Origin of the sequence: Pseudoalteromonas sp. P80D2 (genome assembly GCF_036680945.1) — a bacterium.
GTDB lineage: Bacteria > Pseudomonadota > Gammaproteobacteria > Enterobacterales > Alteromonadaceae > Pseudoalteromonas > Pseudoalteromonas shioyasakiensis.
In genome coordinates this window covers 289,405-347,075 of the sequence record NZ_JAZDAR010000026.1, presented here as the reverse complement: position 1 = coordinate 347,075, position 57,671 = coordinate 289,405, and the positions used below count along the sequence as shown (strand labels likewise).

Below are 57,671 nucleotides of genomic sequence, written 5' to 3'. Positions count from 1 at the left end.
AAATAACCGCCCTGAAGTTGCTAAAGCAAGTAGCTCACTGCGTGGCTCAGTACCTCAGCTATTTTTAGAGTTAGATAGAGAAAAAGCCATGGCATTAGAGGTGCCGATTGCCGATGTTTACAGCACAATGAAGGTGCTTACTGGCTCATCAACAATTAATGACTTTAATTTATTTGGCCGGGTTTATCGGGTTAAAGTTCAGGCTGAAGATGAATTTAGGGCACGCCCTGAAAACCTCAACGAATTTTATGTGCGTTCAAAAAATGGCGCTATGGTGCCATCAAATGTGCTTGCTAAGTTAAATTTAACAACCGGTCCGTCTGCAATAAACCGCTTTAATATGTTTACCAGTGCCATGGTGAATGTATCGCCAGCTGAAGGCTATGCATCGGGAGATGTAATTGACGTAATTAAAGAAGAAATGGCAAAACTACCGCCTAACCTTGGCTATGAATGGACAGGATTAACCTATCAAGAAATTCGCTCATCGGGTCAGCTAAGTATCGCTATCAGCCTTGCTATTGTGTTTGTATTTTTATTTTTAGCGGCGCTCTATGAAAGTTGGAGCTTGCCGTTTGCTGTACTACTAATAAGCCCGATAGCTATGTTGGGAGCCTCTGTATTGACCTTAGTGACGGGGCATGAAAACAATTTATTCTTCCAAGTCGCATTTATTGCATTGATAGGCCTTGCGGCAAAGAACTCTATATTGATTGTTGAGGTGGCAAATCAGCTTTATCAAGAAGGTATGAATGCCGTTGATGCTGCAATAGAAGCCGCCCGTTCTCGCTTTCGGCCTATATTAATGACTGCAGCCTCTTTTGTGCTTGGTGTATTGCCGTTAGTACTTGCTTCTGGCCCCGGAGCGGTTGGTCGGCAGTCGGTATCTATGCCTATTTTAGGGGGGATGTTACTAGCAAGCTCTATCGGCATTATATTAGTTCCGCTGTTTTTTATTACCGCTGCACGCTTTGTAAAAAAACAGCAAACACCGGCCTTTAAAGTAGTAGAGGAGCAAGTCGATGCATAAATTGCTGCCATTGCTTTGTTTCGCTTGTATTCAAGGCTGTGCTGTAGGGCCAGATTTTGAAATACCTGATCATAGTGAAGTTGCTAATTTTATGGGTGCAGCAGCTACGCCACAGTCTGAAGCTTTAGCGGGATGGAAGCAAATATATAGCGACCCTCATTTGCAAAAGCTGATTAGCCAAGCGCTTCTTAATAACCAAGATATGTTAATTGCGCAATCGAAAATTATTGAAGCGCGAGCTCGGTATCGAATTACCGATGCCGCTTTATGGCCAGATGTAAGCATAGGGCTTACTTCAGAGCGAGAAGAAGAGCTTAATAGCAGCCCCGAAAATACCTTTGATTTAAAAGGTTACTTAAGTTGGGAGCTAGATTTATTTGGTAGTAACCGACGTGCAAGCGAAGCCGCACTGGCAAATTATTATAGCCAAGAACAAGCAAGAAACGCGTTGCAGCTCGCCTTGATTGCTGATGTTGCGCAGCAGTTTTTTGCCCTTAAAGAAGTTGAAGAGCAATTAAATATTAGCCTGAGTACGATTAAGCTTCGCGAGAAGGAGCTTGAAATTGCGCGTATTCGTAAAAAAGGCGGTATTATTTCAGGGCTAGAACAGCGCCAAGCCGAGGTTGAATTAGAATCAGCGAAAGTGAAGATCCCGCCTTTACAGCACAGTGAAAGGCGGATTATTAATCAGTTAAAGTTTTTGATTGGTGATGCCAATGCTGATGTGCAAGGGGGGAATGAGTTATCTGTACAAACCCTTCCTAAGCAATTACCTACAGGACTACCTAGTGAACTGTTAAAGCGTAGACCAGATGTGCAGCAAGCAATGTATCAATGGCAAGCGGCCATGGCTGAGATTGGGGTCGCAAAAGCGGCTTTATTTCCAAAACTTAATTTATATGCAGAGCTTGGCAGTGAAAGCACTGATTTTAGTGATTTGCTCGCCAGTAATTCGCAGGTTTGGTTGCTGGGCTCAGAGCTGTTAATGCCAATATTTAATATGGGACGCAATCAGGCAAATTTAACGGTGGCGGAACAACGAGCTTATCAGGCAAGTATTCAATACCAAAAAACAGTGCTGGTGGCACTGCAAGAAGTAAGCAATCAGCTTTCGAACTATCAGTCGGCAGAGCAAAGCTATGATGCGCAAAGGAGCTTGGTGCTCAGTAGCCAAGATTACTATCGCTTAGCACGCCTTAGGTATAGCAATGGTGTTGCCAGCTCCCTTGATTTAATGGATGCACAGCGCCAGTTATTTTCGGCAGAAATAGCTTTATCGCAGGCAAAGAATGATCGTCTGCAAAGCCTAGCAACGCTTTATAAAGCACTTGGTGGCGGATGGTATGAATTAAGCGAACAGGAACTGGAAAAAGAAAAAGTGGTAGATTAATTAAAAGAGCATGCAAAAGCATGCTCTTTAAAAACTTATAACTCAAATGGTGCTACACCAACGGCTTTCATTTTATAGCCGACTTGAGCAATTTCACCAGACCAGGTTTCGGTGCTGATAACGCCAGTCACGACAATCGCATCGTATAGGCTTTCGATTGGTACGCCGTCTTTAATCGTGACATGCACAATTTGATTTGGCGGTGGTGGTGGTACGTGAATACAAGCACCAAAGTAAGGTACCAATAAAAACTCGGTGATCACTTCGCTGTCGCCTTCAAGGGGAACAACAAAACCAGGCAAACTTACTGATTGACCATTAAGTTCTTTTACCACGGGAGCATCAAGGTCTGGTTGCACCCAGTTTTGTTCTGAGCCTTCATGGTTTGCTTGCGCTTGGGTATCGATTTGCACATGACCTTTTGGAATTAAATCTTCCCAGAAGATTTCTTTAGGTGCGCCAGCATTAGCTCCAGCACACACAACTAATGCGACTAAAGCGACGAATTTTCGAAAAAACGGCATAACATTCCTTAAATTTTAATACTCATACCATCAGCAAGAGAGTAGAAATACGCGCGAGTTGCGGGAATTAACCCAACAATAAAGCCTGCAACCATTATCGCAGCTAAAAGCATGAGTTCATAGGATGACAATAAGGCTATATTTAGGCTTATTCCGGCATGGCTTTGCAAGTAATCTGCGCCGAGTAGCATTAAAGCATAGAATAATGCGATACCAACAATGCAGCCAAGCCCTGTAATGAGTAATGATTCTACACTGATCAAGGTGAAAATATGCCAAGGTCTTGCGCCAACAGAGCGCAAAATAGCAAGTTCTCTGCGGCGTTGATTTAAGCTTGAAAGCAGGCTCGTTAACATGCCAAGCAAACTGATCAGCACCACGACGATAGAAAATAACAGCAAGATTTTTTCAACGATAGAGAGCATTTCCCATAGTTCACGCAAAGTAACTCCCGGCATGATGGCTAGCAGTGCCTCATCTTTGTATTGGTTAATATTACGACGCACTTGTAAGGTATAAAGTGGTGAATCGAAACCAAGTAAAAAAGCGGTTATTTGTTTTGGTGTGCCAACTAAATCAACATCATCATGCTGGTCGTGGTCGTGGTCGTGGTCGTGGTCGTGGTCGTGGTCGTGGTCATTTGCATCAGCCTGAGCGGCTTCATGCTGATGAGCATGACCACCATGAATCGCTTCAATTGCTGCAAGTGGAATATGCAGGGTTTTATCAACAGGTGTGCCCGTTGGATTTAAAATACCGACCACTTTAAATGGGTTATCGTCATGATTATGAAAGCTGGTATTGCCCATGCCGTGCGCAATCACCACTTCGTCACCAAGCTGATAGCCAAGAGTATTGGCAACCTCAGCACCTAATACAACCTCAAATAAGTGATTAAATTCATGGCCTTGTGAAAAGCTCAACGACTGCTTTTTAGCAAAGCGATAGTGCTCAAAATAGTCTTTATTTGTACCAAGTACAGCTAAACCTTTATGGCTGTCGCCAAGTGACATAGGAATAGCCCATTTCACTCCCCGTTGCCCTGATATGTATTGGTAACTTTTCCAACTCACGCCATTATTAGCATGACCAATGCGAAATACCGAAGACAGCAGCAACTGGATATCACCGGTACGCGCACCGACAATTAAATCAGTGCCAGAAATTGTATTGCTAAAGCTACTTTTAGCATCAACTCGAACCCGCTCAATCGACATCAATAACATTACGCTGATAGCAATGGTAAATAGGGTGAGTAGGGCGCTGGCCTTTCGGTTTAATAAACTTTTTGTGGCGAGTTTAATGAGTAGCATCTGTGCCTCCTTGTAACTCAACAAGGCTGATACTGCGGGTAAATAGCGTTTGTAATGTTTCATCATGGCTAACAAAAATTAGCGTGCTATTTGCTGCGCTTGCCTGCTCAAATAACAATTTTACGAATGCTTGGCGATTTTGTGTGTCGAGTGCTGAGGTAGGTTCATCTGCAATAATAATTTCAGGGCTGCCAATAAAGGCTCGCGCTGCGGCAACTCTTTGTTGCTGGCCAATACTCAGCTGTGCAACTGCTTGATGCTGCAAGTTATCATTTAGCCCTAAAGCGCTCAGTAAGCGGCTTGCTTCAGCGGCTATTGTTGCACTATTTTTTAATGCGTTTTTTTGCCTTTGCTTTGAAAATTGGCAACCCAAAGTCACATTTTCAATAGGCGATAAATAAGGTAGTAAATTAAAGTTTTGAAAAATATAGCCAATATGGTCGGCACGAAAACGGTCCCGTTTACTATTACTAAGTTGGTTAATCGCTTTACCAAGCAGCTCGATATTGCCCTGTGTTGGTACTGTGACGCCAGCAAGCAATGATAATAACGTTGATTTACCACAACCACTCGGACCGTGAAGAAAAACATGTTCGCCTTGATCAATATCTAGCTTAGTAATATTGATCGTCGGCTCGGGTTGTTTTGCGTGCCATTTAAAAAGCACATTTTCAAGCGTGATCATAACGACCTATGAATTGTTACCATCGCCAGTAATTTAATTTTCTACGCATTTTAAAATTACGAATAAAATTACGTGGTTTCGGCTTAAGTGCAGGGTTGCTCAATAGTAATTCATTGCTAGCAGCAAGTACACGTTGACTCGATAAGCCGTCTTGATATGGATGCAGTTGCTGGCAGAAGTGCTCAATTTTCGCCATTAATTCAGCAGGTCGTGTGAAGGCATAATCAATCGCTTCAGTTAGTTTATTGACATCTGTGACATCAATAAGGTGTTCGCCAGGTGCTTGGTTGCAGAACGTCACGACGGGTTTTCTTTGTAAGATAAACATAAGCAAAATAGATGAGGTATCACACAGCATGACATCAGCAGCTTGTAAGAGTGGTAGTACATTATCTGTCTCGACAAAAGTTAGATTGTCGTTTTGTAGAGCCTTGTATCGTTCAACAAGCTCACTTGGCATTTTCGGGTGAAATTGCACCAAAATTCGCCATTTACCTTGCTCACTGTACGCTTTTATTTGTTCGTATAATTTAGGTGCAAGAGACAGGCGTTTTGAAAAAGTCGAACAAATTAAAAGAGTTTGCCTTTTATCGCCTTCATCTACGTATGGATTGTTTTCTATTTTTGAAAATAATGGATCTAGAGTAGGCCAACCTGTTTCTTTAGTTAAAAAGAAACCATGCTTTTTAGCTAGTTTCTCAAACTTAGAAGTTGTATTAGGGCCTTGGGTACAATACAGGTCAAAGCAGCCTCGGATGTTAAAATGATCTTCGTATCCTTTTCGATTTAGTTTTCCAGAATTAAAGCCGTGAAAAACAGCTACTTTTTTTCCTGGGATAAAGTTTGGAATTACATTCCCGGGAATGTATGAAATGTCTGGCTGCCACTGGATTACATCATCTATAGTTTCTAAACACGATTCATCTGAACGAAGGAAGTTCTGATTAACTTCATCACCATAGAAAAACCATTTAACTTCACCACCACGAGCTAAAATCTCCCGTTGCAATGGGCGTAAGATCGCGTACGAATAGTTCTGCGAAATAAACATTAAATATTTTTTTTCTGCGGTAGCTGCTAAGTAATCCAAGAAAACCTCCTATTTCGAGGGCACTAGTATAGCGAAATAATGTTTATGACAGCAAAATTACTGAAAGTTTAAATTTTTATGGTTTTTATTACATCCGCAGGCTGCTGATGATAGTGCAATGATTGAGCTTTCAAAGCGTCTAGATTATTATAGGCGGCCATAACCCCAATCCCATACATGTGCTCACAAGAGCATGCCAAATACTATCGGAGATAGCATGACTAGCTATAAAGTTTTAGACGTAAACGATGATTTACCGATCCGTACTAAAGGTGCGGTACACAGTGGTAAAGTGCGTTCAGTTTATTGGTTAACTGATGAAGACAGCGCTCGTTTAATTAATGAAAAAGGTTATCAAGTTCCAAAAGGAACTGAGCTAGCTATTATGGTTATTTCTGACCGTATTTCTGCGTTTGATTGTATTTGGCAAGGTGAAAACGGTTTAAATGGTGTGCCTGGTAAAGGCATCGCGCTAAACTCTGTGGCATCTCATTGGTTTAAGTTATTTGATAAAGCAGGCCTTGCTGGTAACCATATTGTTGATATTCCACACCCTTATGTATGGATTGTGCGTAAAGCAAGCACTGTGAAAGTTGAAGCCATTGCTCGCCAATATATTACTGGCAGTATGTGGCGTGATTATGCGAAAGGCACGCGTAATTTCTGTGGTATTGATTTACCAGAGGGACTTGCTGCGAACCAAAAGCTAGATGAAGTGTTAATTACGCCATCAACGAAAGGCATTATCACAGGTGTTGCTGATATTCCTGAAGTAGATGATGTGAACATTACCCGTGAAAACATCACCAATAACTTAGCTGTTTTCAACTTCAAATCTGAAGACGATGTCGCTAAATATGAGCAACTACTTGTTGAAGGTTTTAAGCTGATCAGTGATGAACTTGCACAGCTAGACCAAATCTTTGTCGATACTAAATTTGAATTTGGTTATGTTGAAGACATTGATGGTTCAGATAAGCTTATCTACATTGATGAAGTGGGTACGCCTGATTCGTCACGTATCTGGGATGGCCCAGCTTACCGTGACGGTAAAATCATTGAAAACTCAAAAGAGGGTTTCCGCCAGCTATTAATTAATAACGTGCCAGACAGCGATGTGTTATTAAATAAAGACCGCATGGACGAGCGTGAGCAGCTTGCTAAAGACTATACCTTGCCAGAATCAGTGATGCTTGAAGTGTCTGATACTTACGTTGGCATTGCGAGTAAAATCATTGGTCAAGAAATTACTATTCCAAGCGACCCACGTAGTGAAGTAATCGCTATTTTAGATAAAGAATACGGCTTAATTAAGCACAATTAATTGCTATTTTTTTAACTTAGATATGCTCTAAGTCAATATTATTAAAGCCAAGTTGGTTTTCTAGTAAAACTGCTTGGCTTTTTTCTTGCTTTTCATACCCTCTCTCATTAACTTAAGCTAAGATTAATCTATACTTATTAGCAAACTAGGCTAAGCAAGGTTCAATTATGACGTTTTTTGCGCACTGTGCTCGCACGGTATGTTCTTTTGTAGTTCTGTGCAGCGCAGCAACTGCATTCGCTGCTGATATTTCATTTACCGTTCGTGATCAATTTGGTAAGCCTTTGGCTGATGCTGTCATCGAATTAGAAAATAATGCGAACTCACCGAGCACGCAATTACCCATAGCGATAATGGACCAGGTTGATAAACAATTTTCACCTAATGTATTGGTGATACAACAAGGGCAGTCTGTTGATTTTCCTAATAGCGATAATATCCGCCATCATGTTTATTCTTTTTCAAGTGCTAAACCATTTAATATTAAGCTTTACGCTGACCGTCCAGAAAAACCAGAGTTGTTTGATAACAGCGGAGTTGTAGTCTTAGGCTGTAATATTCACGACTCTATGGTGGGTTATATCTATGTCGCAAATAGCGCTAATACACTAAAAACAGCAGAGGATGGCAAAGTACAATTAAAAGGTATTACTGTTCCAACTAGCATAACGATTTGGCACCCAAACCAAGCAAGTGAAATCAATAAAAAATTATCAGTCACTGTAACTGAGCAAGTCGCTGATATTACAATTAATACGAATGAACCTGCACCGCGTAATACGTTTGGTGAGATGTTTAAGGCAGATAATGATTCATAGTTTAAGAGGGCGGATCATAGCCTTATGCGTAAGCCTGGTTTTATTAACTAGTTTAGTAAGTTTAGCGAGCTCTTGGTGGTCGACAAATCGCTTTAACGATCAAAAGCTACGTGAAGATATTAATGTTGCTGAAAATGTTTTTAAGCAATATTTAAGCGCTAAAGAGAGCCTGCTATTAACGGCTGCAAAGGTCCTCACCGCAGATTTTGGCTTTAAACAAGCGGTCGCAACTCAAGACGCCGATACCATTAGTAGTGTATTGAATAACCACAGTCGTCGAATAAATGCTGATTTGATGTTGCTTGTGGATTTATCAGGGCAATTGGTTTCAGCAAATACTGAATTTAATCATAGGCCAGATGAGTTTTCTGCATTGATGAATGAATTACTCATTGATGCTGAGCAATCAAATTTCATTGTACTTGATCAAACCCTTTACCAAGTTATTTTACTGCCGGTGCGCGCACCTCGAACTGTTGCCTACAGTTTAGTGGGATTCGAGATTAACGACCTTGTTGCTGCAGAGCTTAAAAACCTCACCACAATGGATGTGAGTTTTATTGGTGAAGATGATGGTGTTGTAGAAACATCGCTGACCAAGCAACCACAAAGCACCTCTGTATTAGCGCATTTTAATAACGAGACAACGCAGCGCATATTTGGTGAAAAGCCGGTCTATAGAAACCGCCTGGTTGAACTTCCATCTTTGCCCGGACACCTAGTTTCTGTGCTATTAAGTGCTGATTTAACCCAGAGTTATCGTGAGTTTGAACAGCTGTTTTTCACCATTATTGTGCTTGCTGCTATTACTGTTGTGATAGGCGTATTGACCAGTGGTATCTTAGCTAAAAATCTCACAACACCGCTTTCAAAGCTTACTTTACTTGCACAGCAATTTGCCCGTGGCAATTATAAAGCTGAATTTGTAGGTAAAAAGCAAAGTAGCGAGATCACCACTTTAATTGATGCCTTTAACAACATGGGTAACGACATCAAAGAGCGTGAACAGCAAATAAGTTTTCAAGCTAGCCATGACTCATTAACCGGTTTTTATACCCGTTCTGCTATGTTGGAAAATATGGAAAACTTGTTTGCCGAAGGAGCTGAGTACACACTGGTTGCTATAGATATCCGCGGCCTTCGTCATATCAATGATAAATTAGGTCCGCGTATTGGTGATGATTGTTTAAAAGCGGTTGCTGAGCGTATTGGTGAATACTCAGCTCATCATAATGGTGTTAATGCTCGGATTGGCGGTGATGAGTTTTTAACTTTATTGCCAGCAGATGAAACGAAACAGTTTAAAGATGCGGTAATGAAGTTAGTTGCTCAGTTACAGGCTGGCTACTTAATTCAAGGCTTAAATATTACGTTACGCTTTAGTGTTGGGGTGGTGCATTGCCTTTCGCAAAATGTCAGCCCTGAGGACTTAATGCGTCGTTCGTTAATTGCTGTTGATACCGCATCTTGCGAGCATAAAACTATTCATTATTATCAAGAAGGTGAAGACGAAGAGCATCTTGAGCGCCTTGCAATAATTGATGAACTTAAGCAAGCCCTTGTTGATGATGACGGTCAGCTGTTCATGACCTATCAGCCAAAACTAAATATTAAAACTAATAGCATTGATAAAGTTGAGTCGTTAATCCGCTGGCAGCGCAAAGACGGTCAGTGGGTTTCACCAGAACTGTTTATTGATTTAGCAGAGCAATCGGGGGTGATTGTTGAGTTAACTTCTTGGGTTGTTAAAACCGTAGTGTCGCAAGTTGCAGCATGGCAACAGCAAGGTATTACTATGCAGGCTGCAATTAATGTCTCTGCGCAAGATATTGCATACCCAAGCTTTTACTCGCACCTTGCTAAACAGTTAGAAAAACATGCTGTTAATGGGCGCTTGATCACAATTGAGCTTACAGAACGCGATATGATTGAGAACGAAGAGCAAGGTATTAAGGCGCTAGAAAACCTCAAAACCTTGGGGGTTAAAATCTCGTTGGATGACTATGGTGTAGGGCAAACATCGCTTGGGCGTTTAAAGTCATTACCGATTGATGAGCTAAAACTTGATAAGTGTTTTATTTTGCAATTAGATCAGTCACGTCAAGATCAATACATAGTGCAATCGACGGTGACTCTAGGTCATCAGCTGGGCTTTTCGGTTGTTGCTGAAGGGGTTGAGAACAAAAATTCACTGGATATTTTAGTGCAAAATAAATGCGATTATGCACAAGGGTATTATTTAAGTAGGCCACTAAAATCAGAGCAGTTTTTGCAGTGGTTAGAGGTGTACAATGAAGCGTCTTAATTGGTTGTTTTGTCTGGCTTGCCTCGGTTTTGCAAGTTCAGGATTAGCTGCATCGGGTAAATTACTAGCAACGCCTGGTGTCTCACAAGTTGAAGGTAGTGCGGGTGGTGGTATTGTCCCTTGGGCGCAGCTTGCAGGCTATGCAAGTGATGATGAAATAGCAATAAATGGTTTTTGCAGCCGCGCTGATGTGAGTGATTACCGCTTAGATGTTTGTGGCGCGCAGCTAAATATTTATGATCGCGTTGAATTTAGTTACGCAGAGCAACGCTTCGAAGTTCCCGCATTAAATACCGATATTGAGCAATCAATTACAGGGGCAAAAGTACGCTTATACGGCGATATCGTTTACAGTAAATGGCCGCAGTTGAGCTTGGGTGTACAACATAAATCACTTGATGACGGCAGTATCGCAAACTTACTCGGCGCCAAAGATACCAGCGGTACCGATGTATACCTTGCTGCTAGTAAATTACATTTGGGCGCGCTTGCTGGGTATAACTGGTTTTGGAACACCACCTTTCGTTATAGCGATGCTAATCAGCTTGGCTTGTTAGGCTTTGGCGGCCCTGATAGCGATAAAGAATTGTTATTTGAAGCATCGACAGCTGTGTTTTTAACCCACCAAATAGCCGTTGGTGTTGAGTATCGTGAAAAGTCCAATAACCTAGGCTTAGGGGAGCAAGATTGGCAGGATGTGTTTGTTGCTTGGTTTCCTAATAAGTATGTTAGCGTGACTGCTGCTTGGTTAGACTTAGGAAGTATTGCTGGGGCTAAGGATCAAACAGGTTGGTATCTTTCTGTAACAGGGTATTGGTAATGATGAAAACACTTTTTACATTTGTATTTGCCGTTATGTTAGTTGGTTGTGCAAGTAGCAACAATAGCACCTTGTATCAGCAAATTAATGGCGAACAAGGAGTTGAAAAACTGGTTGATAGTTTTATTAATCAAATAGGCCGTGACGAACAAATTTTAGCTTATTTTAAACAAACGAATGTCGCCCATTTTCGACAAGGTTTTATTACTCATTTGTGTAGCGTCACCAACGGTCCTTGTGAATACAAAGGCGACAATATGGTTGATATCCACACAGGAATGAATATCCCTGAAAAAGACTTTAACCGTGTGGTAGAGCTTTTGATTAATGCTATGGACGAACAACAGATCCCGCAAACGGTACAAAATAAAATCCTTAGTCGCTTAGCACCACTTCGCCCTGAGGTAATTGATATTTAGCTATTGTTTATATTAAATTTTTACTTTATTGCATTCTTTGACTGTAGTCCTTAAACTTCAACAGAATTATTTAATGTATGGCTTAAAGCATGTCTTTTCTATTTATCTCTCGCAATAATGTACACGCCCGCTATTACAAAGAACTAATTGAGAAGTTACCCTTAAATTGCAAAGTGCACACGATGGGGGTACCAAGATTTGGTGCTCTGAAATACATCAAAAATACGACTAAGTATGATTTTAGTAAAATAATTGCGGAGCAACTATTACGGAAACAAGCGCGTAATAGTTTATGGAATAACCCGCTAATAATTAAAAGTTACTCTGCTTTGATGCTGCTTGTGGAGCGGTGTCGGTTCGCTAAGTATTATGATTTATTGAAGTCAGAATCGCCACAAGCTTTAGTCATTTGGAATGGTAATAAATTACCGAATGTTACTGTTTGTATGGCTGCTAAGGCTTTAGGAGTGACCACCTATTACTATGAAAATGGGTTACTGCCCGGAACAACAAGCTTAGATCCAAAAGGTATTAATTTTGCGGCTTCTGTACCGCGAGATAGTCAATTCTATTTAAACTTTGATCCGCAGGGGAAGTTGCCATTTTCTGCGCCTGATTTAATTCCAAGAGCGAATCATAAAAAGCGCTGTAAGTTTGACGCAATCGAGTTACCCAAAAAATACTTATTTGTGCCATTTCAAGTTCCACACGATACTCAAATAGCTTGCTACTCTCCATGGCTTAAGTCAATGGAAGAGTATTACTATGCTGTTGTTTCAGCTGTAAAACAGTTAAATGATCCAGAACTTAAAGTCGTTTTTAAAGAACATCCTTCATGGCATAAGCACTATGAGCACTTGTACGATAGAAATGATGTTGCCGTTTTTGCTAACGGAAATTGTACTCGAGAGCTTATCAATGGCGCTGAAGCCGTGATCACTATTAACTCGACCGTTGGCTTAGAATCTTTATTACTTGATAAAAAAGTGATTACCTTAGGGCTTGCTTGTTACAACATTGATGAGCTTGTACTACACGCGAGTGATCAAGCGACTTTGATTAAGTGCTTAGAAAAACTACAAAATGGCTGGCAGTCTAACAGTATTCTGAGAGATAAGTTTTTTACCTACTTAAAGCATGTGTATTGCTTGCCTGGTGTTTGGAAAGAATGTACAACTGAGCATGTTGAAGCGGTCGAAAAGCGCTTAACTCAACAAGATACATTTGCACAGTTATCGCAAAAGGAAAGCTAATGAAGAACATTGTCTCGCCAGAATGGTTAAACGAGCATTTAAGCCAGGATAACTTGGTTATCTTCGATGCAGGAATGGTACGTCCTGGTTTACCGGGTGAGTATGCGCCTAAGGCTATGCTTCCTAATGCACAGCGTTTTGATTTCAAAAAGACGCTGGCAGATAACAGTAACCCTGTACCAAGCATGATGTGCAGTAGCGAGCAGTTCACAGAACATATGCAGCTTGCTGGTGTTAACCAAGACTCTCTAGTTGTGATTTATGAAGACCAAGGCTTATTCAGTTCAGCGCGTGCGTGGTGGATGTTTAAAGCCATGGGCTTTGATAACGTAAAAGTTTTAAGTGGCGGTTTAGCTAAGTGGCTGGCACTTGGTTTTGCTACACAAGCAAGCTATTCAGCCGCTACTGGTCAAGGCAACTTTGTTGCCAGCCCGCGCGCTGATTACTTTATCAATGCTGAGCAAGTACTTAACTCACTTGACGAACAAAGCACACTAACACTCGACGCTCGCCCTTATGAGCGCTTTACCGGTGAACACGCTGAGCCGCGCGAAGGTATGCGCAGTGGCCATATTCCAAATAGTCGCAGTTTATCTCTAGCAACAGTGCTAAATAACGGTGAGCTTAAACCCCTTAGCGAATTGCAGGCATTATTTGAACAACACATAGCGCCGCATCACACCCAGTTGCAGTTTAGTTGTGGTTCAGGTGTAACCGCTTGTGCAATTGCATTGTGTGCCGATGAATGCGGTTACGCTAACTTACGTGTTTACGATGGCTCATGGAGTGAGTGGGGCGCTCGTCACGACCTACCTATTGAAACAGGTCCGCACCAATAAACTCAGCGTAATTTTGCCAGCTGCCGATACTGTTTTTATTCAGTGGCTGGCGGATTTGCTTTTTACTCGCCGTGGCTGATGCTGCATTACTTTTATAAAAAGTCAGGCAGTTTTCCTGCCAGCTTAAATCACAAAACGCATAGAGCTTCTGAGTTTGTTGAGTAGGCTCTGCCACCAATTGCTCATAGCTTTGCAAAAAAACATTTTCAGGATACTTGTTGGCAAAATGACTGACTAATGCCGAGTAATCTTGATAGAACGAGGCAATATCTTCAAGTGTAAAACTGTAGTGATGAAACACACTTTGCGGGCTATACATCTGTCTAAAATTGGCAATGCTGCAATCTTGCCAGCCCCGCTGCATACAAACGATTTTAGCATTAGGAAAAGCCGCTAAAATAAAATCAATATAGTAAAAGTTAAATGGCTGTTTGTCACAACTTCTTAGGCCGCCACTTAGTAGCTCAGCTCTTTGTTGATAGCTAGCCAGTGCTGTTTTTATTGCCTCAGATTCATATGCCTTATCGAGCATTTCGCTGTCTATTACACGCGCTGATTGCGTGGCGAATTGTATGAGTTGTGCAATATCATTTAACTCCCCAACCCCTTGCAGTTGTGTACTTTGATTAAGGATTTTTTCAACTAAGGTTGTGCCAGAGCGGGGCATGCCAACAACAAAAACGGGTAAGAACTCAGAGTCACTACTTGCAGGTGCTTGTTGTTTGCTTTGCGTAATGAGCTTTTGACAAAAGTGGTGGTGTTGGCTTGCTTGATAGTTAAGTTTACTGGCTATCGCTTGCTTACTTTGTGCAAAGTATTTAAATGCATTTTTGTAGTCATTTAGGTGCTCATAATTAAGAGCAAGACTATGAAAATACACTTGCTGTTCAACAATGCTTTTTTCTTTATCCGCCAAGGCTTGTAGTTTTTGGATATGTTGCTCTGCATCTATAACAGTATTGAGTTCAGCCTGCGAATAGTGGGCTTGATAAAAGCTAGGTTGCTTTGTGGTTAGTTGCTGAAGCAAGCTTTTAGCTTCATCGAACAGTCCGTGAATTTTATAACACACTGCCAAATTATAGCTAATTTGTGGGTTATCTTTATTGCGCTGGTAGGCTGCTTGTTGGAAGCTAAGAGCGTCGTCATAATGCCCTAAACGGGTCGCAATGTTGGCTAATGTATCAAAGTCTGCGCCACTAAAGTCAGCTGTTTGTAATGCGCTTTGATAATGTACAGCTGCATTACTTACTTTGCCTAACAGTACGTATAACCTGGCAAGTGCTAAATGATAAACTGCAAAAGGGGCTAGGCTTAGGGCTTTTTCAAGGAGCTTAATCGCTTTGGTGATATCGCCAGCTGCGGTGTTGACTTCGCTGAGTAAAAAGTAACAAACATGGTCTTCAGGATTTTGTTTTAGGCGCTGCACAAGTAAGTGATGTGCATCGGTTAGTTGTTTGTTGTTTAACAACTGTTGGATATGAGCGCGAAGCGCTTGTTGGGTATCATTTAGCATAAGCGCATAGTATACCAATTAATTATTTTCAGGTATTAAAAAGCCCTGCCTAAAGGTGGCAAGGCTTTTATGGGTATGTTTAATTACAGCTCAAAGTTGTAGCTAAACTTCATACCGATAGTACGAGGCGCTGTGGTGTAGTGACCATAAACACGCTGTAGCTCAGGTAGTTCTTTGTTTAGCTCAGTATATTGTGACATACCTGCCCAAGACTTATCACGACGTACAGAAGTGAATGCATATTTATCGAATAAATTGTCTACGTAAAGCGTTGCAGACCACATATCACCAGTAATTTTGGCAGATAAGTTACTTAGTGCATAACCAGGTAATACTTCGCCGTCTGCTTTTAGGCCTACTTTGGTGATCACATTGCTTTGCGCTGTGATACCGTAGTTTACACTTAATAACTTATCACCTAAGACATCTTGCTCGTAACGAAGACCAAACGAGAATTGATGCTCAGGAGCGCCCGGTAAACGGTCGCCTTTAGCACCATCATAGTAGCTTTGGTACTGTGCTAAGTCATCGCCTAACACACCAAATAAGTAAGGTGCATCTTCGGTCAATTCAGCCTTTGCATACGCGTATGTCGCATATGCAGCCCAATTATCACCAATCATTGCGCGAGTAGAAAGTTCAACACCTTTCGAATTAGCAGAGCCTGCATTTGAGGTAATTAGCTCTTGGCCATTTACAGTGCTACTACCTACTTGCGCATCTTTCCAATCAACATTAAATAGTGCAGCATTGAAGTGTAGGCGGTTACGTAACCATGATGACTTAAAGCCTAGCTCGTAGTTGACTGTTGTATCTGGTTTGTAATCTTCTTCGTTTGGCAGGGCACAAACTATTTGTTGCTCAGGTAATACATCAGGGCAAGGAGCAATACCGTTACCACCACCAATACGGAAACCTTCACTCACAGTAAAGTAAGCAAGTACACCATTATCGAATGTATAGTTAGCATTAAACTTAAATAAGTTACCGTTATCACTAGCGCTCACATTTTCCATAACAAGGTTATCTAGTGAATCAAAATCACCAGAATAAAGCGGCGTTGCAGAGCCTGATGTTGTTGATACATCGTATTCGTAAAAACGAGCACCTAAAGTTACATCAAACTGATCTGTGATGCTGTAGCCGATTTCACCAAAAAGTGCTTTTTCAGTGGTTTCGCTATCTGAAATTAGAATGTACTCAAGGTCTTGTTCAACATTTGGAATACCACCACCCCAGTACTCAGTCAGACCCGGCGTGTACTCACGATCATCAGAGTAACTTTCTACTTTGTTGTAGAAGCCGCCTACAATCCAGCTAAAAGCACTATTACTATTTGAAACTAAACGAAGTTCTTGCGTAAATGTATCGCGATCTGAGGTATCGTGCGTGTAGCCAACAAAAGAAGGGAAGTCGGCATAACCTGACCAAATATCGTAAAGTAGATCAGTTTGATCGCGCTGACCAGACTGCTCATAGCTAGACCAACCAGATGCAGATACCAGCTCAGCAAAACCAAGATCTGCTTTTACTTCTAAACTTAATAAATCGTTTTCTTCTTCACCAGGCTCAAGTACACGAGCTACGTTTTCGTACTTTCCTGGGACACCTTGTAGTGCACTACTATCAGCAAGTGAGCCGTATTGCGATGTCGAGTTACCGCCATTTTCTTGCTTTTGATAAAAGTAGTTTAGCGTTGCATCAACATCTTCGGTTGCAAGCCAACGCAGTGATAAACGTGCTGTGGTGATTTGCTCATCGTTAACATCGCTTACGCTTTTTAAGTTGGCATTTACATCGCTGCTGTCTGAAAAGTCAGGGTTTGGGTTTGATACACCCGGTTCTTGAACCACGTGAGTGTAGTCAATGTAACCAGGGTTATCGTAATAATTTAAGCTAGCACGAAGCGCTAGTTTTTCTTCAATTAGCGGGGTATTGAATACAGCACCAAACTCACCGCCAGTGCCGTCACTTTCGTTAATGCTAAATACATCGCCTGTAATCTTACCTTCGGTGATATCAAGCTCAGGTTGCTTTAGTAAGTAACGAATTGCACCACCTAAAGTACCTGCACCATACAGTGTACCTTGTGGGCCAATTAGCACTTCAACACGGTCAACATCAGTTAAACGTAAGTCGATGCTCAGTGGAATTTCACCAACATAGGTTGCCACTGTGCCACTATCAGAAATACGGTCAGAGGTATTTGTATTCAAACCACGAACGATAATCGGAGAACCTTCACGACCACCTTGATCAGAAATTGTTAAGCCAGGTACCCAGCGTGCGACATCTTCTAGATCGCCAATGTTTTGGTCGCTAATTACATCGCCATTGAGCGCTGTGATATTAAGCGGTGCATCTTGCACAGAGCCTGCACGTCGTGTTGCAGTAATTTGAATAGTTTCAATTGATTTATCAACTTCGATAGCATCTTCTGCAGCAAACGCCATATTGCTATTGATTAAAACTGCAGAAATTGCACTTGCAAGTAGAGCAGGCTTAAAAGTGTTCATGATTGATTCCGACTTAGTTACAGTAAATTTATGCTTAAAAAATAGACATTACTAGTGATTTAAGCTTAAAAATTGATGATTTAGTGAATTTATATCCAATTATAATGTATTTTTATTCTTATCGTCCATGCGTTATTTGCAATTAAATGCAAAATAATTGAATAAATACTCTGTAAGGGATTAGCTGTCGGAATAAGGGCAATGAGTACAGCCATTACTACAGCAATGGCCGCGTTTTAAAAAGAACCAGCGGCTAAATACCATGTAGTTGTTTTGCATGGTGTAATCGAGATTTTCTATTAAATTACCTTGAGTAAAATAAGGCTTAGCAAAGGCAAGCTGCTGTTCAAGAGGTTGTTGGTAAAGTTTAGATAAAAATGAATTGATCTTTTTTATAGTACAGTCTCGGCATAAACATTCTGTTGCAGCCTCATCGAGTGGTAAAATGTTGGGCAGCTCATTACACCAACAGGCATTAATATTGTCGGCTTGGCAGTTAAGCGTTGCTTTGCATTGTGAGCAAGTAAGGGTTGTCATTAAATAAAAAGATGCTTTGAGATTGAAAAGGTAAGCATAGCAAATGGATAAATTAGACGCATTAGATGAGTTTGCCCGCTTTGGTGATAACCGATTTGAGGCAATCTCAGTAATTACCAGTACTCCAGACACGCAAGGTGGTATCTATACTCTGACGCAAGATGTTTTCTGCCAGGTTTTACAGCGTGTTATAGACGGCGAAATAGATATCGATGAATTAGAACTTTGGGCAAACGTAGTAGAGTCTAGGCAAGACATCGACGAAAGTGCCGTTGAAGGGGCTATTTATGCGCTAAGTAATAACGAGCAAATGGGTGAGTTGAGTACAAGTACGCTAAAGAAGTTATTAGCAGTGACTTTAGGCTGAAAGAATTTTATACCTTTCAGCCTAAGGCATTTACTGCTTGCTATTTATGGTAGCTTAAGCAGGTTTCCACTTCGTTCTTCGAACCTAAGATCACCGCCACACGTTGGTGAATAGCATCAGGTTGAATGTCCATGATGCGCTCAGTGCCTGTTGAGGCAATACCGCCAGCTTGTTCGATTAACATTGCCATTGGGTTTGCTTCGTATAATAAACGTAATTTGTTAGGTTTATTTGGATCTTTCGTGTCGGTTGGGTAAGTAAAAATACCACCACGGCATAATACACGGTGCACATCACCTACCATTGCAGCAATCCAGCGCATGTTAAAGTTACGACCACGCGGTCCAGTATCACCAGCAATTAAGTCATTGATGTAATTTTGCATTGCTGGTTGCCAATGGCGTTGGTTTGAAGCATTGATTGCAAATTCGCTAGTCTCTTCAGGTACGGTTGCAAAATCTTGCGTTAATAAGAAGGTACCGTGCGTTTTATCTAAGGTGAAAAAGCGTGTGCCTTTGCCGGTTGTTAACGCCAGCACGGTTGATGGGCCATATAATACATAACCCGCTGCAACTTGGTTTTTACCCGGTTGCATAAAAATACTAGGATCAGCCGGAACAGCCCCTTCAGGCGCCGCCATAATTGAGAAAATCGTACCAACGAGTGAGTTGATATCAGTATTTGATGAGCCATCAAGTGGGTCGAATGCAACAATGTAGTTGGCATCTGGATTACCCGCAACGGTGAAATCTTCTTCTTCAGAGGCAATGGCTTTTACGTAGCCCGATTCTAATAAAATATCTTTTAAAAGTTGGTTAGTTAGAACGTCGAGTTTTTTCTGTGTTTCACCCTGAATGTTTTCGTCTAGGGTTGAGCCTAATACGCCAGATAGGGCGCCTTGACCAACACGAAATGAAATTTCTTTACATGCCGCAAGTACCGTTCTGATCAATGAGATCAGTTCACGAGGGCAACCATCTTCTAACAATACCGGTGGGAGTCTACGCATTCTATTTTCCTGATAACGTTGTAGCCAGACATTTTTAGTGTGAGAGAGAATGTCTTAGCAAGCGCTGAATTTCGTCTTAAATAGCTGATTTTTCTTGGCGGTACTTTATACTGCTTAATACCTATACAGTATTTAAAACGCGAATAACAAAGATAAGATTATGCAAAAAATACCATTACTACGATATCTGCTCTTAGCTGTGCTACTTACTATGATAACTCAAGCACACGCAGCAATTAAGTCTATAAATGATTTTACTGAAAAAATGACTCATTTTTCAGGCTATTTTTCATTTTACTACGACACAGAAAACGGCAAATTGTATCTTGAGGTGGATAAACTCGAGCAACAATTTTTATTACAACAAAGCTTACCTTACGGTGTTGGTTCAAATGATATTGGCTTAGATCGCGGTCAGTTAGGCGATACTCACTTAGTTCAATTTGAGCGTTTTGGCGATAAAGTGATGTTAAGAGCTATTAATACTTATTACCGTGCTAATACTAATAACCTTGCGGAACAACAAAGTATTAAAGAGGCGTTCGCATCAAGTATTTTAGCGGGCTTTAGTGTTGTAGCTCAGTCAGACACTGCGGTACTTGTGGATTACACCCCTTATTTATTAAGCGATGTTCATGGTGTAAGCCGTCGTTTATCAGCAACCGGGCAGGGAAGTTTTAACTTAGATAGCAACCGCAGTGCGGTATATTTAGCACGCTCAAAAGCGTTTGAAAAAAATACTGAATTAGAAGCCGTGCTTACTTTTCAAGGTAATAACCCAGGTAAGTATGTACGCCAAGTGAGTGCAGACCCTTATGCACTGACAGTGCATATGCATCACTCATTAATTGAGTTACCGGACGATAACTACACCCCTCGCAAATTCCACCCCCAAGCAGGTTTTTGGAGCATTGAGCACAAAGATTATGCGGCAGCGCTGGGTGAGTCTATGTATGTGCGTTACATCCCGCGTCATCGTTTAGCGAAAAAAGATCCGAGCCTGCCAATCAGCGAGCCCGTTGAGCCGATTGTTTATTACTTAGATCCGGGTGTCCCAGAGCCAGTTAAAACAGCGTTACTTGATGGTGCTAAATGGTGGAATGATGCCTTTAATGCAGCAGGTTATAAGAACGCATTTATTGTTAAAGTGCTCCCTGATGATGCAGACCCTATGGATATCCGCTACAACGTAATTCAATGGGTGCACCGTGCAACCCGTGGTTGGTCGTATGGCAGCTCAGTGATTGACCCTCGAACAGGTGAAATCATCAAAGGTCATGTGACACTGGGTTCACTGCGTGTTCGTCAAGACATCCTAATTGCGGAAGCATTAGCAGCTCCCTATTTTGAAGGCAATGAAGTGGCTAAGCGTTTACAAGCCATGGCACTTGATCGTATTCGTCAATTAAGTGCCCATGAAGTCGGGCATACTTTAGGTATTTCGCATAACTTTGCAGCGTCAGTGGCAGACAGAGCCTCTGTGATGGATTATCCACACCCACTACTGAGCTTTAATGAGCAAGGTAAATTAGATGTAAGTCGAGGCTATGCTACTGGCATGGGCGTGTGGGATACCCAAGTGGTCAAATACGGTTATAGCGACTTCACCAATCAAAATGAAGCACAGCAATTGGCCGCAATTTTAGCTGAAAACAAAAGCAAAGGGCTGGAATTTATTTCAGACAGTGATGCCCGCGCTCAAGGTGGTGCTCACCCAACAGGGCATTTATGGGATAACGGCAGTTCACCAAGTGATGAGCTAATGCGTGTACTTGATGTTCGCAAACAAGCGCTGACGAGCTTTGGTATCGAAAACATCAAAACAGGCACTGCTTTATCACAACTAGAAGAAATACTGGTGCCACTTTATTTGTTCCATCGCTATCAAGTAGAAGCTGCGGTTAAACTAATTGCTGGTGTGAATTATGAGTACGAAGTACGTGATGGCTCACAACCAAAAGGGGCACAGGTTGTGGCAAAGCAAACGCAACAAGCAGCAGTGGATGCCTTACTTGCAACGCTAAAAGCCGAAAACCTTGTTTTACCTGAGTCAATATTAGCGCTTATTCCACCAAAAGCATATGGAGAATCTAAATCACGCGAAAGTATTGTTGGTCGCACAGGACTAACGCTTGATGCTATGGCGCTGCCTGAGGTTGCTGCAGCACATAGCTTGAGCCTACTTTTCAATAGCCAACGCATTAACCGTTTGGCGCAGCAGCAAGCACGAAGCGATGCATTTTATGGTTTAGATGCGCTATTAGCACAAACTTATCAGCAAGTTTTTGAGCAAAAAATTGCTTCAGGGATGGCAGGTAAAATTAGCCAACGTGTGCAGCTTTTAACGGCGAAACAGTTTGCTGACTTAGTGGCAAGCAATGAGGTGGCACCCGAAGTACAAGCACAGCTTCGTTACTACTTAGCTAAACTTGCAAAGAGTTACCAACAAGAATCAATGCTAGGCAGTGCATCCGTTGGTAACAGTGCATTTAAGCAATACTTAAGCGAGCAAATCAGCTTGTTTTTAGAAAGCGGTGAATGGCCTGCAAACTTTAAAGTGTTGCCAATGCCACCGGGTTCACCAATTTAATCCACCTTTCTTTTAAGACGCCTAGCATAGCTAGGCGTTTTACTTGCATAAAATTGGATATTTGCTAATCTAGCGGCCTTCCTTTTTTGTCTTTTTGAGGTGTATATGGCGTTCTTTTCTCGCTCGTTGTTAGCAGCGGCCATTACATTCTCTAGCTTTTCCAGCTACGCAACCCTAGAAAAAAAACAATGCGATGTAGAGCTAAGCCATGGCTTAATAATCACTGATGATGTCATTCGTATTGTTGATAAAGGTCAAACTCGCGTACAGATCAATAACGATAACCAATTGTTTATAAGAGGTTATTGGGTTGATTTAAGCCCAGATGAAAGCAAAGTTGTAGAGCAGTTCAGCCGCGGTATCAGGCAAACAGTCCCTGAACTTGTTGACTTGGCGACCGATGGTGTAAACCTTGGCTTAAGTGCCATCGAGCAAGTTGTTGAGGGCATGTCAGACAAAGAGCCCGAAGTACTAAAAACTCAGCTGCAATATGTTGAGCGTGCGCTGATGGATAAATTTAAGCGTGGTGATGACTTCTTCTTTATTGCTCCGCAGTCGCTGTCGAAAATAGATGACTTTTTTACCAAAGAAATCAGCCAAAAAATTCACTCTGCAGTGCATGGCTCACTTGGCGCTATTTTAGTCTCGTTAGGCGATGCTTTTAAATCGCGCGAAGGTAACATCGAAGACCGTATCAATGATATGGGGCAGCGTATGGATATCATCTCAAAAGAAATTGATAAATCACTACAAAAGAAAGCAGAGCAATTAGAGATGAAAGCCTCTGAGTATTGTGAGTGTTTGAACTCATTAGATGTCACCGAATCACGATTACAACAAATGGTGCCTGGTATGGCCGATTTTGATTTGGTACAAATAAAGTCTTAATGCGAATTTAAAACGAAAAAGCCCAGCAGTTGCTGGGCTTTTTCGTTTTAGTTGATTTAAATTAACTGAATTTAGCGGTTTCAGTTTCTAAATTGCTAGTAAGACCTTTGATCAAATCGGTTGCTGTATGGGCCTGATTTGATACATCAGCCGTTTGTGAAGCCGTGTCTGAGATAGTTACGATACGTTTGGCAGTGTCTTCACCGGCATCAAGCTGCTCTTTTGCAGCAATGGCTATCTGATGGCTCATTTGCGCGATGGCGCTGAGTGAACTGGCAACGCGTTTTAGCTCTTCATTGGCTTTAGTCGACTTTTCAACGGTTTGTTCACTGGTACTAATACTAAGCGAAACAGATGATTTGGCATCTTGGGTTGCAGCTTGTAGTTTGCCAATCATATTGCGGATTTCTTCAGTACTGGTTTGTGTGCGCTGAGCAAGCCCGCGAACTTCATCAGCAACAACAGCAAAGCCTCGTCCTTGCTCACCTGCACGGGCAGCTTCTATCGCTGCGTTAAGCGCAAGTAAGTTAGTTTGTTCGGCAATACCTTGAATAACACTGAGCACATTTGCGATGTTATTTACCTCATCATCTAGCACTTGAATATTATTACCAGCGCTGTCAATTTGCTGCTCTAAAAGCGCGATGGTATCAGCAGCCTCGCTGGTTAAGTGGCTGGCGCTTTGACCTTGTTGCTCAGCTTCTTGCACTGAGTAAGCGGCTTGTTCAGCATGTTCAACAACGGTTTGCGCTGAGGCTGTTAACTCGGTAATTGCTGAAGCTACCATTTGAGTTTCTTCGTTTAGGCTACGAGTGAGTTTATCGAGCTCAACAGAGCGAGACTCGTTATCAACACTTTGATTTTTTAAGCTATCTGTAACGCCTTTAATGCCGCCAACAACGCCACGTAAACCTTGCTGCATGTAATGCATGGCAGCAATAATGCTCTCAGGTGGAGCATCTTGGCGAATATATGAGTTTAAGTTGCCGCGAGAGACGTTTTTTACAATACCGATTACTTCATCAATTTCGCCGCCTAAGGCATTAGTGAGCGATGAGCCAAAGCGAGCAATAGCAAAGGTCAGTGCAATGGCAATAAGCATAGATAAGCCCAGCAACCACTTTGCAGTATTCCAATAACGTTCATCAACTTCTTTGGCGCTAATGCCTGTACCAACATACCAGCCAAACAGCGGTGTTTTTTGTACTACAGAGGTTAAATCAACGGTTTCACCATCTCGCACTGAATCCCAGTGATAGGTGATGATTTTATTGGTCGTGTTACCCACGAGATTTTCGACCATACGGCCGATACTGTTGCCGCTGGCATCTTTAAAATCGTTAAAGCTGGTGCCGTGTAGCTCTGGGTCGTGCGGAGTGGCGACAAAATCTAAGTTGTTGTCGACGACATACACATATTCTGAGTCGTGGTATTTATTTTCTCGAAGTACCTGAATAGCAAGCTTCTTTGCTTGTGCTTCTTCGAGTTGATTGCTTTTAACCATCAACTCAAATTGCTCAACAATATTGGTGGTGCTCTTCATGAGCTGGTTGATACGCGCGATGTTGTCGCTTTCGCTGGCATGGCGTAAAGATTGTAAGCCAAGTAACGCTATCGCAGATAACGCAATAAACATAGCGATAGCAAATAAGGTGATTTTTGTTTTTAAAGCTAATCCTGATAACACAGTCAGCCTCCTTTATTATTTCCCCTGTTAACTTTTACCACGTTTGTCTGGTTTTATTAAGGAAAAATGACAGCGTTATCATGACTTTTGCTCAAGTACCTATTTAGAGCTTCAGTTCGGCTTCTGTAAGGGCACGATATTCACCGCTTGCAAGGCTTTCGTCGAGGGTGATGTCAGCTATTTTTTCACGATGTAATTCAACAACTTTATTACCTACAGCCGCAAGCATTCGCTTAACTTGGTGGTATTTACCTTCGCAAATTGAAAGGCGTAAGCTGTAGCTTGCAAGTTTTTCAACAACCGCAGGGCGAGTTAGCTCTTTTTCGTTGTGCAATTGCACCCCTTGCTCTAACGCTGCAATGGCTTCTTCATCAATAGGTTCTTGAGTTTCAACTAAATACGTTTTGAATTTGTTATGCTTTGGTGCAGTAATTTTGTGTGACCAGTCGCCATCATTGGTGATGATTACTAACCCTGTAGTATCGATATCTAAACGGCCTGCAACATGAAAGTCGCTCATATTTGGTTCATCAAGTAAATCGAATACAGTCGGGTGAAGGTCATCTTTATTGGCACATACATAGCCAGCAGGCTTATGGAGCATGAAGTAGCGCTTACCTAAAAATACCAGTGGCTCGCCTTGCCAGCGCACGTCATCATCTTGGCTGATTGAATAATCAAATGAGGTGATCACCTCGCCATTCACAGTGGCGTATTTACGTTTGATACCTGCTTTGGTTTTGCTGCGAGGTAACTCGGCAATATGGCTAATAAATTTATCTAAACGGCATGGAAATTTCATTGGGATCACATTTTTAGTCGGCTACAATGGCGGCGAGTATAGCGGATACTAGTTACCTATGACAGTACAGCAAGGACAAATATTACAGCATTACCAAGCGCAAATAGCCAAAGGTGATTTGCAAGAAGACCGTGCCCAGCGCACAGCGATTAATGCTCTCGATAATCTAGCCACAGAATTAGCTGCACCAAGCCATTGGTGGCAAGGCGCTAAGCCAATAAAAGGGGTTTATTTATATGGCCCAGTAGGGCGTGGTAAATCTATGTTAATGGACGTGTTTTTCAAGCTTGTTAACACTGAAGCTAAACAGCGTTTGCACTTTCATCATTTTATGAAGCAAGTGCATGAGCGCTTAACTCAGCTGCAAGGGCAGAAAAATCCGCTGACGGTGATTGCTAAAGAGTGGGCAGAGCACATTCGCTTGATTTGTTTTGATGAGTTTTTTGTATCTGATATTGGTGATGCCATGATCTTAGGTGGCTTATTTAAAGCCTTGTTTGAGCAGCAAGTAGTGTTAGTGGCAACGTCAAACTGCCAACCGGAGCAGTTATATCGTAATGGTTTACAGCGAGCACGATTTTTACCCACTATCGATTTATTAAATGAGCATTGCCATGTTTTAAGTGTTGAAGGCGATACCGATCATCGCTTTCGCTTTGGCAAACAAACCGCACATTATTTTATTGGTAACAAAAAGGCGCTAACAGAGCGCTTTTTAAAGCACGAGCAAGCTATACAAAGGCAAACAACGATAGCGGTTTGCCACCGCGAGCTTAGCTGTGTAATGCAAGCTCAAGACGCCATTATGTTTGATTTTATGACGCTTTGCTCAGGACCTAGAAGCACCGCGGATTATATTTATTTGGCAGAGCGTTTTCAGCGCGTTTATTTACTCAATGTGCCGGTGATGGGGCGCGGAGCAACAGGTAAACAAATTGTGCATGGCATTGAAGATAGTTATCAGCGAGAAAAGCAGGATTTACAAGAACATTTTTTAGATGATGAAGCGCGGCGCTTTATTGCTTTAGTTGATGAGTTTTATGATCGCAGCCGATTACTGGTGATTTCGGCCGATGTGGGTATTAGCGATTTATATCAAGGCCAAAAACTGGCATTTGAATATGCGCGTACCGAGTCTCGGTTAGTTGGGATGCAAAGCTGGAAAAGATAAAAGGCGCAATAAAAATGCGCCTTTGATGTCAGCCTAGCTGGGGATCTTCATATGAAACGGTTAAAAGCTATATTGAGCACCTACATACACGTAGCGACCAGCACCACCGCCGTATGCGCTGTAGTAATTACCACGGCCATATGGATAAAAGTCACCTTTATTATCAAACACGTTATTCACACCACCGAATACGCGCAATTGGCTCTGTTCACCAAGTGACATGGTGTAAGACGCTGAAAGGCTGTGCTTTAAGAACGAACCATAATCTTGGTAGGCAAGTTTTTCTGGATTACTGATACAAGTATCTTCACCAGCCTCACAGCGGGCATCATTTTCGGCAACATACTCTTGATAATCTTCTTCAAGACTCTGGCTTGCTTTAAACGAGCCTAAGTAATTTGTACGCCAGCGAATACGCAAGTTATCGTTACGCCATGTAAGTGACATTGAGGCTTTATCTTTGCTGCTGCCGTAACCTGCGTAGTGACTGGTTACTAAGCTGCCATCAAGGCCTTCATAAGTTTGCGAGTTTTCGATTACATGGTTGTAATCTAGTTTAAACGATAACTGACCTAGGTTATCTAAGTCTAATTTGTACTGTGCAACCACATCATAACCACGTGCAGTTAGCTCATCGAGGTTATATTGACGCTGAAGAATTTTGATAATGTTACCTTCGCTATTACGGGTAATATCATTACAAAATACGTTGTCTTCACCCCATGCTGCTTCTGAGTCGTAACATTCACGCATGATGTTTTCATTGCTGATCTGCGAAATCGCATCAACAATAGCAATATCGTAGTAATCAACAGCAAGATTAAAGTTTTCTAAAAAGGCAGGAGCCACTGTCACACCAAAGGTATAAGTATCAGCGGTTTCTTCTTTTAGATTTTCGTTACCTGCCCCTGGAGAGTAACTGTTGTTCTCATCGCTAAATTCAAAGTTAGGATCAGCAGCAAGTTGCGCAGCTAACGTAGGTTCTTTGCGGCAGTTATCGTGACCTGCTTTAGTTGATGTTGCTGTTAAACCGTCACAAATATCATCATAGCTGTCGTAATCGCCACGCGGTGGTGACATAAGCTCAGTGATTGTGGGAGCACGTTGAGCGCGAGCGTAGTTTGCTCTAAATGCATAGCCTTCGATTGGTTCCCAAAATACACCTAGCTTGTAGCTGGCAACAGTGTTGACGTTTTCCATGCTGTAGTTAGCTAAACGTAATGAAGTTTCTGCGCTTAAATTTTTTGCTAAAGGAGCATCTTTTAAAAGTGGGATCGCAAGCTCTGCAAAGGCTTCATAGACCTCAACTTCACCATAAAAATTTGGTACATAGTTGAAGGTAATACCGCCTGCCTTCATGTCGTCGCTGGTTGATAGGTCTTGGCTGTCTTTACGGTATTCACCACCAAATACTGCGGATACTGAGCCTGCTGGTAATTCAAATAAATCACCCGCAACGTAGCCAACTACACCGTATTGTTCTATTTCGGTATCAATAATTGGGTTGGTACGGATCCAAGCAGCCATTTCTTCGGTGATAGAGCCCTCACCAAATAAGTTAATTGGCACACAGCCTTCAGCGCGAGCTGCTTCATCAATACATTGAATGGTGCCATCCGCTAATTCTTCTGCTTGCAAAGCTTGATTAAGTTTTACAGTATTTAATTCATTGCTACGAATTTGGTGTTGGGTAAAACGACCATAACTTGCAGATACATCCCAGTCCCACTCGTCGTTAAATAATGTGCCTTGGAGACCTGCCCAACTACGAATCGTTTTACGGGTATTATCAGTGCTAATATTCCCCACTTCACTGAAGCGGCGATCCCAATAAATACGATCTTTGTATGGGTTGGCATCGAGGATTTCTTGCGGAACATATGGGTTGTCGATAGGGATATAACCCGGTGCTACATCTGCAAGGGGCTCGCCAGTGGTCGGGTCATAACGCGGTACATACGCACCTTCGTATTCATCTTCAGGCGACTTATTGTTAAAAGAACCACTTTCACTGTATTGAACTTGCGCGTAGAACATTACATCGTCAGTTAAATCGTAATCAATTTTAACTGCAGCAGATACGTTATCGCTTGGTACATCAAGCATCACGTATTGCCTAGAATTCACACCGTAAATTTCTTCGTTGCCTTTCCAGTCATCACGTAGAGTTTGGCCGTCATACCAAAATTGCGTGTCGTTACGGCTGTTTTCTAAGAACACACCGCCAGGAATACCATCACTTTTGCTAACCCAATCAGCTTGTGTGATGTCACGCATACATTGATAACCGTCTTTTGTGAGCATCTGATTACACATTTGCTCATCGTCGTAGCGGTAAGAATCTTCGATTTGTGCGCGTTTACGATCGTAAAAAGTCATACCGAAATCACGGTCCCAGTTGGCACTGAAATAGGCGTAACCGCGATCTTCAGCAAACGAGGTACCGTAGTTTAAATCAAGGGTAAATTCTTTACCGCCGCCATCGGTGGTTTCACCTGTGTTCGCTTTAAAATCAAAGCCTTCTTTTTTGGATTGGGTGATAATATTCACCACACCTGCTACAGCATCGGCACCATAGGTTGCAGATGCACCACCACTGATTATTTCAACGCGCTCAACCATACCGCTCGGAATGGTATTTAAACTGACATAGTTGCCACTGTAGCTGTTTGAAACAACACGACGACCATCAATCAATGTTAGGGTACGGTTAGCGCCTAAATCTCGAAGCTGTACTGTCGATAAACCGGTCGCTGAAACACTTGATTGGCTGGTGGTATTACCTATGCTCTCGCTAAGAGCTGGCATGTTATCAACCAAAATGTCTGATAAGTTGGTTAAACCTGTATCGGCAATGGCTTCGCGGTCCATTGTGACCAGCGGTGTTGGAATTGAAAAGCTATCGCGTTTAATACGAGAACCCGTAACAACGATTTTTTCCGGCTCTTCAGTTTGTTCATTAGCTGCTGGAGTGGTGTTGGCAGGGCGGGCAATCTCAGCCTCATTGGCAAATGCATGTTGGCTAAAACCACTGGCAACAGCAAGTGCAATAGCACAAGGTTTGGTTAGTAGATTTCTCACAGGCGTTCCTAGTTGTTTTATTTTTAGTTTTTAGAACCAGAGTGATGCTCTTTTAAGGGCAGTTAAAATTTACAGTGAGCAACACTCTGGTTGGTCGGTATTGACGTAAAAATTTTTATAGAAATGTGAACCTAACTACAATCTTAGGTGGCTCGTTTATGTCTCTATTTTATATCTATTGAATATCTATTTATTTAAAATCAGCGAGTTAAGAAATGTTCATTGTTAACTGTTTTGCAACGTTAAAGCTGGTGAAAGGGCTGCTTTTACGATAAATTGATAGGGCTTTATACTGCTGTACTTCTAAAATGGGGTTTTATTTAGAGTAAATGGAAACATCTAATCGCGTTTATCAGCTGGGCTCATGTATTGTTAACCCACTCGAAAATAAACTGATCTGCAATGGTAGTGAACAGCTTTTGCAGCCTAAGTTTATTGAGTTGTTAGCTTGCTTAGTTGCGCGTTACCCCGAACCCATCACCCGTGAAGAGCTCATCAATAGTGTTTGGGAGGGCAATTTTTACGTGGGTGAAAAAGCCTTAACAAATGCAATTTGGCATTTACGAAAAGCATTTAAGGAACTCGATCCAGAACAAACTTACATAGAGACACTGCGTAAAACGGGTTATCGCGTTTTATTAAAGCCCGAGCCAATAGATACAGCCGATAAAGAAAACCCAGTGGGTTTTAGTATCACTACTGCACAAATACGCCAGCTGTTTGTGGCTTTGTGTGTCATTAGCTTGGTTGTGATGTATTGGTTGTTCTCTTCGCCTGTAAAGCAAACTAACTCAAGCTTTGTGCTACCGCTTAATAGTATCGAAAGCGTGACGGCAAGCCCTGGTCGTGAGATTTATCCTTCAATTTCTGATGATCAGCACTATTTGGTGTATTCATGGCGACAGCTTGGTAAACCAAATAACCTATATTTACGTGATTTACATTTTCCAGAGCACCCAGCAAAGCAATTAACGGACTCACCTTTTACAGAAGGGCGCTCTGTGTTTAGCCCAGATGCAAACACATTATATTATTACCGTATGGCGTCAGATGTTTGTGAAATTGTAAAACTCTCTTTGGTAAATGCCACCAGTGTCGTGCTAGGGGAGTGCAGTAATAACTATGCGCCTGATCTTGATATCAGTAGTGATGGTAAAACCTTGGCCTACATTGTTGATCATACAAGCAAGACAGGTGATTATGTCACTCGTATCAAACTGCTCGGTTTACAGGCAAAACAAACAAAAGAAACAGTTATTCCTTGTAATGATGACTGCGAAACTGTGTATGAGTCAGTGTCGTTTTCGCCAGATGCACAGCGAGTTGTGGTTACGCGTAATGTTAAAAACAACCAAAAAGCGCTGTTTTTAATAGATGTAAAAACAGGGCAAAGCCAACGGCTAACTCATGATTTTGTTGATATTCATGGTGTAGATTGGCATCCGTCTAAAGAGCAATTGGCGTTTAGTGCAGTTGAGGGCGGTAAACGTTATGGCTACTTCTTTGACATTAAGAATCAAACCCTAATCAACACGCAAATTGCGGGCATGAGTTCACCTAATTACAGTAGTGATGGTAGTGTTTATTACCATCAGTGGGATTTAGATAAGGTGATCACGCGTCTGAAAATAGACGAACAAGTGGCCAACTCGCCGTTTTCTATGTTGTCGACCAATTTTAGCTCGCTATTCCCTGAATATAATCAGCAGCAAAATAAACTACTGTATGTGTCCAATGAATCTGGCAGTTCACAGCTTTGGATTGTTAACCCTGATAGCAGCTCGCGAAAGCAGCTTACTGACTTTGCACATAACACGGGGGAAGTTCGTGATCCAACCTGGTCAGCCGATGGACGCTATATTTTGTTTTCATTGTATGACAATGGCAGTACCCGCTTATATATTTATGATTTCAAAGTAGAGCAAAGTCAGCAAATCAAACTGCCATTTAGTCATGCAATTAAACCCAAGTTTAGCGCTGATAGCCAGCATATTTTAGTTTCTGATGGTGACTACTTATATCGTTATGACTTAACAGGTAAAAGCCTAGGTAAAGCTGTTGAAGTGCCTGCGCAGTATGGCGTTGAAACACAATCAGGCGATATTTTATTTACCAACTCGCGCCATGCTATTTGGATAAAACATCATGATACGGGTGTTGAAGAAATGCTGGTGAACGATGTTAAGTTGGCGCGCAGTTATGCATGGTTGCTGGTGGCAAAGAACGCGTATCATGAGGGGCGTATTTATTATTATAAAGAACGCTTAGGTGATTACCGTATTAGCTACTATGACTTAGCAAGTAAGCAGCATCATGATTTAATTGCCTTACCGGAGCGAGCTTATAGTCGCTCATCGGGTTTGACCTACATACCCAATGAGCGTTGGCTAGTTTACACTGCGTACTTATCGCCTGAGATAGAAATCAAGCGCTTACCGGCAGCCTATTTGCCAAAGTAATTAACACTTACGGTAAATATCAGCATCCATATCGTAAATATTAACGCTTAAGCTATACGAGCGGCGGCAGTATGTTCTTAAGCAACTTAATAATTGCTCACTGAGCATTTGCTTTTGCTCTATGGTTCTGCCTGCCATGATTGATGCGCCGATGTGAATAAAGCCATCTTTGCCTTCACCTAATTCGTAATGCTGATAAGCAATTGCACGAGTCTTTATGGTCGAAAGCTCAAATAAGCCTGAGTCAAAAACGGCTTGGTGAACTTTTTCAACTAACACTTGTGGCAGAATTGGCAAGTCTTCTGAGTGTTCTATAACAATGTGCGGCATGGGGTCTTCCTTAAAAGCGGTAACTAAAACCGATGTTTGTCTGAAATTGGTTTAACACATCACCATCAAAGTGCCATAGACATTGGTCGTCTTCTGATGTTGGCAATGTTCACGATACGTTACTTGCATTATTTACAATAGTTGCCAGCCAGCGAGTTTCAACATAAACCCGTGCTTGTTCAGTAAATAAATAATCTGCGCCAGCATAAAGGCCAGAGGTAAAATATGTATCAGAGTCGGCAAAGTCAGTGTTGACGTGGTTTGCGCCAATTTGGGCACCAACAAAACCAACTATACGGTCAGCTAATGGCACTTCTACGGCACTTTGAAATAGCAGGTATTGCATCTCGACTTGCTTGTTGGTTTGGTCTTTCATATCAAGCTCGGTTGCTGAATAAAAGAACCCATAGCGAGCATTATCAATGGTTCTATCTAGGCTGACAGTAAAATGGCTGTCATCCTCAAGCTCAATTTTAAGGTTTTCTTCGGTTTGCACCGAGTTAGTAAAGTTTTTGCCGAAACCAGCGCTAATAGAGTAGTCAGCGTGAGCTGTACTACTTAAGAACATTAAACACAGTAAACCAAGCGATTTTTTCATTGTTTAGGTGCTCGTTGTTGAAGATATTTTGAGATAGTATTGAAACATAGCAAGCAAATCGTTGTAAACGGACAACTATCGCTTTTTAATAAGGAACACTAGGATGAAGTTACTAAAATTAGCTGCACTTACTGCGCCACTGATTTTGTTGAGCGGTTGCTCGGATGATGCTGCTTCGGTGAGTTTGGGGTTATTTACGACCAAAGATATTAAAGTGGTATCACAACAAGACCCGCTTATAAGCGGTGTTACTTGTCACATTAGCCATATTGAAGCGAACCTTGATTTTGCTGATCCATCCGATATGTCTATTGCCTGTCGTCAAACAGGCCCCATTACCGCTGACCAATTACAACAAATTGATCGCAGTAAATCGGGCGAAGTGGTATTTAAATCATCGAAAAGTATTTTGTTTAAATCGTTAAAAGTACGTCGTATTTATGATGCGCCAACACGCACACTTTTATATTTGTCTTATTCAACGAAAGAGTCGAGCGGTAGCCATCATCATGCTTTATCAACTGTGCCTCTTTACAATACGGATGCATGGCAATGGGCACAATCACAAGAGTAATTTATGTTAGCGTTATTTAAGTCAGCCCCACTTGTTGATGAGCAAGAGCAGCAGTGGTTAATCGATACCTTTTTATGGGCTGTTGAACACTTTGATAGTGAATATTTTTTAAAACACACACAAATCATTTTACCTAACGGGCAGTTCTTTCCGGATAGGGTGTCGAGCGTCAATGAAATGGCTGAAAAGGTATTTAGCCGAGTTGTTGATTATGCGGGGATGCAGGCGTGGCCAATTAACTTAGTTGCGCCATCTGGGCTTACACCGCAGGTGTTTCCGCATTTTGAATTTCAAGACAATTTACGCGGTAGCGAGGCGAGCTTAATTTTGCCGGCAAATCATCCGGTGAATATCTCCTTTAACCCGAACCAAATCAATCAACCGCAAGATTTAGTGGCAAGTTTTGCTGGTACCTTAGCGACCATTTTGATTCACCATGTGGGTGTCTTACCTCCTGGCGGTAAAGAGTACTTACCGCAAGCAAGCGATGCGTTGGCATGCTATTTAGGCTTTGGGGTGATGATGAGTAATACGGTGTATCAATTTAAAGGTGGCTGCGGCTGCGGTTATAACCCTTATGCCAATCGCCAAGCAGCGCTGACTGAGCCACAAACGCTATTTATGCATGCGCTGGTTACGCATTTTAAAGGGGACAATCAGTCGAAGAAGTTTTTAAAACCCCATTTACGCAGCCAATATAAAAAAGCGCAAAAGCAAATTAAAGCATTGGTGAGTGACAGTGCAAATCCGTTGTTATTAGCATTAGATGAACAAGCAGTAGGGTAATATTGAGTGCAGTATTTAGATGAGTTTTTATTGATAGCCATAGCTCACTTTTTTGCGGTAGCAAGCCCAGGTCCTGACTTTGCAATTGTACTCAAGCAAAGTATTCAACAAGGTCGTAAAAATGCGCTTTGGACCAGTGCTGGGGTTGGTGCGGCTATTTTGCTGCATATTGCTTATTGTGTATTAGGTGTGGCATTAATTTTATCCCAGTCACCTAGCTTATTTATGGCTTTAAAATACCTTGCAGGGGCTTATTTGGCATACTTGGGTGTGCAAGCTTTACGAAGCGCAAAACCTAGCGATAGTAAACAGCAAACCCTTGCCCCTGCTGAGCCTGAATCTGTGTATAAAGCATTTCGACGCGGTTTTTTTACCAATGCCCTTAATCCCAAAGCAACACTGTTTTTTATGTCGTTGTTTACTCTTGTAATAAGCCCTGAAACACCTGTTGTAGTGCAGGCTGGTTATGGCGTGTATATGGCAATGGCGACTTGGCTATGGTTTTCATTTTTATCATTGGTGTTATCAAAAGCATCAGTGCGAGCATTTTTCTTAAAAAGCGGATACTGGTTTGATAGAGGCATTGGCGTGATCTTAATTGCCTTAGCTATTCGCGTTGTTGTGTGAGGTAAGTATGGCGCTATATAACTTTTCATTTGGTTCAAATATGTCATCGAGCAGATTGCTGGCAAGGTTACCTGAAGCAAAGCGGGTAGGCACAGCTATTTTAAAAGGCTATGAACTGACGTTTGATATGGTAAGTACCGACGGCTCTGCAAAGTGTAGCGTGCGCAAAACAGATCAGGCAGATGCCTTGGTATATGGTGTTGTGTATCAGTTAAACGAAGCTGAAAAGTCGATTCTTGATGATATCGAAGGGCCGCGTTATGACTGTGTAGATATCACCGTTGAACTACTAGATGGCGAGCAACTTGCTGCCCATTGTTATATCGCTAACACCTTAGATGAGTCTTTACTGCCATTCGACTGGTATCTTCAGCATGTTCATCGCGGAGCGCTTGAAGCAGGTGTACCAAATCATTACAGTGAAGCAATACTCGCAAGACCAAGTTGCGATGATCCAGATAAAACTCGGGCAGCGAAAGAGTTCGCTATTCACAACAATAAAAATCACCTAGGGATATTATGATATTTCGTAAATTAGCCGTTGCAGCGGCGCTGTTATCGAGCTGTTCGTTTTACAGTTATGCCGATATTGATACTAAAAAAATTGAAAAAGTAATCGAAACGTCAATGGCACGTTTTGACGTACCGGGTATGGCTGTAGCGATTGTTGAAAATGATCAGGTCGTGTTAGCAAAAGGTTTTGGTGTATCTCACCTTGATACCGGTAAAAAAGTAAATAAAGACACCTTATTCGGTATCGCGTCAAACACCAAAGCATTTACCGCAGCAGCGTTAGCTAAATTAATTGATGAAGGTAAGCTTAGCTGGGATGACAAAGTAATTGATCATCTTCCTGAGTTTCGTCTGTATGACCCTTACGTAACACGTGAAATGACCATTCGCGATTTATTAAGCCACCGTAGCGGTTTGGGTTTAGGGCAAGGCGATTTAATGATTTGGCCAGATACTGACAAATCGATTGATGAAATTATCGCAGGGCTAAAATACTTAAAACCAGCGAGTAGCTTTCGTAGTAAATATGCCTATAACAACTTAATGTTTGTGACTGCAGGTGAAGTGGTAGCCCGTGTATCTGGCATGAGCTGGAATGATTACATCGAGAAAAATATTCTTCAGCCACTTGATATGAAAAACTCACGCGCAGGTTTTTCACGTATTCCTAGTAGCAATAAAAACTGGGCGACGGGTCATATTCCAATGGATGGCCAACTACACCCATTTTTTGTGAACTACCTTGAAGATTTCCGTGGCGCTGGTGCGATTGCATCAAGCGTAAGCGATATGAGCCAATGGCTACGCACGCAGCTTGCACATGGCAAAATGCCAAATGGCCAGCAGTTATTCACTGAAAAGCAACAGCAACAAATGTGGCACCCGCACATTACGTCAATGGCATCAAAAAGTGCTTATGAAGCTTACCACCAACAATTTAGAGGTTATGGTTTAGGCTGGAGCATTGAAGATTTCCACGGCATTAAAAAGCTAGGCCATGGTGGTGGTATTTTAGGTATGGTGTCTCAAGTGACATTATTACCAGAGAAAAACCTCGGTATTGTTATTCTGAGTAACCAGCAAGCGTTTAGTGCGCTCTCTGCAGTGACCTATGAAGTATTAGAAGATGCATTAGATCTTGAAGATAAAGACTGGGTTGAAGATCTTGCTAAAAAGCACTTTGAAGGTAAAAAAGAAGCTTACGCAAACGCAAAACCAGAAACACCTGCTGATTATCAAGCGAAACTACCAAACATCAACTACACAGGCACTCTGCACGATAACTGGTATGGTGATGTGGTAATCGAGGAGTTAAATGGTCAGCTACGTATTGATTTTACTCATACAAAGCGTTTGAAAGGTCAGCTTGAGCATTACACGGGCAATACGTTTATTGTGAAGTGGGATGAAAAGTTACTCGAAGCAGATGCTTACATTGAGTTTCAAATGAGCCCAGATAACCGAGTGAGTAGTGCAAAAATGCGCGCTGTCTCAATGGCGGTGACAGACTTTAGTTTTGACTTTAGGAATTTAGATTTACGCGCTAAAAAGTAAACCAAAGTCGCAAAGCCACCGTTAGGTGGCTTTGTTATACTGGGGGAAAATAATTCAAGGAGCGTATTATGAGAACGGCAGTTATCTCACATCCATTTTGTCGTAAACATAAAATGATTGAGGATCACCCCGAATGCCCCGCGCGTTTAGATGTGATCACCGACCGCTTGCTAGCAAGTGGTGTTGATATAGCAATTACTCACTTACAAGCTCCTAAAGCCAGCCGCGACGACTTTTTACTTGCTCATGATGAACCTTTGGTAAGCCATGTAGAGCAAACAATTCCCGATGAAGGGCTTGCTGAATTAGACGGCGACACTTGGTTGTGCCCAGATTCAATGAAAGCAATTGAACGAGCCGTTGGTGCTGGATTACTCGCCGTTGATGAAATTCTTGCTGATAAACTGGATGCTGCATTTTGCTCGGTTAGACCACCAGGGCATCATGCAAACCGTAGCACCTCTGCAGGGTTTTGCGTTTTTAATAACCTAGCCATTGCCGTGAAATACGCGCAAAGCAAAGGTGTTAAACGTATCGCTATTTTGGACTTTGATGTACACCACGGTAATGGCACGCAAGATATCTTTTTAGATGATGACAATGTGTTGTTTTGCTCTTTGTTTCAACACCCTTTTTACCCAAATACCGCCGTTGAAAATAACGCGACTTTAGTTAACTCACCGCTGCCAATTGCCAGTGATGGTAATGACTTAAAAGCAGTTTACCTTGAGCAGTGGCTACCAAAACTCAATGAATTTAAACCTGAACTGTTGTTTATTAGTGCAGGTTTTGATGCTCATCTTGAAGATGACATGGCAAGCCTGAAGTTTGTTGAAGACGATTACGCATGGCTAACCACACAATTAGCTGAATTTTGTCAGCAGCAAGATTGCAAAGGGATTATCTCTTATCTTGAAGGGGGTTATGCTTTATCAGCCCTTGGCCGTAGTGCCGTTGCGCACATTAAAGCGCTGGTGGATGCGCCTTAATCTGCCAGCATCGCAAAGGCTTGCGTTGGTGTAAGCCGAGTAACCTTACTTAAACAGCATACTCCCTCTTGTGCTAGGTGCTCAGTCACTCTATTAGCAAGCTCTAAATCAGTTAATGCTTTCACGCTTTCTCCCTGCAAGTTGACATAGTGCCCTGTTGCCAAAAGTAGCATCGCTTCTTGTTGCTGCTCTTCACTTAAGCCATATAAAAAGCTTTCTATATCGGCTTCGTCTTCAACTAATGCTAATTCATGGTCTGAAAAAATAATCTTAGGAAATGATGAGTGCATTTATTGTCCTGTGTCAAAGTTGCATAGGTTGAAATGATTATAATTGCCAATTCATGTAAGAACTAGGAAAGTCGACTTATGAATCAACCAAGACGACATCAAAAGGTGAGTGATGTCTTTTCGCAAAAGTTGGTATCGTGTCCTGCGCATACGCCTTTGGTCGATGCGGTGAGGTTGATGCATGTTCACAATGTGACGGCTATTTTTATTAAGCATGAGCAGTCTGTTGTTGGTATTTGGACGGAAGCTGATTGTTTGAAAATTGACATCAGCAGCCCGCTCTATAAGAACCTTGCCATTCACGAGGTCATGTCGGCGCCTGTTATTACAGTGCCAAATCAATGCTCAGTCAGTGATGCAACCCTGCGTTTTCAACAGCATGGCATTCGTCATTTATTGGTAATGGATAGCGAAAATCAGCCTGCGGGTATGTTGAACTTATCTGATATTGTGCATAACCAAGGTTTGGACCACTACTTACAATTTCGGCCTATTCATGAGCAGTATCGCACTGACCTAGAGATAGTTGATGCGCAAACCCCGATAGAAGAGGTTGTGCAACTGATGCGCGCAGGCCGCCTTGATAGTGTACTGGTTTATAACCGAGAGCTTGAACTGCACGGTATTATTACTCAGCGTGATATTGTTGAGCTGATCATTCAAACCGAGTGGCTAAATCCTTGTTGGCAATATGCTAGCTACCCGTTAATTGAAATTGATTGTGAAAGCAGTTTATTTGATGCGTATCGCACTATGACAGAGCGTAATGTGCGTCATTTAGTGGTCAGAGATGATGAAATTTGCGGGGTTATATCTTTTGCTGATTTGATCACAGAGATTGAGTCAGCTTATTGCTGCGAGCTTGAACGAGCCATAGAGCAGCGTGATATTGCCTTGCAAAAATCACAACGTAACTTGTTTTTAGCAAATAAAATTATTGATGCCTCACTCGATGGCATTATGTTAACCCGTAAAGACGGCACGATTATTCAAGTTAACCCTGCTTTTACTAAACTGACCGGCTTTGCTGAGCATGAAGTAATTGGTAAGCGTCCCAATATTTTAAGCTCGACAAAACACAGCCGTTCGTTTTATCAAAAAATGTGGCATGCCATTGAATACGAAGGGGTCTGGCAAGGGGAGATCTGCAATTGCAAAAAAGATGGTGAAGAGTTTGTAGAGTGGCTCACCATTATCCAGATTAAAGACCCTAACTTTGATGAAGTGCTTTATGCGGCAATTTTTAGCGACATTACAGAGCGTAAACGTGCAGAAGAAAAAATTGCCCAGCTCGCCTATTACGATGAGCTAACAGGCCTGCCTAATCGGCGCTTATTTCATGACAGACTCTCTATTGCGCTGAGTTCTGCCAAACGAAACCATGATCTATTAGCAGTGATGTTTATCGACTTAGACCGCTTTAAAGAGGTTAACGATAGCTTAGGGCATGACGCTGGTGATAACTTATTGCAGCAAGTAGCAGAGCGTATTTTATCAATTCTTCCTGAAGGGGATACTCTTGCGCGCTTAGGTGGCGATGAGTTTGTTCTGCTATGCGAAGTAAATCGGGTTGAAACACTGCTCAACTTTGCCGAACAAGTCTTGCAGCAGGTGAGTATGCCGCTTGCTATTAACGAGCATGTGGTTGCAATTACAGCTTCTATTGGCGCTGCGGTTTACCCTGATGATGGCGTAGATAGCGCTACACTGCTTAAGCATGCAGATATTGCTATGTACCGTGCTAAAGAAGTGGGACGTAATTCATTTCAATTATTCAAACCTGCGATGAATGCACGCTCTTTAGAGCGATTGGCAATGATGAGCCGATTACAAAACGCCATAGAAAGCGATGAGTTTGAGCTTTATTTCCAACCTAAGCAGGAGTTAAATTCAGGCAAAATTTTAGGGGTAGAGGCTCTCTTACGTTGGCATGAGCCAAACCTTGGAGTGATTTCACCTGCTAAGTTTATCCCTCTTGCTGAAGAACTTGGCCTAATTGTGAAACTTGATTTATGGGTTATCGAGCAGGCTTGTATAGAGTTAGAAAAATGGCAGCAACAAGGCATTGAAGCAGGGCGCTTGGCAATTAATATTTCGGCTAATCACTTACGTCAGGGACAATTAGCATCGAATGTTGAACGCTTACTTGAGCGTTACGATGTAGACCCATACAAGCTTGAAGTAGAGCTTACTGAAAGCTGTTTTATCAGCCACTTTAGTGAAGCTAAACAAGAGTTACTCGCGCTTAAAAAGCTAGGTGTGCATATTACGTTAGATGACTTTGGCACGGGCTATTCGGCTTTAAGTTACTTAACTAAACTGCCAATTGATACGTTAAAAATAGATGCCAGCTTTATCGCAAAAGTGCCAGATGAATACGGAAATAGTGAAATTGTTACGGCGATTATTAGCCTTGCGAAAAGCTTGAGTATTCATGTTGTCGCAGAAGGGGTAGAGAAGGTAGAGCAGTTAAATTACTTACGTTCACTTAACTGCGATACCATTCAAGGCTATTACTTTTGCCGCCCAATAGCGAAGCAGCAATGGTATGATTTTTATCTCAATAGCGAAAAAAGTGCTTAACCTAAGCTAATTTCGTAAGAAGTGAACTTACGAATATTAATGACGCCAGTATCAAAAATTAAGTACTGGCCTTTAATGCCTTTTAAAATACCTGATACTTCTGGTGCTTTATCAAAATTGAAAGAGCTGATTTTGCTTGGGTATTCACTTACTGGGTAGTCTAGCTCAACTACATCTTCATCGAGCTTTTCAATGGCTGTTGCGCCAAATAGCTCTGCAAGTTCACTTAACTTAGCATCAATTTGTGGGATCAACTCTGCAGCAGCAGCTTTTAAATCAATTGCTTCAGATTGACCTTTTAGCATGTTTCGCCAATTGGTTTTATCAGCAATAAACTCGGCTAAGGCAACCTCAACTAAACCCGATTGAAGACGGGTTTGTACTTTAAAGATAGGTAAAGCTTGCGTCGCACCTTGGTCAATCCAGCGTGTAGGAATTTGAGTATGGCGGGTAATACCTACTTTTAGGCCTGAAGTGTTGGCTAAATACACGTAATGCGGGATCATGCAGTTTTCTTCACCCCACTGTGGCTCACGACAGGTGCCCTTATCAAAGTGGCACGTTTCAGGTTTCATGATACACATGTCACAGCTAGCCAGTTTGCGCATACAAACAAAACAGTGGCCTTGAGAGTAGCTTTTCTTGGTTTTCTTACCACAGTTACAGCAAAAAATATTGCCGGTAAAAGTCAGTGTGAGCGGCTTACCAATATAGTCATTTAATGAAACTAGCTCATCACCGATAGGTAATTGATATTCGACAGGAGAGGTCAGTGTCGACTTTAATTTTCTGATCGTACCTTGCATCTTTACATGGCCCCTAAAGATGTTAAAAAGGGCAGTGTAACACGGCCTATTTAAATTGTGAGGCAATAAAGCTTAGATACTCATTAATCGGTACCGCTTTGCTGTAATAATAGCCTTGCCCTTGATCTGCGCCCATCTTGATCAGCATTTTTTCTGTTTCTTGGTCTTCAATGCCTTCGATAGTGATATTCATATCAAGGTTATGAGCCATATCAATAGCCGTTTTTACCACTACCTGGTTGGTGGTGTTATTCACTAAATCAAGAATAAAGCTCTTATCGACTTTAATCGTGCTAAATGAATAATTTACTAAGTAGTTTAACGATGAGTAACCGGTACCAAAATCATCGAGTACCACCTTGCTACCGAGTTTATTAAGTTCGCTGATAAAGCTGACCATTTCATCATGGTTTTTGATAAGCGCAAATTCAGTCAATTCAAACTTTAACTGATCCGCAGTAATGCCATGCTTTAAAATGGTGTTTTCGACTTTTTCGACAAGCTTAGGGATAGCTAGATTCTTGGCACTTAAATTAACGCTAATGGTATGCTCGCGATAGCCTTGTCGATTAAGCTGGGCAGCAGCTAGGCAAGCCTGATCAATCACCCATAAGCTCAACTCGTTAATTAAACCAGTACGTTCAGCCAATAAAATGAGTTGCTCAATGTCCAGGTATTTACCCGCTGTAGGCCAGCGTAACAATGCCTCTGCGCCACAGATAGCACCATTGCGTAAATTAATAATGGGCTGTAAGTAAATGGCTAAGGTATTGCTTCGCATTGCTTGTTGTAACTCAGCGGCAAGGCTGACATCCATATCGATATGCGGTGTGTTAAAGTCGATGTTTTGCTGCTTTTGTGACAACCCTAAGTAGCCACGTTGTAGCCAAATATCAAAGCCATCATCACTCACTGGCTCAGTAATGCTATAGCGGTAGTAAAGCTGCAGGTCTAAGCCTGCCACTTTATATTGCTTAGGCAGCTGTTTGCATAAGTTGCTAAGCTCTTGGTGAAGCTCTGCTTGTGATTGAATTTTGGTAGAAATAAAAGCCAGTACACCATTGCCTAAGTCAGCCACTTTTGGACTGTTATCTAGCGCTGACTCTAAATTAATAAATTGCCTATTCTTATTAATTTGATGCTCTAAAGATTGAGCCACAGTGATAATTATTTGGCTGCTTTGGCTTGGCTTTAGAATGCTCATTAGGGCATTAAATTGCTCGATTTTCACTAAGCAAAGGTTAGCGAGTCTATGCTCCGAGGTAATCGCCATATAGGCTTGTTTGAGCATTGCTTGGTTGAGTAGCTCAGTTTGTTGGGTATGGGTTGCATGATACAGCGCTTTTTCACGTTGATAACGAACGCGATCTGCCAACGCCATTGCCATGAGCACAATCTCACAGAGAATAGCGACTAAAAATATGTGCCTAACTGCAAAGCTATAAGGAATAAAGCCCGTTAGTTCTAAAGGCTGAATGGCAGCGCCTACAATCAGTGGCACCCACGACATGACATAAAATTTTGCCCACCGAAAACCGCTCACCAACTTTTTGTAAATCATGCAAATACATAGAATGTATAACGGCACCATGATGGCAAAAAAGATTTTTGAAGAATGGTATTCCAGCATAAAAAAGCTGATAAGACTGAGGCTAAACAGCAGGGCTAAAAAGCTGATACTGAGCTTGTATAAGCGGCAATTGTCTTTATGGTAGCGTAAGAACATAGTGCAAAACGCCACGGTGAAAAATGCAATCGCGTAGTTACTGAACACCACTTGCTCATTAAAAAAGATTTGCCACGATAACGGCCATAAGTAAAAACCAAAGCCGAGCACTGAGCCCATAAGTAACAGTGCTGAGATGATGTAGCCTATATAAATAAGGTAGACGCGGTCACGGATCCCTAAAAATAATACCAAGTTATACAGGGCAGCCATGATCAGCACACCAATGAAGATCCCCCAAATTCCTGATTGCGAACGTAGTAGATCTTGAAACTCTTTTTCACCATAAATATTAATAGGTGTTTTGCTAATACCCACCGTATCTATTTTTATAATGAGGGATGTTTGCTCATAGCCCTGCATTGTAAGCATGCTATGCGGTGTACTGTACTGAAACAAACTAAGACCAGATACTTTATCACCCAGCTCGGTTGTATCTATAAGCTGCCCCTTATCATCAACATGATAAACGCTAAGATAATCAACCATAGGGTTATCAAAGTGAATCGCCAGCTCCACAGGCTTTGCTTGACGGTTTTCTAAATCAAGCTTTAACCAATAATCTTGCGCCGCTAAATCCCACTCAACATCTTTAAAAGGGCGCTGTTTAAGTTTGTCTGGTTCAGCTAAAAACTGCTCGAGAGTCAGCGCTTTACTACTATCTATTCGATAAGCTGTATTACTGTAGATGGGGGCTGTTTTATCTATAGTGTAGCGGGTAGGGCTGGCTAAATGTGCAGCTAGGGTAGCAATGATAAAAAACAAAATTGTCAGAATAAGAAATGAAACAAAGTTATATTTCAGTGCTTTATTATTCAAAATTAGTTCTTTATCTAGGTAAATGTTCTTAACAGTGTAGCATTAAAAAAGCGCAGATAAACTGCGCTTTTTTCAGAATTAGACTGGTTTGACCTTAATTCTGTTCGCGAGCAATAGCACGGTAAGCGATATCAGTACGATATTCCATGCCTTCCCAGCTGATTTCATCAACTAGTTTATAAGCACGTTGTTGCGCTTCGGTTACTGTGTTGCCAAGTGCCGTAGCACAAAGTACACGACCGCCAGCAGTTACAACGTTTTCGCCATCTTGCTTAGTCCCTGCGTGGAATACTTTCTCACCTTCAGGGTAAGTAACTTGCAAGCCGCTGATTGCATCACCTTTCGGGTAGCTATCTGGGTAGCCTTTAGCTGCTAATACAACACCGACTGCTGCACGTGGGTCGAACTCGATTGCTGTTTTATCTAGTTCTTCACGGTTAGCCGCTTCGATAAGTTCAACAAGGTCAGACTTAAGACGAAGCATCATAGGTTGTGTTTCAGGGTCGCCAAAACGACAGTTGTATTCGATTACTTTTGGCGTACCATCAGCGGTGATCATTAAACCTGCGTATAAGAAACCTGTGTAAGGGTGGCCTTCTTTTGCCATACCTTCAACCGTTGGGTTGATCACTTCGTTCATAATACGTTGGTGAATTTCATCAGTCACCACTGGAGCCGGTGAGTATGCACCCATGCCACCAGTGTTTGGACCTTGGTCACCGTTGTAAGCGCGTTTGTGGTCTTGGCTAGTTGCGAATGGCAGTACGTTTTTGCCATCAACCATCACGATGAAAGAGGCTTCTTCGCCTTCTAAGAACTCTTCGATAACTACACGGCTACCCGCTTCACCGAAGCTGTTGCCTGCAAGCATATCGCGGATAGCTTCTTCAGCTTCAAGCTCTGTCATCGCAACGATAACGCCTTTACCAGCTGCTAAGCCATCAGCTTTAACAACAATTGGCGCACCTTTTTCTTTTAGGTAAGCAAGTGCAGGGTCGATTTGTTCAAACGTTTGGTAATCAGCTGTTGGAATGTCGTGACGTGCTAAGAAGTCTTTAGTGAATGACTTAGAGCCTTCTAGCTGTGCAGCACCTGCTGTTGGGCCAAAGATAGCTAGACCGTTTTCACGGAAAGTATCAACGACACCTAAAACAAGCGGTACTTCTGGACCAACAATAGTTAACTCAACGTTGTTTTCTTTAGCAAAAGTAACTAAACCTGCCAGGTCTTCAACGTTGATAGCAACGTTTTCAAGTTTTGGCTCTAGTGCAGTACCTGCGTTACCTGGAGCAACGAAAACGGTGTTTACTTTAGTATTTTGTGCAGCCTTAAACGCAAGAGCGTGTTCGCGGCCGCCACTGCCGATGACAAGTACATTCATGGCGTATAATCCTATTTATAGCGGTTTTTTAAACTTCAGCGTCATACGATCACTTTCACCAATCGCTTTATATTTAGCAGCATCTTTTTCGTCAAGTGCTAAACGCGGTGGTAGTGTCCACACCCCTTTAGGGTGATCCGCTGTATCAAGAGGGTTTGCATTAATGTCACTGCTTGCCACTAGTTCAAAGCCAGCTTGCTTTGCAATTTCAATTACATAGCTTTGCTTCATATAACCTGATGATTTCTGATCTTCATCGCTGCGCGCTTCAGGTAGGCGGTGTTCAACCACACCTAAAGTGCCGCCTGGTTTAAGTGCTTTATAAAATGCTTTAAACGCACTTAACGCGCCTTCTTTATCTTTACCCATGTACCAGTTGTGTACATTTCTAAATGTTAAGACAAGATCTGCGCTACCCGCTGGTGCAATATCAAGATGTGTTACTGGCGCAAATTCAGTTAGTTTAACTTCACTGAAGCGTGCGTCATCGCTCATCTTTTTCTTAAAACCAGCTAATGAACGTTGGTAATAACCCACCTCAGAATCAGCAGGGAAATGTGCCGCGTAGTAAACACCATGGCCTTTTACAGCTGGCGCAAGAATTTCGCTATACCAGCCACCGCCCGGTGCAATTTCAACAACTGTCATGTTTGGCTTAAAGCCAAAGAACTCAAGTGTCTCAACTGGATGGCGATATTTATCACGTGCGCTATTTTTAGCATCACGTTCGCTTGATTGCACAGCTTGTGTAAGCGCTGATTCATGAGAATGGCTTAAAGCCTGTGCTGATGTCAGTGCAAGGCTGGCAACGAGTAACGATTTTACGGCAAATTTCATCATCTGTTCCTTCATTATATGGGTAATTATTATTATTAATCAGAATACGTGAATTTGTGGCAAACAAAAAGGGTTAAGCTATGTGCTTAACCCTTTATGTGATTAGTGGCGGAAATGGCGCATACCTGTAAATACCATTGCCATACCAGCTTCGTCAGCTGCAGCGATAACTTCTTCATCGCGCATTGAACCACCTGGTTGAATAACTGCTGTGATGCCAGCCTCTGCTGCTGCATCAATACCGTCACGGAATGGGAAGAATGCATCCGATGCCATAACTGAACCTTTTACTTCAAGGTTTTCGTCAGCAGCTTTGATACCAGCAATTTTCGCTGAGTAAACGCGGCTCATTTGACCTGCACCTACACCAATTGTCATACCGTCACGTGCATAAACAATTGCGTTAGACTTAACGAATTTAGCTACTTTCCAGCAGAATAATAAATCTTTTAATTCTTGCTCAGTTGGTTGACGCTTAGATACAACCTTAAGGTCGCCTTGCGTTACCATGCCTAGGTCGCGGTCTTGAACTAGAATACCGCCATTAACACGCTTGATGTCGTGACCTGTTGCATTACCCGTCCATTCACCACATTCTAATAAACGAACATTTTGCTTAGCAGATACGATTTGTGCAGCGGCTTCAGATACTTTAGGTGCAATGATAACTTCAACGAATTGACGAGCAACAATTGCTTCAGCTGTGTCTGCATCAAGCTCTTTGTTGAATGCGATGATGCCACCAAATGCTGATGTAGGGTCAGTTTTGAATGCGCGATCATAGGCTTCAAGAATGTTGTCACCAATTGACACACCACAAGGGTTCGCATGTTTTACGATAACACACGCTGGTACGTCGAATTCTTTTACACACTCTAATGCTGCGTCAGTGTCAGCAATGTTGTTGTAAGAAAGTGCTTTACCTTGCAGTTGAACTGCAGTCGCAACAGATGCTTCAGTTAGGTCGTTTTCAACATAAAAAGCAGCGTCTTGGTGTGAGTTCTCACCGTAGCGCATATCTTGCTTTTTAGTGAACTGCATGTTGATAGTACGTGGGAATTTAGTCTCTTCAGCAGCTTCCTCTGTGTAGTCAGGAACCATTTTGCCGAAGTAGTTTGCAATCATGCCATCGTACTGAGCTGTGTGCTCGTAAGCAGCAATAGCTAGATCAAAACGTGTTTTATAAGTTGTTGAACCGTTGTTGCTTTGCATTTCGCTGATCACACGGTCGTAATCTTTTGCATTAACTACGATAGTTACGTCTTTATGGTTTTTCGCCGCAGCGCGAACCATAGTTGGACCACCGATATCGATGTTTTCAATCGCATCTTCTAGGCTGCAGTCTTCTTTCGCAACAGTGTTTGCGAAGGGGTATAAGTTAACTACAACGATATCGATAGCAGAGATGTTGTTCTCGCTCATTACGTCTTCATCTTGACCGCGACGCGCTAAGATGCCGCCGTGAATTTTTGGATGAAGTGTTTTTACGCGACCATCCATGATCTCAGGGTGACCAGTATGGTCAGATACTTCAGTGACTTTGATGCCGTTATCAGCAAGTAATTTGCAAGTACCGCCAGTTGATAAAATATCCACGCCTTGTGCTTCAAGAGCGCGAGCAAATTCAACGATACCGGTTTTATCTGACACACTTAATAGTGCGCGACGAATTGGACGATGTGTATCCATTGTAGTTTTGATTACCTCAATGTTTGAGCTAGCTTAGAAAGGCGGTATTTTAACTGAATCTGCTTTAAAAAACGACGTTTAAAGCGTGAGGATTTTGCATAGTTTTTAACAGCTATAAAAAAAGCACCCTAAGGTGCTTTTTTCAAATAACTTATTACCAGTTACTATGAAGCTGTAAGCAATTATAACGATGGCTCGTTAAACTGATTACGGATTCAATATAACGGGTATTAGTTCATGCCGTACTTTTTAAGTTTCTTACGTAAAGTACCACGGTTGATACCTAGTAAGATTGCAGCACGAGTTTGGTTACCACGCGTGTACGTCATTACTTCTTCAAGTAATGGTGCTTCTAGCTCAGAAAGAACAAGGTCGTATACGTCTTGTACGTCTTGACCATTAAGTTGCTTTAAGTAGTGATGAACAGCTTTTTTCACTGCATCACGCAACGGCTGTGGTTTCTCGTGTGACTGTACATGAGGGTTTGTGATAAATGGAGAAGTCACGTTTTGTTCGAACATCGTTATATGTCTCTTTCTTTCTTAGTTAGCTGCTAGTGTTTTAAAGTATTCTTCTAATGCGTCGACTTGTGCCTGTGGGTTATCTAACGCATTAAATACTCGCCTAAACTGACCGTCACTGTCATGGGTTTGCAAATACCAAGATACATGCTTTCGAGCGATACGCGCTCCCATTGGCTCCCCGTAAAACTGATGAAGATTGTCTAAATGCTCCATCAAAATGCTGCGCACTTCTGAAATTTCAGGTGCTGGCAAATGTTCTCCAGTTCGCAAATAGTGGTCTATCTCCCTAAAAATCCAAGGGCGACCTTGGGCGGCTCGACCAATCATAATGGCATCTGCACCCGTATAATCCAAAACCTGCTTTGCTTTTTCTGGTGAAGTAATATCACCATTGGCAACGACAGGGATAGACACTGAACGTTTAATATCCCTAATTGTGGCGTACTCTGCTTCACCTTTATACATACATGCGCGCGTTCGCCCGTGTACTGCCAGTGAGGCAATGCCATAACGTTCAGCTATTCTCGCAATCTCGACACCATTACGGTTATCCTGATCCCATCCGGTACGGATTTTTAAAGTGACAGGGACATCGACAGCATTAACAACGGCATCGAGTATCTCTTGTACTAATTCAGGAAACTGTAATAAGGCAGAGCCTGCGAGTTTCTTATTCACTTTTTTAGCTGGGCACCCCATATTGATATCTATGATCTGTGCACCATTGCTGACATTGAATTGTGCTGCCTGTGCCATAAGCTCAGGATCGGCTCCGGCGATTTGCACCGAACGAATTCCCGACTCACCGCTGTGATCCATACGGTTCATCGATTTTTCAGTTTTCCATACTTTCGGGTTTGACGAGAGCATTTCAGAAACAGCAAGGCCCGCACCTAAGCGACGGCAAAGTTGTCTAAATGGTCTGTCTGTAATGCCTGCCATTGGCGCGACAATTACATTGTTCTCAAGTTGGTATGAACCGATACGCACTGTTATTCAATTGGCCTCTTTTCAAGGGGCGCTAAGTTTACGGCTTTTTTTACAAAAATCAAAGGCTATAAATTGAACAAAAGTGACTTTTTTTTGCCCTTTTCGTATTGACTTTTGATAACAGTTTGACGGGTAGGTTGATTTGTTTGATATTTGAACAGAAAAATTTTTTACTCACAAAAAAGTGAGAAACTACTAACTGTAAAAATAAGGTAAAGCCTGTTAAATACTGGCTTTACCTATTATGTTTGAGTAAATACTCTAGTGCTATTTAGGCTTTCTTGATGCCGCTGACTCGGGTCCATTCACCCTCAACAGCCACGTCATCAAGTGCTAAAAACGGGGCGTAAACATCGGCTACAGACTGAGCTTGTTCTTCTAAAATACCTGACATAGCAATTTTACCATTCGGTTTTAAAAGACCTAAAATCACTTCATGTAGTTCGCGAAGTGGTTGAGCTAAGATGTTTGCAACCACAATATCGGCTGTAAATTCTGGCTGATCTTCAGGTAAATACACTTCAAGTTTATCTGCAACGCCATTACGTTTTGCATTATCGCGGCTTGCTTCAAGGGCTTGAGGATCTATATCGATACCGATCATACGTTCAGCGCCGAGTTTGATCGCCGCAATTCCTAAAATACCTGAGCCACAACCAAAGTCGACCACGGTTTTACCTGTTAAATCTTGGCTTTCTAGCCATTTTAAACAAAGCGCAGTCGTTGCATGGGTGCCTGTACCAAAAGCAAGGCCAGGGTCGAGCAATACATTAACCGCATCAGGATCTGGAATATCGCGCCAGCTTGGGCAGATCCATAAGCGCTCACCGAATTGAATAGGGTGGAAGTTATCCATCCACTCACGCTCCCAATCTTTATCTTCAAGCTGTTCAATTTTATAAACGAGCTTATCGGCGAGTGTTGCTTCAGCATTTAATGTTGCTACTACGCTGTCCATATCATGGTTAGCGTCATACAGGCCAATCACAGTGGTATCAGCCCATAACTGCACAGTACCAAGTTTTGGCTCATAAATAGGGGTATCTTTGGCATCAACATAGGTGACTGACGCACTGCCAGTGTCCATGAGTAAGTCGCTGATTAATTCTGCGTTGTCTGCATTTGCGTTGATGCGAATTTGGATCCAAGCCATGAATATCTCTCGAATAGAAAAAAGGCCGCAACAGCGGCCTTTTAGTTAATAACGCGATACTAAATTACTTAGCATCTAAGAAGCTTTTTAGTAAGTCAGAGCGAGAAGGGTGACGTAATTTACGTAACGCTTTCGCTTCGATTTGACGAATACGCTCACGTGTTACGTCAAATTGTTTACCTACTTCTTCTAATGTATGGTCAGTGTTCATGTCGATACCGAAACGCATACGTAGTACTTTAGCTTCACGTGCTGTTAAGCCCGCTAGTACATCGTTTGTTGCGCCACGTAGTGATTCCATGGTTGCAGAATCAATAGGTGAGTCGATAGTGGTATCTTCAATGAAGTCACCTAAGTGCGAATCTTCATCATCACCGATTGGTGTTTCCATTGAAATTGGCTCTTTAGCGATTTTAAGTACCTTACGGATCTTGTCTTCAGGCATTAACATACGCTCAGCTAATTCTTCTGGGCTCGGCTCACGACCCATCTCTTGTAGCATTTGACGAGAGATACGGTTTAATTTGTTGATCGTCTCAATCATGTGCACAGGAATACGGATGGTACGTGCTTGGTCAGCAATCGAACGTGTGATTGCTTGACGGATCCACCATGTTGCATAAGTTGAGAACTTATAACCACGGCGGTATTCGAACTTATCAACCGCTTTCATTAGACCAATATTACCTTCTTGGATAAGGTCTAAGAACTGTAAACCACGGTTGGTGTACTTTTTCGCAATTGAAATTACAAGACGTAAGTTCGCTTCAACCATTTCTTTCTTCGCACGGCGGGCTTTCGCTTCACCAATACTCATACGACGGTTGATATCTTTAATTCGTTCGATGCTAAGACCTGTGCTTTCTTCAATTGCACTTAGTTTGCTGATGCAACGAATTATTTCTGGTTTAACTGATTCAAGTGCTACTGAGTATTTCTCGTTTGCAGCAATCTCAAGGTCAATCCAGCTTGTGTCTGTTTCGTTATTTGCAAAGTGCTTGATGAAGTTCTTTTTCGGTAACTTAGCAATTTGTACAGCTTGCTTCATGATGATACGTTCTTGTACACGAACGCGGTCCATCATTTCACGCATGTTGTTAACCATGCGGTCAAACTGTTTTGGCACTAATTTAAATGTTTTAAATAGTTCGCCGATTTCTGCAATAGCTTCAAGTGAATCAGGGTGTGAGCGACCTTTTTCTTCGAACGTTTCGCGTGCTTTGTTATAAAGCTCACGTAAGTTTTCGAAGTGAATACGGGCTTCTTCAGGATCTGGACCTGTGTCGCCATCGCTATCATCATCGCTATCATCATCACTATCTTCGTCATCATCGTCTTCGTCGTCTTCTTCGTCGAGTTGCTCTTCGTTTAACTCAGAACCGATGTGTGTTGCAGAAATTTGTGATTCGTCTTCATTATTAGGATCAAAGAAGCCAGAGATAATATCGCTTAAGCGCATTTCTTCAGCTTCGAATTTGTCCCATTGCTCTAGTAGATAAGTAATTGCTTCAGGGTATTCAGCAACTGAAATCTGTACTTGGTTAATACCTTCCTCAATACGCTTAGCGATTACGATTTCGCCTTCACGCGTAAGAAGTTCAACAGTACCCATTTCACGCATATACATACGTACAGGGTCAGTTGTTCGACCGATCTCTTTTTCTACAGTCGCAAGTGCAGCTGCCGCGGCTTCTGCTGCGTCTTCGTCTGTCGTTGTTTCTTGCATCATTAATTCATCGGCATCAGGTGCGTTTTCGCTTACCTTGATACCCATATCATTAATCATGCTAATGATATCTTCTACCTGATCTGAGTCGATAATGTCTTGTGGAAGGTGATCATTAACTTCTGCAAAAGTTAAATAACCTTGCTCTTTACCTTTTTGAATCAGAAGCTTTAATTGTGACTGAGGAGTTGGATCCATAGAGATTTATTCTTCCACTCTGAAAGTTGATACAACAGGCGCCAGCTCGCTTACTAATTAAGCGACACGAAAACTAACTAGACGCAGTGAATAGCACAGTATAACAGCATTATTCAATTCTGACTAGCTGTTGCTGCCTTTTAACGCTTGCGTCAGTAAGTGGCATTCTAGCCTTTCTTCGCTGCTTAAGCCTTGGGTCTTGTCTTTTATTAATAGGGTCTCTAGTCGATAATTTAAACACTGGTCTTCAATAAATTTAAAAGTATTTTTAAAAACCGTCTCTAAACGATCGTCATTTATTTGGTGCTGCCAAGTTGCTAGTTTCACTAGCGCGTCATATTCAGCGCCATCCCTAAATGACTCTAAAATTTGTGCCGTCGTGATACCTTCACGTTCTAGTGCTAAGTGCTGAATGCGTAAAAATAGCTCAATACCGGCTATTTTCATCTCAGCTAACTCTGGCATATAAGCAATGCTGGTCGCCAAATTTGGGTGTTGTAATAAAATACCAATCGCTTGGCGCATCGGCGTTATTTTAAATTTACGCTCAATCGCATGCTGTTGCTTTGGCGACTTAACGCGATTATTTAATTGCTCTCTTGTTCGACCAATTAAGCGGCCAAGATGTTCCAAAATATTTTCTTGGTAAAAATCACTAGGGATTTTTTCAATTAGTGGCAGGGCATCACTAAGGAGCTTTGCTTTACCTGCGTCTTGAGTAAGGTCTATCTCTTGGCTGAGTTTATTAAACAGCACCTTAGTAAAATCATCCGCTTCGCTTAACCTTGCTTCGAAAGCGTCTTTACCTTCTTGTTGTACCAGTGAATCAGGGTCTTCACCATCTGGTAAAAACACAAACTTTAACGACTTACCATCACCAAGATAAGGCAGTGCATTTTCTAGTGCACGCCAAGCAGCATCGCGGCCAGCACGGTCACCGTCGTAGCAGCAAATCACTTTATCTGTGGTTCTAAATAAAGTGTGCATATGTTCTGCGGTCGTTGCTGTGCCAAGGGCGGCAACGGCATATTCGATGCCTTGCTCAGCTAAAGCAACAACATCCATATAACCTTCAACAATTAAAATATGTTCAAGTTTTTTATGTGCTTGCTTGGCTTCGTATAAACCATATAGCTCAAAGCCTTTATGGAAAATACGGGTTTCTGGTGAGTTAAGGTATTTAGGACCTTGATCCGCTTGCATAACACGGCCACCAAAGGCAATCACCCGACCGCGTTTATCGCGAATAGGGAACATGAGTCGATCACGGAAGAAGTCAAATTGGCGACCAGGCGACTTTTCAGAGGCTAGTTTTAGTTCTACAAGCTGCTCTTTTTGTTCTTTGTTGCGGCCAAGTTGCTGGCATAGCGCTTCCCATTCACTTGGCGCATAACCAATCATGAACTTTTTCGCTGTTTCACCACTTAAACCACGGCCCTTGATATAGTCGATAACCGTTTTTGAGTTGGCATGATGCTTTAACTGATGCTGATAAAAGCGAGCAGCATGTAACATTAAATCGTAATCGGAGCGCTTTTGTTCTGCGGTGCGTTGTGGGCCTGAACTTGTGCCTTGTTCGCGAGGTACGTCTAAATTGAGCATACTCGCTAATTCTTCAATGGCGTCAACGAACTCTAATTTGTCGTATTCCATGACAAACGAAATTGCATTGCCATTGGCACCACAACCAAAGCAGTGGTAAAACTGTTTATCTTGAGAAACGGTAAATGAAGGTGATTTTTCGTTATGGAATGGGCAACAGGCTTGGTAGTCTTTACCTGCTTTTTTAAGGCCAACTCTCGAATCAATTAACTCAACAATATCTGTGCGAGCAAGTAAATCATCAATAAACTGTCGAGGGATCTTTCCGGCCATAGCTGTTGTATTTTCCTGCGCTATCTATGCGTTGTAAAATAAGATTTGAACACAATTACTGTGTTTATGAAAGACTAAAAGCAAGAAACCGAGCACTAGGCTCGGTTTGCTTGAATCATACATCTGTATGTGGGGGTTAGGCAGTTAATCGTTGCTTGATTAAGCCAGAAATCTTACCTAAATCGGCACGACCTTCAGCTTTGCTTTTGATAACTCCCATTACCTTACCCATGTCTTGCATACCCGCTGCGTTTGTATCAGCTATAGCCGAGTCAATAAGAGCAATGATTTCTTCTTCACTCAATTGTTGAGGTAAGAATTCTTCAAGTGCTTTAATCTCACTGGCTTCAATTTCAGCTAAATCTTCACGACCCGCATCAATGTACTGGGTGTAAGAATCGCGACGTTGCTTAACAAGCTTTACTAAAACAGCGGTAATACCGTCGTCGTCAAGCGTAATTTGCTCGTCAATTTCACGTTGCTTGATTGCAGCAAGTACCATGCGGATAGGTTTAAGACGTTCTTTGTCTTTTGCCTTCATCGCATCTTTTTGCGCATCTTTTAGCGTTAATAAAAGGCTCATTTATACAAGACCAAATACTGATTAGTATAATTTAACGCGACGTGCGTTATCGCGAGAAAGCTTCTTCATGTGACGCTTTACTGCAGCAGCTTTTTTACGCTTACGCTCAGCTGTTGGTTTTTCATAGTGCTCGCGACGACGAACTTCTGAAAGGATACCTGCTTTTTCACATGAACGCTTGAAGCGACGAAGTGCTACGTCAAACGGTTCGTTCTCTCTTACTTTAATTACTGGCATTAAAAATTCACCTACCTAAATAATGAGCGTTGCTCAAGTTGATCGAATAACGACCAAGTGGTTCAAAAATGGTGCGGTATTGTAATCCGAAGCAACACCACATGTAAAGAATAATATTAACAGAAACTAGGTTTGCAAAACAGAGTTAATTTGTCTCGCGTTGATATAGCCGACAAATCACTTGTCCGGCAGCTTTTTCTTTTAAAAGCATCCAGTTATCTGGAGTATCTAGGTCGCTTAGTTCGCTTTCGACCTCAACATATATAAGTGCTTGAGCAGATAGCCAGTTATTTTTTTCGAGTAAAAAACAACTTTTTTCAGCTAAGTTTTGTCGAAATGGTGGGTCAACAAAAATTAGATCAAATTGCTCGTTTTGCGTGTTTTGTTCTAATAATGAAAGGCTATTGCCTTGTTTTACGGCTGCATTATCCAATTTAAGGGTGCTAATGTTTTCTTTTAGTTGGCTAGCGGCGCCTTTATCTAGTTCGAAAAACACAGCATGATCAGCAAAGCGCGATAACGCCTCAAAACCTAAACCGCCGGAACCGGCAAAGCAATCGAGTACCGCTGCGCCTCGGGTATCTTGCATTAGCCAGTTAAATACAGTTTCTTTTATTCGGTCTGTGGTTGGGCGCAAGCCTTGCACATCTTTTACGGGTAATTTTCTACCGCGAAATTGCCCACTTATAATACGAATAAAACCATTTGCTGATTTATTGTTCGCTGCTTTAGCTTGGCGGTTAGCTGTTGATTTTTTTCTCATTTAACTCACTAATCATTGGTAACTGACCACTAGCTCAGATAATATTGTATGCAATAGCTAGCGCGTCATTTTTCTACTGCGCTAAAAGTGATAGTATTGCGACCTTAGCGATAGATGGTACCTGTTTATGTTTGGCTTAAAAGCTGAACTGTCACCAAACTATTATTCATGTAAGTTTATCAGATTTTTATAAGTGGTTATTAGCAAGTATGGCAAAAAAAAGTAAATTCCTGTCTTGGTTTGGTTTTGGCAAATCAGATAAGCAACAAGCAGAGCAAGCAGCAAAAGAGGCTGATAACCAGAAGCAAATAGAAGAACAACAGCGAATTGAAGCCGAAAAAGCAGAAGCGGAGCGTTTAGAGCAAGAGCGCATTGCGGCAGAAAACGCAGAGGCTGAGCGTCTAGAGCAAGAGCGTATCGCTGCTGAAAAAACAGAAGCGGAGCGTTTAGAGCAAGAGCGCATTGCGGCAGAAAACGCAGAGGCTGAGCGTCTAGAGCAAGAGCGTATCGCTGCAGAAAAGGCAGAGGCGGAGCGTCTAGAGCAAGAACGCATTGCGGCAGAAAAAGCAGAAGCTGAGCGTTTAGAGCAAGAACGCATTGCGGCAGAACAAGCAGAAGCTGAACGTTTAGCTCAAGAGCAGCAAGCGGCAGAACAACAACGTCAAGAACAACAAGCTCGTCTTGCTGAGCAAGAAGCAGCAATGAAATTAGAGCAAGAGCGTGCTGCAGCAGAACAGGCGCAGCGTGAAGCCGAGCAAGTTGCTGCGCAGAAGGCCGAGGCAGAACGTCTAGAGCAAGAACGTATTGCGGCAGAAAAGGCAGAAGCGGAGCGTTTAGAACAAGAACGCATTGCTGCAGAGAAGGCAGAAGCTGCTCGCTTGGAGCAAGAACGTATCGCTGCTGAACAAGCAGAGGCTGAACGTCTAGAGCAAGAACGCATTGCTGCAGAAAAGGCAGAGGCGGATCGTTTAGAACAAGAACGCATTGCTGCAGAAAAAGCAGAAGCGGATCGTCTAGAGCAAGAACGTATTGCTGCAGAGAAGGCAGAGGCGGATCGTTTAGAGCAAGAACGCATTGCTGCAGAAAAGGC

At 42.1% G+C, this 57,671-nt stretch carries 48 protein-coding genes and 1 pseudogene (1 of these 49 running past the window's edge); 22 read left to right on the top strand and 27 right to left on the bottom strand.

The features are described 5' to 3' along the window. Together VRK28_RS06380 and VRK28_RS06375 are read left to right on the top strand one after the other, a co-directional pair. Window positions 1-1,030: the final stretch of an efflux RND transporter permease subunit gene (locus VRK28_RS06380; protein WP_062566473.1), read on the top strand. The gene continues 2,105 nt to the left of window position 1, outside the view; the window shows 1,030 of its 3,135 coding nt (coding positions 2,106-3,135); its start codon lies off the left edge, out of view; it ends in the stop codon at window positions 1,028-1,030. Then, complete coding sequence (locus VRK28_RS06375; protein WP_062566472.1) at window positions 1,023-2,420, top strand: efflux transporter outer membrane subunit; 1,398 nt, start codon at window positions 1,023-1,025, stop codon at window positions 2,418-2,420. The genes VRK28_RS06380 and VRK28_RS06375 overlap by 8 nt, the downstream gene beginning before the upstream one ends. A gap of 35 nt (window positions 2,421-2,455) precedes the next feature. Here VRK28_RS06375 and VRK28_RS06370 read toward each other — a convergent pair whose 3' ends face one another. The 4 genes from VRK28_RS06370 to VRK28_RS06355 are packed head-to-tail and all read right to left on the bottom strand — an operon-like array spanning window position 2,456 to window position 6,032. After that, a complete protein-coding gene (locus VRK28_RS06370; RefSeq protein WP_054552700.1) occupies window positions 2,456-2,944 on the bottom strand; it encodes a DUF3299 domain-containing protein in 489 nt (162 codons plus the stop codon). An 8-nt stretch (window positions 2,945-2,952) separates the two neighbouring features. Next, a complete protein-coding gene (locus VRK28_RS06365; protein ID WP_062566471.1) occupies window positions 2,953-4,257 on the bottom strand; it encodes an ABC transporter permease in 1,305 nt (434 codons plus the stop codon). Beyond that, window positions 4,244-4,942: an ABC transporter ATP-binding protein gene (locus VRK28_RS06360; RefSeq protein WP_054561016.1), complete on the bottom strand. Its 699-nt coding sequence runs from the start codon at window positions 4,940-4,942 to the stop codon at window positions 4,244-4,246. The genes VRK28_RS06365 and VRK28_RS06360 overlap by 14 nt, the downstream gene beginning before the upstream one ends. A gap of 16 nt (window positions 4,943-4,958) precedes the next feature. Beyond that, the gene (locus tag VRK28_RS06355) at window positions 4,959-6,032 is read right to left on the bottom strand and encodes a CDP-glycerol glycerophosphotransferase family protein (protein ID WP_244269411.1); all 1,074 of its coding nucleotides are present in this window, start codon (window positions 6,030-6,032) and stop codon (window positions 4,959-4,961) included. 217 nt (window positions 6,033-6,249) lie between these two features. On the opposite strand from VRK28_RS06355, the gene VRK28_RS06350 reads away from it, so the two are divergent. From VRK28_RS06350 to VRK28_RS06320, 7 genes are all read left to right on the top strand, one after another. After that, window positions 6,250-7,356, top strand: coding sequence for a phosphoribosylaminoimidazolesuccinocarboxamide synthase (locus VRK28_RS06350; RefSeq protein ID WP_062566470.1), 1,107 nt, complete (start codon window positions 6,250-6,252; stop codon window positions 7,354-7,356). A 167-nt stretch (window positions 7,357-7,523) separates the two neighbouring features. Then, window positions 7,524-8,174, top strand: a complete 651-nt coding sequence (locus VRK28_RS06345) for a methylamine utilization protein (protein ID WP_062566469.1) — start codon at window positions 7,524-7,526, stop codon at window positions 8,172-8,174. Beyond that, window positions 8,164-10,479, top strand: a complete 2,316-nt coding sequence (locus tag VRK28_RS06340; RefSeq protein ID WP_062566468.1) for a bifunctional diguanylate cyclase/phosphodiesterase — start codon at window positions 8,164-8,166, stop codon at window positions 10,477-10,479. Before VRK28_RS06345 ends, VRK28_RS06340 begins: the two co-directional genes overlap by 11 nt. Further along, window positions 10,466-11,299, top strand: a complete 834-nt coding sequence (locus VRK28_RS06335) for a DUF3034 family protein (protein ID WP_058585872.1) — start codon at window positions 10,466-10,468, stop codon at window positions 11,297-11,299. The genes VRK28_RS06340 and VRK28_RS06335 overlap by 14 nt, the downstream gene beginning before the upstream one ends. Then, entirely contained in the window at window positions 11,299-11,718 is a 420-nt protein-coding gene (locus VRK28_RS06330; protein WP_062566467.1) for a group I truncated hemoglobin, read from the top strand. Before VRK28_RS06335 ends, VRK28_RS06330 begins: the two co-directional genes overlap by 1 nt. 377 nt (window positions 11,719-12,095) lie before the next feature. Further along, on the top strand, window positions 12,096-12,971 hold the full coding sequence (locus tag VRK28_RS06325) for a capsular polysaccharide export protein, LipB/KpsS family (protein WP_240701459.1): 876 nt from the start codon (window positions 12,096-12,098) through the stop codon (window positions 12,969-12,971). After that, window positions 12,971-13,810, top strand: coding sequence for a sulfurtransferase (locus VRK28_RS06320; RefSeq protein ID WP_062566465.1), 840 nt, complete (start codon window positions 12,971-12,973; stop codon window positions 13,808-13,810). Before VRK28_RS06325 ends, VRK28_RS06320 begins: the two co-directional genes overlap by 1 nt. On the opposite strand, the gene VRK28_RS06315 is transcribed toward VRK28_RS06320, so the two are convergent. The 3 genes from VRK28_RS06315 to VRK28_RS06305 all read right to left on the bottom strand — a co-directional run bounded on the left by VRK28_RS06315 (window position 13,785) and on the right by VRK28_RS06305 (window position 18,376). After that, a complete protein-coding gene (locus tag VRK28_RS06315; protein ID WP_062566598.1) occupies window positions 13,785-15,323 on the bottom strand; it encodes a tetratricopeptide repeat-containing sulfotransferase family protein in 1,539 nt (512 codons plus the stop codon). The two genes, VRK28_RS06320 and VRK28_RS06315, sit on opposite strands and share 26 nt — an antisense overlap. 83 nt (window positions 15,324-15,406) lie before the next feature. Beyond that, the gene (locus tag VRK28_RS06310; protein ID WP_062566464.1) at window positions 15,407-17,839 is read right to left on the bottom strand and encodes a TonB-dependent receptor; all 2,433 of its coding nucleotides are present in this window, start codon (window positions 17,837-17,839) and stop codon (window positions 15,407-15,409) included. 180 nt (window positions 17,840-18,019) lie between these two features. Further along, the gene (locus VRK28_RS06305) at window positions 18,020-18,376 is read right to left on the bottom strand and encodes a DUF5522 domain-containing protein (protein WP_062566463.1); all 357 of its coding nucleotides are present in this window, start codon (window positions 18,374-18,376) and stop codon (window positions 18,020-18,022) included. 43 nt (window positions 18,377-18,419) lie between these two features. Between VRK28_RS06305 and VRK28_RS06300 the strand changes: the two genes are divergently transcribed. Then, window positions 18,420-18,743, top strand: a complete 324-nt coding sequence (locus VRK28_RS06300; RefSeq protein WP_062566462.1) for a hypothetical protein — start codon at window positions 18,420-18,422, stop codon at window positions 18,741-18,743. A 40-nt stretch (window positions 18,744-18,783) separates the two neighbouring features. Here the strand turns inward: VRK28_RS06300 and VRK28_RS06295 are convergent, their stop codons facing one another. Beyond that, on the bottom strand, window positions 18,784-19,752 hold the full coding sequence (locus tag VRK28_RS06295; protein ID WP_062566461.1) for a class 1 fructose-bisphosphatase: 969 nt from the start codon (window positions 19,750-19,752) through the stop codon (window positions 18,784-18,786). A 160-nt stretch (window positions 19,753-19,912) separates the two neighbouring features. Here VRK28_RS06295 and VRK28_RS06290 point away from each other — a divergent pair, with 160 nt between their 5' ends. Both VRK28_RS06290 and VRK28_RS06285 read left to right on the top strand, forming a co-directional pair. After that, complete coding sequence (locus tag VRK28_RS06290) at window positions 19,913-22,342, top strand: zinc-dependent metalloprotease (RefSeq protein WP_062566460.1); 2,430 nt, start codon at window positions 19,913-19,915, stop codon at window positions 22,340-22,342. A 105-nt stretch (window positions 22,343-22,447) separates the two neighbouring features. Beyond that, window positions 22,448-23,230, top strand: a complete 783-nt coding sequence (locus VRK28_RS06285; RefSeq protein WP_054551020.1) for a YggN family protein — start codon at window positions 22,448-22,450, stop codon at window positions 23,228-23,230. Between the two features lie 61 nt (window positions 23,231-23,291). On the opposite strand, the gene VRK28_RS06280 is transcribed toward VRK28_RS06285, so the two are convergent. Both VRK28_RS06280 and rsuA read right to left on the bottom strand, forming a co-directional pair. Next, window positions 23,292-24,866: a methyl-accepting chemotaxis protein gene (locus VRK28_RS06280; protein ID WP_062566597.1), complete on the bottom strand. Its 1,575-nt coding sequence runs from the start codon at window positions 24,864-24,866 to the stop codon at window positions 23,292-23,294. A gap of 154 nt (window positions 24,867-25,020) precedes the next feature. Then, window positions 25,021-25,719, bottom strand: coding sequence for a 16S rRNA pseudouridine(516) synthase RsuA (gene rsuA / locus VRK28_RS06275; RefSeq protein WP_062566459.1), 699 nt, complete (start codon window positions 25,717-25,719; stop codon window positions 25,021-25,023). A 58-nt stretch (window positions 25,720-25,777) separates the two neighbouring features. Between rsuA and zapE the strand changes: the two genes are divergently transcribed. Then, the gene (gene zapE / locus VRK28_RS06270; protein WP_062566458.1) at window positions 25,778-26,890 is read left to right on the top strand and encodes a cell division protein ZapE; all 1,113 of its coding nucleotides are present in this window, start codon (window positions 25,778-25,780) and stop codon (window positions 26,888-26,890) included. Between the two features lie 60 nt (window positions 26,891-26,950). Here the strand turns inward: zapE and VRK28_RS06265 are convergent, their stop codons facing one another. Beyond that, window positions 26,951-29,971 carry a TonB-dependent receptor domain-containing protein gene (locus VRK28_RS06265; protein ID WP_062566457.1) on the bottom strand — a complete coding sequence of 1,007 codons (3,021 nt, stop codon included), beginning with the start codon at window positions 29,969-29,971 and terminating at the stop codon, window positions 26,951-26,953. A 329-nt stretch (window positions 29,972-30,300) separates the two neighbouring features. Between VRK28_RS06265 and VRK28_RS06260 the strand changes: the two genes are divergently transcribed. Continuing rightward, window positions 30,301-32,430 carry a winged helix-turn-helix domain-containing protein gene (locus VRK28_RS06260; protein WP_062566456.1) on the top strand — a complete coding sequence of 710 codons (2,130 nt, stop codon included), beginning with the start codon at window positions 30,301-30,303 and terminating at the stop codon, window positions 32,428-32,430. Here VRK28_RS06260 and VRK28_RS06255 read toward each other — a convergent pair whose 3' ends face one another. Beyond that, window positions 32,431-32,760 carry a 5-carboxymethyl-2-hydroxymuconate Delta-isomerase gene (locus tag VRK28_RS06255; RefSeq protein WP_054560998.1) on the bottom strand — a complete coding sequence of 110 codons (330 nt, stop codon included), beginning with the start codon at window positions 32,758-32,760 and terminating at the stop codon, window positions 32,431-32,433. It abuts the gene before it with no gap. A gap of 109 nt (window positions 32,761-32,869) precedes the next feature. Further along, the gene (locus VRK28_RS06250; RefSeq protein WP_062566455.1) at window positions 32,870-33,358 is read right to left on the bottom strand and encodes a hypothetical protein; all 489 of its coding nucleotides are present in this window, start codon (window positions 33,356-33,358) and stop codon (window positions 32,870-32,872) included. Between the two features lie 103 nt (window positions 33,359-33,461). Here VRK28_RS06250 and VRK28_RS06245 point away from each other — a divergent pair, with 103 nt between their 5' ends. The 6 genes from VRK28_RS06245 to VRK28_RS06220 all read left to right on the top strand — a co-directional run bounded on the left by VRK28_RS06245 (window position 33,462) and on the right by VRK28_RS06220 (window position 38,401). Then, a complete protein-coding gene (locus tag VRK28_RS06245) occupies window positions 33,462-33,932 on the top strand; it encodes a CreA family protein (protein WP_055196731.1) in 471 nt (156 codons plus the stop codon). Window positions 33,933-33,935: 3 nt separating this feature from the next. Further along, window positions 33,936-34,718: a hypothetical protein gene (locus VRK28_RS06240; RefSeq protein WP_062566454.1), complete on the top strand. Its 783-nt coding sequence runs from the start codon at window positions 33,936-33,938 to the stop codon at window positions 34,716-34,718. Window positions 34,719-34,724: 6 nt separating this feature from the next. After that, window positions 34,725-35,345 carry a LysE family translocator gene (locus VRK28_RS06235; protein ID WP_054560994.1) on the top strand — a complete coding sequence of 207 codons (621 nt, stop codon included), beginning with the start codon at window positions 34,725-34,727 and terminating at the stop codon, window positions 35,343-35,345. Window positions 35,346-35,352: 7 nt separating this feature from the next. Continuing rightward, the gene (locus tag VRK28_RS06230) at window positions 35,353-35,868 is read left to right on the top strand and encodes a gamma-glutamylcyclotransferase family protein (RefSeq protein WP_062566453.1); all 516 of its coding nucleotides are present in this window, start codon (window positions 35,353-35,355) and stop codon (window positions 35,866-35,868) included. After that, complete coding sequence (locus VRK28_RS06225; RefSeq protein WP_062566452.1) at window positions 35,865-37,412, top strand: serine hydrolase; 1,548 nt, start codon at window positions 35,865-35,867, stop codon at window positions 37,410-37,412. The genes VRK28_RS06230 and VRK28_RS06225 overlap by 4 nt, the downstream gene beginning before the upstream one ends. 68 nt (window positions 37,413-37,480) lie before the next feature. Beyond that, window positions 37,481-38,401, top strand: a complete 921-nt coding sequence (locus tag VRK28_RS06220) for a histone deacetylase family protein (protein ID WP_062566451.1) — start codon at window positions 37,481-37,483, stop codon at window positions 38,399-38,401. Here VRK28_RS06220 and VRK28_RS06215 read toward each other — a convergent pair. Next, window positions 38,398-38,691 (bottom strand): hypothetical protein, encoded by a 294-nt coding sequence (locus VRK28_RS06215; RefSeq protein ID WP_062566450.1) that lies wholly within the window; start codon window positions 38,689-38,691, stop codon window positions 38,398-38,400. The genes VRK28_RS06220 and VRK28_RS06215 overlap by 4 nt on opposite strands. A 78-nt stretch (window positions 38,692-38,769) precedes the next feature. Here VRK28_RS06215 and VRK28_RS06210 point away from each other — a divergent pair, with 78 nt between their 5' ends. After that, complete coding sequence (locus tag VRK28_RS06210) at window positions 38,770-41,274, top strand: EAL domain-containing protein (RefSeq protein ID WP_062566449.1); 2,505 nt, start codon at window positions 38,770-38,772, stop codon at window positions 41,272-41,274. Here VRK28_RS06210 and VRK28_RS06205 read toward each other — a convergent pair. From VRK28_RS06205 to rsmD, 13 genes are all read right to left on the bottom strand, one after another. After that, window positions 41,271-42,080: a DUF2797 domain-containing protein gene (locus tag VRK28_RS06205; RefSeq protein ID WP_062566448.1), complete on the bottom strand. Its 810-nt coding sequence runs from the start codon at window positions 42,078-42,080 to the stop codon at window positions 41,271-41,273. The two genes, VRK28_RS06210 and VRK28_RS06205, sit on opposite strands and share 4 nt — an antisense overlap. Window positions 42,081-42,126: 46 nt before the next feature. Beyond that, entirely contained in the window at window positions 42,127-44,625 is a 2,499-nt protein-coding gene (locus tag VRK28_RS06200; protein WP_062566447.1) for an EAL domain-containing protein, read from the bottom strand. Between the two features lie 94 nt (window positions 44,626-44,719). Further along, on the bottom strand, window positions 44,720-46,006 hold the full coding sequence (purD, locus tag VRK28_RS06195) for a phosphoribosylamine--glycine ligase (protein ID WP_062566446.1): 1,287 nt from the start codon (window positions 46,004-46,006) through the stop codon (window positions 44,720-44,722). A 15-nt stretch (window positions 46,007-46,021) separates the two neighbouring features. Continuing rightward, window positions 46,022-46,843, bottom strand: a complete 822-nt coding sequence (locus tag VRK28_RS06190; protein WP_058585847.1) for a class I SAM-dependent methyltransferase — start codon at window positions 46,841-46,843, stop codon at window positions 46,022-46,024. Between the two features lie 102 nt (window positions 46,844-46,945). Further along, the gene (purH, locus tag VRK28_RS06185; RefSeq protein ID WP_054551039.1) at window positions 46,946-48,532 is read right to left on the bottom strand and encodes a bifunctional phosphoribosylaminoimidazolecarboxamide formyltransferase/IMP cyclohydrolase; all 1,587 of its coding nucleotides are present in this window, start codon (window positions 48,530-48,532) and stop codon (window positions 46,946-46,948) included. A gap of 230 nt (window positions 48,533-48,762) precedes the next feature. Further along, a complete protein-coding gene (gene fis, locus VRK28_RS06180; RefSeq protein WP_002957804.1) occupies window positions 48,763-49,053 on the bottom strand; it encodes a DNA-binding transcriptional regulator Fis in 291 nt (96 codons plus the stop codon). Between the two features lie 21 nt (window positions 49,054-49,074). Further along, window positions 49,075-50,046, bottom strand: a complete 972-nt coding sequence (dusB, locus tag VRK28_RS06175) for a tRNA dihydrouridine synthase DusB (protein ID WP_054560983.1) — start codon at window positions 50,044-50,046, stop codon at window positions 49,075-49,077. A gap of 271 nt (window positions 50,047-50,317) precedes the next feature. Further along, entirely contained in the window at window positions 50,318-51,199 is an 882-nt protein-coding gene (prmA, locus tag VRK28_RS06170) for a 50S ribosomal protein L11 methyltransferase (protein WP_055020740.1), read from the bottom strand. Window positions 51,200-51,263: 64 nt separating this feature from the next. Continuing rightward, complete coding sequence (gene rpoD / locus VRK28_RS06165; protein WP_062566445.1) at window positions 51,264-53,123, bottom strand: RNA polymerase sigma factor RpoD; 1,860 nt, start codon at window positions 53,121-53,123, stop codon at window positions 51,264-51,266. A 123-nt stretch (window positions 53,124-53,246) separates the two neighbouring features. After that, entirely contained in the window at window positions 53,247-54,998 is a 1,752-nt protein-coding gene (dnaG, locus tag VRK28_RS06160) for a DNA primase (RefSeq protein WP_062566444.1), read from the bottom strand. Window positions 54,999-55,134: 136 nt separating this feature from the next. Further along, on the bottom strand, window positions 55,135-55,581 hold the full coding sequence (locus VRK28_RS06155) for a GatB/YqeY domain-containing protein (RefSeq protein ID WP_054551044.1): 447 nt from the start codon (window positions 55,579-55,581) through the stop codon (window positions 55,135-55,137). Between the two features lie 21 nt (window positions 55,582-55,602). Further along, window positions 55,603-55,818, bottom strand: coding sequence for a 30S ribosomal protein S21 (rpsU, locus tag VRK28_RS06150; protein ID WP_002957797.1), 216 nt, complete (start codon window positions 55,816-55,818; stop codon window positions 55,603-55,605). Between the two features lie 145 nt (window positions 55,819-55,963). Then, complete coding sequence (gene rsmD, locus VRK28_RS06145; protein WP_062566443.1) at window positions 55,964-56,581, bottom strand: 16S rRNA (guanine(966)-N(2))-methyltransferase RsmD; 618 nt, start codon at window positions 56,579-56,581, stop codon at window positions 55,964-55,966. Between the two features lie 209 nt (window positions 56,582-56,790). Between rsmD and VRK28_RS06140 the strand changes: the two are divergent. Next, a pseudogene (locus VRK28_RS06140) lies at window positions 56,791-57,671 on the top strand (signal recognition particle-docking protein FtsY); the annotation flags it as partial.

Excerpts from the sequence above, each read along its gene's own strand:
- VRK28_RS06305 (WP_062566463.1), bottom strand. The coding sequence starts at position 18,376 with ATGACAACCCTTACTTGCTCACAATGCAAAGCAACGCTTAACTGCCAA.
- VRK28_RS06280 (WP_062566597.1), bottom strand. The coding sequence starts at position 24,866 with ATGTTTATTGCGTTATCTGCGATAGCGTTACTTGGCTTACAATCTTTA.
- rsuA (WP_062566459.1), bottom strand. The coding sequence starts at position 25,719 with ATGAAATTTCCATGCCGTTTAGATAAATTTATTAGCCATATTGCCGAG.
- rpsU (WP_002957797.1), bottom strand. The coding sequence starts at position 55,818 with ATGCCAGTAATTAAAGTAAGAGAGAACGAACCGTTTGACGTAGCACTT.
- VRK28_RS06315 (WP_062566598.1), bottom strand. The coding sequence starts at position 15,323 with ATGCTAAATGATACCCAACAAGCGCTTCGCGCTCATATCCAACAGTTG.
- VRK28_RS06155 (WP_054551044.1), bottom strand. The coding sequence starts at position 55,581 with ATGAGCCTTTTATTAACGCTAAAAGATGCGCAAAAAGATGCGATGAAG.
- rpoD (WP_062566445.1), bottom strand. The coding sequence starts at position 53,123 with ATGGATCCAACTCCTCAGTCACAATTAAAGCTTCTGATTCAAAAAGGT.
- purD (WP_062566446.1), bottom strand. The coding sequence starts at position 46,006 with ATGAATGTACTTGTCATCGGCAGTGGCGGCCGCGAACACGCTCTTGCG.
- VRK28_RS06320 (WP_062566465.1), top strand. The coding sequence starts at position 12,971 with ATGAAGAACATTGTCTCGCCAGAATGGTTAAACGAGCATTTAAGCCAG.
- VRK28_RS06255 (WP_054560998.1), bottom strand. The coding sequence starts at position 32,760 with ATGCCGCACATTGTTATAGAACACTCAGAAGACTTGCCAATTCTGCCA.
- purH (WP_054551039.1), bottom strand. The coding sequence starts at position 48,532 with ATGGATACACATCGTCCAATTCGTCGCGCACTATTAAGTGTGTCAGAT.
- VRK28_RS06210 (WP_062566449.1), top strand. The coding sequence starts at position 38,770 with ATGAATCAACCAAGACGACATCAAAAGGTGAGTGATGTCTTTTCGCAA.
- zapE (WP_062566458.1), top strand. The coding sequence starts at position 25,778 with ATGACAGTACAGCAAGGACAAATATTACAGCATTACCAAGCGCAAATA.
- VRK28_RS06230 (WP_062566453.1), top strand. The coding sequence starts at position 35,353 with ATGGCGCTATATAACTTTTCATTTGGTTCAAATATGTCATCGAGCAGA.
- VRK28_RS06370 (WP_054552700.1), bottom strand. The coding sequence starts at position 2,944 with ATGCCGTTTTTTCGAAAATTCGTCGCTTTAGTCGCATTAGTTGTGTGT.
- VRK28_RS06360 (WP_054561016.1), bottom strand. The coding sequence starts at position 4,942 with ATGATCACGCTTGAAAATGTGCTTTTTAAATGGCACGCAAAACAACCC.
- VRK28_RS06310 (WP_062566464.1), bottom strand. The coding sequence starts at position 17,839 with ATGAACACTTTTAAGCCTGCTCTACTTGCAAGTGCAATTTCTGCAGTT.
- VRK28_RS06300 (WP_062566462.1), top strand. The coding sequence starts at position 18,420 with ATGGATAAATTAGACGCATTAGATGAGTTTGCCCGCTTTGGTGATAAC.
- VRK28_RS06365 (WP_062566471.1), bottom strand. The coding sequence starts at position 4,257 with ATGCTACTCATTAAACTCGCCACAAAAAGTTTATTAAACCGAAAGGCC.
- VRK28_RS06295 (WP_062566461.1), bottom strand. The coding sequence starts at position 19,752 with ATGCGTAGACTCCCACCGGTATTGTTAGAAGATGGTTGCCCTCGTGAA.
- fis (WP_002957804.1), bottom strand. The coding sequence starts at position 49,053 with ATGTTCGAACAAAACGTGACTTCTCCATTTATCACAAACCCTCATGTA.
- VRK28_RS06330 (WP_062566467.1), top strand. The coding sequence starts at position 11,299 with ATGATGAAAACACTTTTTACATTTGTATTTGCCGTTATGTTAGTTGGT.
- VRK28_RS06220 (WP_062566451.1), top strand. The coding sequence starts at position 37,481 with ATGAGAACGGCAGTTATCTCACATCCATTTTGTCGTAAACATAAAATG.
- VRK28_RS06190 (WP_058585847.1), bottom strand. The coding sequence starts at position 46,843 with ATGAAATTTGCCGTAAAATCGTTACTCGTTGCCAGCCTTGCACTGACA.
- VRK28_RS06375 (WP_062566472.1), top strand. The coding sequence starts at position 1,023 with ATGCATAAATTGCTGCCATTGCTTTGTTTCGCTTGTATTCAAGGCTGT.
- prmA (WP_055020740.1), bottom strand. The coding sequence starts at position 51,199 with ATGGCTTGGATCCAAATTCGCATCAACGCAAATGCAGACAACGCAGAA.
- VRK28_RS06340 (WP_062566468.1), top strand. The coding sequence starts at position 8,164 with ATGATTCATAGTTTAAGAGGGCGGATCATAGCCTTATGCGTAAGCCTG.
- VRK28_RS06350 (WP_062566470.1), top strand. The coding sequence starts at position 6,250 with ATGACTAGCTATAAAGTTTTAGACGTAAACGATGATTTACCGATCCGT.
- VRK28_RS06245 (WP_055196731.1), top strand. The coding sequence starts at position 33,462 with ATGAAGTTACTAAAATTAGCTGCACTTACTGCGCCACTGATTTTGTTG.
- VRK28_RS06335 (WP_058585872.1), top strand. The coding sequence starts at position 10,466 with ATGAAGCGTCTTAATTGGTTGTTTTGTCTGGCTTGCCTCGGTTTTGCA.
- VRK28_RS06290 (WP_062566460.1), top strand. The coding sequence starts at position 19,913 with ATGCAAAAAATACCATTACTACGATATCTGCTCTTAGCTGTGCTACTT.
- VRK28_RS06225 (WP_062566452.1), top strand. The coding sequence starts at position 35,865 with ATGATATTTCGTAAATTAGCCGTTGCAGCGGCGCTGTTATCGAGCTGT.
- VRK28_RS06250 (WP_062566455.1), bottom strand. The coding sequence starts at position 33,358 with ATGAAAAAATCGCTTGGTTTACTGTGTTTAATGTTCTTAAGTAGTACA.
- VRK28_RS06345 (WP_062566469.1), top strand. The coding sequence starts at position 7,524 with ATGACGTTTTTTGCGCACTGTGCTCGCACGGTATGTTCTTTTGTAGTT.
- VRK28_RS06240 (WP_062566454.1), top strand. The coding sequence starts at position 33,936 with ATGTTAGCGTTATTTAAGTCAGCCCCACTTGTTGATGAGCAAGAGCAG.
- rsmD (WP_062566443.1), bottom strand. The coding sequence starts at position 56,581 with ATGAGAAAAAAATCAACAGCTAACCGCCAAGCTAAAGCAGCGAACAAT.
- VRK28_RS06260 (WP_062566456.1), top strand. The coding sequence starts at position 30,301 with ATGGAAACATCTAATCGCGTTTATCAGCTGGGCTCATGTATTGTTAAC.
- VRK28_RS06215 (WP_062566450.1), bottom strand. The coding sequence starts at position 38,691 with ATGCACTCATCATTTCCTAAGATTATTTTTTCAGACCATGAATTAGCA.
- VRK28_RS06285 (WP_054551020.1), top strand. The coding sequence starts at position 22,448 with ATGGCGTTCTTTTCTCGCTCGTTGTTAGCAGCGGCCATTACATTCTCT.
- VRK28_RS06205 (WP_062566448.1), bottom strand. The coding sequence starts at position 42,080 with ATGCAAGGTACGATCAGAAAATTAAAGTCGACACTGACCTCTCCTGTC.
- dnaG (WP_062566444.1), bottom strand. The coding sequence starts at position 54,998 with ATGGCCGGAAAGATCCCTCGACAGTTTATTGATGATTTACTTGCTCGC.